Source organism: Sphingomonas sp. Ag1 (assembly GCF_000980895.1).
Lineage (GTDB): Bacteria > Pseudomonadota > Alphaproteobacteria > Sphingomonadales > Sphingomonadaceae > Sphingomonas > Sphingomonas panaciterrae.
In genome coordinates this window covers 1-55,946 of sequence record NZ_LAZX01000092.1, presented here as the reverse complement: position 1 = coordinate 55,946, position 55,946 = coordinate 1, and the positions used below count along the sequence as shown (strand labels likewise).

Sequence of the window (55,946 nt, the reverse complement as noted above, 5' to 3'; positions counted from 1 at the left end):
GGAAGGCCGCTCGCCGCCACCTGGCTCGGCGCCACGTCGAAATAGGTGCTGAGATATTTGGTCTCTACCCGCTCGGCCGACCCGAACAGCGCCACCGCCGCCCTGGTCGACAGCGGCGTGAAATAGTTGATCGTCGGCTGCCAGATGCCGCTCTTGTGCACGCCGGTGACGTCGTGGCGGTAACTGACCGACAGCGAAATCTTGTCGTACGGGCTGGTGATGACGCCCGTCTTGCCAACGCCGACGAACCCGCCGAGCTCAAGCGCCGTGGCGCGCGTGCCCAGCGCGCGGACGCGCGGGTCATCGATGCTCGACCGCTTGGTGCGCATGAAGTTCAAAACGCCGATGGGTCCGGCCTGAAAGTCCCAGCTGGGGCCGGGCTGGCTCGGGATCAGATCGGCGTTGGCGCGATTGCCCAGCACCTGGAAATTGATGCCGCTCACCGTCCCGATCACGCCGGGGACGGGGGTGAACTGATAATCGTTGGAGCCTTCGTAATCCGGCATGTAGCCGGCGCCGAGACCGACGGTGATCGCATCGCCCCCTGCACGATCGGCGAGCGCGGCAGCGGGGTCCGCGGCGGGTGCGCTGTCCTGCGCGGCAGCGATGGTCGGGAACATGGAAAGAGCGGCAGCGAGGCCGAACAGGCATTTGGCGGTCACGGAAAACGTCCCCTAATGGTCCGCACCGTAACACTCGCCTCGCGATTTGGCTCCGGCGCGCCCGTTTACAGAATGTAACGCATCTTCACCTGTTGCTTTTCCGCATCATCCTTGATGCTGAAACGCGCGGCGTCGAACTTGGGCGGGCCGAAGCGGATCGGCGGATTGCGCGAGAAGCCAAACCCTTCGCGCGGGATGCCGGCGAACGTGTCCAGCTTGGCATTGCCATTCTCGTCATGGATAACCGCAACGGCATAGTCGCCATAGGGCAGTCCTTCGAAGCGGACCTTCCGGATAGCGGCGGACACCGAACGGGTAGTGGCGTTCGTATCATCGACGCAATCGGGGAAATTGGCGGGATCGCCGCTCAGGCAGATGCGCAGCATCCCCTTGTTCGACCGGACGGCATCGAACCCGACATCAAGCCGTGCGATCGGCGCCGCCCCGATCAGCATCCCCGCCCCGAGCGCCAGCAGCAGCGCGCGCCCGGCTCCGCTCGTGGCTGCGCGTGAAATCGCCGAGCCCGTCGTCGGTGCCACACAGCCGGTCCCAGAAGCGGAAATACAAACCATAATTACACCCGTAACGCTCATGATGCCGCTGGTGATGGCTGGCGGTAATCAGCCATGCCCCCACTGGGCCTTTCCACATGAACCGCGGGAAAATCTCCCAACCCATGTGATTGGTGACACCCATAACTGTCATGATGGTCAGGACCAGTCCAAGCGCACCGACGTGGATCGGAATGAGGAAGACGAGTAGCGGAATTACCACAGCGCCGGTCAGCGCCTCGATCGGGTGAAACGCCATCGCCGCCCAGGCGGTCGGCGGGCGGCTGGCGTGGTGGACGGCATGCGCGATGCGGAACGCGCGCGGCTCGTGCATCCAGCGATGCGTCCAGTAGAACCAGGTGTCATGCGCGAAGAGGTACAGCATCACCGACAGCGGCAGGTACCACAGAGGATAGGCGTGGACGTCCTCGTAGATCTGCGTCCAGCCACGGTTCTGCCAGCCCCACGCCACGATCCCTGCCGGCACGCCATAGATCGCGGCGGAGGCGAGGCTCCACCAGATCTCGCGCCGGATCTGCGGATCGAGCCCGGCATACAGCGCCGGATGCCTCGCGCGCGTCGCCATGGCGAAGGCGCCGCTGGTGATCAGGTATCGCACGCCGACGATCAACGTCATCGCCACGGCGGAAAGGATGATGGCCAGCACGATCGACATGGCTCCGCTTGTACGGCCTCCGGTGATGTGGGGAAAGCGATCATGCCCGCTCCCGCGCCGCGACAGGTGGCGTTGGCTGCACACAAGGGCAATCGGGTGATCCCCGCTTCCGGTTTTGGCGGCGATCCGCTACGCGGGCGCTATGCCGGTTACCCATGAATGCGATCTCGCCATTGTCGGCGGCGGGCTGGCGGGCGGGCTCATCGCGCTGGCACTGGCGGCGCGGCGCCCGGATCTTTCGATCCGCATTGTCGAGGCGGGTGACGTGCTGGGGGGCAATCACCTCTGGTCCTTCTTCGACGCCGACGTTTCGCGCGAGGATCGCTGGCTGCTGACGCCGCTCGTCTGTCATGCTTGGCCGAGCTATGACGTCGCTTTCCCGGCGCATCGCCGCACCATCAACCAGCCTTATTATTCGATCGAGTCCGAACGGCTCGACCAGGTCGTGCGCAAGGCGCTTCCCACCGGGTCGATCATGACCGGCTGCAAGGTGCTGGCCTGCAGCCCGACCGCCGTTGTCCTCGCCGATGGGGAGCGGATCGAGGCAAAGGGCGTGATCGACGCGCGCGGCCCGGGTGACCTGTCGATGCTGGAGGTCGGCTGGCAGAAGTTCGTCGGGCGGTTACTCGACACCCCCGCCGGGCATGGCGTCGCGCATCCGATGGTGATGGACGCGACCATCGCCCAATATGACGGCTATCGCTTCGTCTATCTGCTGCCCTTTTCACCCACTCAATTGTTCGTCGAGGACACCTATTACAGCGACAGCGCGACGCTGAACGTCGGCGCGCTCAATCGTCGGATCGATGTCTATGCCGAGGCAAAGGGCTGGGCGGCGACTCCCGCCGGGCGCGAGGAAAAGGGCGCGCTGCCGGTCGTCATCGGCGGCGATTTCGAGGCCTATTGGCGCTGGGGCGGCGCGAAAGTGGCGAAGGCAGGCGCGCGCGCGGGACTTTTTCATCCCACCACGGGTTACTCCCTGCCGGATGCGGTGCGGCTCGCCATCCGCATCGCAGAGGCAACGGATCTAAGTGGCGAAGGGCTGCACGACTTGACCCATGATTATGCCCAGGCGCGCTGGAACGAGCGGCGCTTCTACCGCATGCTCGACGCCATGCTGTTCCGCGCGGCGGAGCCGGACGCTCGGTACAAGGTGCTGGAGCGATTCTACCGGCTGCACCCGAATCTGATCGCGCGCTTCTACGCCGCGCGCTCGACCGGCAAGGACAAGCTACGCGTATTGTCGGGCAAGCCCCCCGTACCTCTTTTCCGCGCGCTGCGCGTCATCCGAAAGGCGAATTGATGCGCGCGATCGTCATTGGTGCCGGCTTCGGCGGGCTGGCGCTTGCCATTCGTCTCCAGTCGGCGGGCGTCGAGACAACCATCGTCGAGGCGCGCGACAAGCCCGGTGGCCGCGCCTACGTCTGGCAGCGCGACGGCTTCACCTTTGACGCTGGCCCGACGGTCATCACTGACCCCGCGTGCCTGTCGGAACTGTGGGCGCTCACCGGCCAGGACATGGCGCGCGATGTGACGCTGGAGCCGGTGAAGCCCTTCTACCGGCTCAACTGGCCCGACGGCACCAATTTCGATTACACCAACGACGACACCTTGCTGCGTGGGGAGATCGCGCGGCTCGATCCCGATGACGTCGCTGGATACGCCCGCTTCCTCGAATATTCCGCCGGCGTCTATCGCGAGGGGTATGAGAAGCTCGGCCATGTCGCGTTTCTCGACTTCGCCTCGATGATCAAGGCGGCGCCGGCGCTGGCGAAATACCAGGCGTGGCGTTCGGTCTATTCGATGGTGTCCTCGTTCGTGAAGAACGAGAAGCTGCGCGAGGCATTGTCCTTCCACACGCTCCTCGTCGGCGGCAATCCGATGACGACCAGCGCGATCTATGCGCTGATCCACAAGCTGGAGCGCGATGGCGGCGTGTGGTTCGCGCAGGGCGGCACCAACCGGCTGGTCGCCGGCATGGTGACCCTGTTCGAGCGGCTCGGCGGCACCATCCGGCTGAACGATCCGGTGGCGGAGATCGAGACGCTGGGCGACCGCGTCACGGCGGTACGCACGCAGAGCGGCTGGCGGCAGGAGGCCGACATGGTCGCCTCCAACGGCGACATTGTCCACACCTATCGCGATCTCCTGGGCACCTCGCGATCCGCGGCGCGCACGGCAGCGCGGCTGGAGCGTAAGAAATACTCGCCCTCACTGTTCGTCGTCCATTTCGGGATCAAGGGCACGTGGCCGGGCATCCCGCACCACATGATCCTGTTCGGCCCGCGCTATAAGGGGCTGCTGGCGGACATCTACGATCATGGCGTGCTGAGCGAGGATTTCTCGCTCTACCTGCACCATCCGACCGTCACCGATCCCAGCTTGGCGCCGGAGGGCTGCTCGACCTTCTACGCGCTTGCCCCCGTGCCGCATCAGGGCAAGTTCCCGGAGGATTGGGACCGTGTCGCGCCGATCCTGGAGAAGCGGATCCTGGATGAGGTCGGCCGCCGCCTGATCCCAGACATCCACGATCGGATCATCACCAAGTTCAGCTACACGCCGGCCGATTTCTCGCGCGATCTCAATGCGCATCTCGGCAGCGCCTTCAGCCTGGAGCCGGTGCTGACGCAAAGCGCCTATTTCCGCGTCCATAATCGCGACGATACGATTTCGAACTTGTATTTCGTCGGTGCCGGCACGCACCCGGGCGCCGGCATCCCCGGCGTGGTCGGCAGTGCAAAGGCGACGGCGGCACTGATGCTTGAGGGAGTAAGAAGGTGACAGTCGGTGTGATCCCTTCCGTAGTAGGGAAGGGTAAGTGATGAAGCGTCTGGCGGTTTACTGTGGATCGGCGACCCCGCGCGATCCGCAATATATGGAACTGGCGTGGGATGTCGGCCGCACCCTGGCCGAACGGGGCATCGGCGTCGTCTATGGCGGCGGCCGTCTGGGGCTGATGGGCGCGGTGGCCGATGGCGCGCTGGCCGCCGGCGGCGAGGTGATCGGCATCATCCCGCAGGCATTGGTGACGGCAGAGGTCGCGCATCGCGGCCTGACCGAGCTTCACGTGGTCGAGGGGATGCACGATCGCAAGCGCGCGTTCACCGATCTGGCGGACGGGTTCGTGACGCTGCCCGGCGGTACCGGCACGATGGACGAACTGTGGGAAGCGCTCAGCTGGGCGCAGATCGGCTACCATGAGGATCCGGTCGGCCTGCTCAACGCCGCCGGCTATTACGACCACCTTATCGCCTTCTGGCACAAGATGAGCGAGGTCGGCTTCCTCCGCCCACAGCATGAGGATCTGCTGATCATCGCCGATACGCTGGACGTGTTGCTCGACCGCATGGCCGCGCATCAGCCGAGCCAGCCGATCGTGCGTATGACCGCGGACGATCTTTGAGCGGTGCGATGCCCTTCGCGCAGGTGATCTGAGCATGGCCGCTCCGGCTTCCGATCGCGCCGCGCTGGTGGCGGCGGCGCGCGAATCGATCGCGCGGGGGTCGAAGAGCTTTGCGCTGGCCAGCCACCTCTTCGATCCCGAAACGCGGGAACGCGCGTGGCTGCTCTACGCCTGGTGCCGCGCCTGCGACGATATCGTCGACGGGCAGGATCACGGCCACAACGCCACCACCGTCGACGATGCCGAGGCGCGCGTCGCGATCATCGCGGAAAAGACCACGGCGGCGCTTGCCGGTCGCAGCGTCGGCGACATGCCGTTCGATGCACTGCGCGTCGTTGCGGCGGAGACGCGGCTCCCTGCGCGCTTCGCGCATGATCTGGTCACCGGATTCCGGCTCGATGCGGAAGATTGGCGGCCGCGCAGCGAGGACGATCTGTACCGTTATTGCTACCATGTCGCCGGCACCGTCGGCTGCATGATGGCGGTGATCATGGGGGTCGATCCGGCGGATGACGATACCCTGGACCGCGCGTGCGATCTGGGACTGGCGTTCCAGCTCGCCAATATCGCGCGCGATATCGAGGAGGATGACCGGATCGGCCGCTGCTATTTGCCCGACGAATGGCTGGCGGAGATGGACATTCCGCCCGGCCAGCACATGAAGCCGCCGTTCCGTGATCGCCTGGTGGTGCTCGCGCGCCGCTTGGCGGATCGCGCTGCGCTGCATGAGGCCAGCGCCCGTGTCGGCGCGGCGAAGCTGCCGCCACGCGCGCGCTGGGCAGTGCTGGCGGCGGCCGGCATCTATGGCGATATCGCGCGCGAAGTGGCGAAGCGCGGCGCGCACGCCTGGGATCACCGTGTCACCACGTCGAAGGGCGCGAAGCTGGCGTGGGTGGCGAAGGCAGCGGTGGCGGTGCGCCGGCCGGTCGCCGATACGCCGCGCGACCGCATTCTGTGGACCCGCCCCCGCTGATTGCGCGGGCGGGCCAGCACTAGATCACACCAGATCGGGCGGCGTCGCTTCCTTCACCAGCCGCGCGACGATCTCGTCCAGCGAGACGATTTCCTGTCCTTGGCTGCCCAGCCGGCGGACGGCAACGGTGCCTTCCTCCGCCTCGCGCTTGCCGACCACCAGCAGTGCCGGCACCTTCGCCAGGCTGTGCTCGCGCACCTTGTAGTTGATCTTCTCGTTGCGAAGATCCGTCTCGACGCGCAGCCCGGCGGCGGCCAGCCTGTCGCGAACGACATGCGCATAATCGTCGGCTTCGGACACGATCGTCGCGACCACCGCCTGCACCGGGGACAGCCACAGCGGGAAACGGCCCGCATGATGCTCGATCAGGATGCCGATGAAACGCTCGAACGAGCCCAGGATCGCGCGGTGAAGCATGATCGGCCGGTGCCGCTCGCCATCCTCGCCGATATAGCTCGCGTCAAGCCGCTTGGGCAGTACGGTGTCGGTCTGGATCGTGCCGACCTGCCACGTCCGCCCGATCGCATCGGTCAGGTGGAATTCCAGCTTGGGCGCGTAGAAGGCGCCTTCGCCCTCCAGCTCCTCCCAGCCATATTCCGGCGTGTTGCGTCCCGTCGCCGCGACGGCGTCACGCAGCGACTGTTCGGACCAGTCCCACATCTCCTCGCTGCCGAACCGCTTCTCGGGGCGCAGCGCGAGCTTGATGGCATATTTCTCGAACCCGAGGTCCTTGTAGACCGCGTCGAGCAGGTCGATGAACTTCGCCACCTCCTCGACCAATTGGTCCTCGCGCACGAAGATATGCGCGTCGTCCTGCGTGAACTGGCGCACGCGCATGATGCCGTGCAGCGCGCCATGCGGCTCGTTGCGATGGCAGCAGCCGAACTCCGCCATGCGGATCGGCAGGTCGCGGTACGACTTGATCCCCTGGCGGAAGATCAGGACGTGCGCCGGGCAGTTCATCGGCTTCAGCGCCATCCAGTCGGCGTCCTCAGACACCAGGGCGCCTTCGTCCTCGATGTTCGGCACCTCATCGGGGATGACGAACATGTTCTCGCGATACTTGCCCCAGTGCCCCGAACGCTCCCACTGGCGCGCGTCCATCACCTGCGGCGTCTTCACTTCCTCATAGCCGCCCATGTCCAGCCGGCGGCGCATATACGCCTCCAGCTGCCGCCAGATCATATAACCCTTGGGGTGCCAGAAGACGCTGCCATGCGCCTCCTGCTGGAGGTGGAACAGGTCCATCTCCTGCCCGATCTTGCGATGGTCGCGCTTCGCCGCTTCCTCCAGCATGTGGAGATGCGCATCGAGCTGCTTCTTGTTCAGCCAGCCGGTGCCATAGATTCGGCTCAGCATCGCGTTCTTCTGGTCGCCGCGCCAGTAAGCGCCCGACACGCGCGTCAGCTTGAACGCCTGCGGATCGAGCTTGCCGGTGGAGGCAAGGTGCGGCCCGCGGCACATGTCCAGCCAGTCGCCGCCCGACCAATAGACCGTCAGCTCCTCGTCCTCGGGAAGCTCGGCGGCCCATTCGGCCTTGAACGTCTCGCCTTGCTGCTTCCAGCGTTCGATCAGCTGCTCGCGCGTCCACACCTCGCGGCGCAGCGGCTTGTCCGCGGCGATGATCTTGCGCATCCGCTCCTCGATCAGCGGCAGGTCCTCTTCCGTGAACGGGCCATGGTCCGCCGGCGCGGCGAAATCGTAGTAGAAACCATCGTCGGTCGACGGGCCGAACGTGATCTGCGTGCCGGGGAACAGCTCCTGCACCGCTTCGGCCAGGACGTGCGCGTAATCGTGCCGCGCCAGTTCCAGCGCGTCCGCCTCATCGCGGTTCGTCACCAGCGCGAGGTGCGAGCTGCCCTCGAACGGGCGGTTGATGTCGCGCAGTTCGCCATCAACGCGCGCGGCGATCGCCGCCTTGGCGAGGCCGGGCCCGATGGCGGCGGCAATGTCGGCGGGCGTCGATCCCGGCGGTACCTCGCGTACCGAACCGTCCGGAAGCGTGATCGAGAGCATGGTCATGAGAGGCTTTCCTGCAATGCCGATGCGCTTAGGCGAGCGCGAACGCGACGAAAAGAGCGTCCGGTATCTGGCAGGAACGAAGTGGAGGACGCCGGCCCACCCGTTCCGGGTGAGCAGGCCGTCAGCGCATCAGCGCGTGACCGGCCGCCCCCGGATGCCCCGGGTGGTGGTAGTGGTCGTGGCACGATCGTGCAGCATGAGCCGAATATAGCGTTCAGGCCGCGGGCGAACAAGCGCCGCCATCCGCACATACAACAACGGGCCCGCCCTCCCGAAGGAGAGGCGGACCCGCGCCCTCAATACGCTACGCGAGGGATACGCAGGCCGAAACGGCCATTTCGTCAGCGGCAGTACCGCGGATTGTTCGACTTCTCGATCGCGTTGCCGGCCACTGCCCCGCCAACGCCGCCGAGGACGGTGCCCAGCGCGCGGTCCCCGCGGCTGTCGATCGTGCGACCCAGCAGGCCGCCGGCGATCGCGCCGACGATGGCGCCGGTCGTGCCGTTGTTGCAGCGCTGGTTGCGATAGCGGCGATCGTAGCCGCGATAGTTGCGACGATTGTCATAGCCGCGATAATTGTCATAGCCGCGATACTGACGCTCATAACGGTCGTAACGATCACCACCCCAGCGCTGGGCCGAGGCCTCGGCGGGGATCAGGGCAACCGTGCTCATCGCGAGAGCGGCGCCAGCGAGCGAAAGCTTCTTAAACATGGGTTCGACTCCCGTTTCAAAATCCGTCCGGGAAGGCCAATGCCATCCCGATGACCATGGTTTTGCGCGATTCGCATTGAGCCGACCCTGAATGCGCTCGTTATCGACGGTTCAGGTACGTTGGTCCTATGGGCACAGCGGTGCGCCGTTCCACGTCCTTCCTCCTCTCCGTCGCTGCGGTGCTGCTGGTCGTGCCACGCTATGATGGTTCAGAGCGGCTGCCGACGATCCGCGATCGCCCGACGGTCACCGCCAGCCCGTACGTGCCCGCTGGTGGCTGGCCGGATCGGATCGGCGCGTTGGCGCCCGTGGGCGGATTGACCTTGTCGAGCAGCGATCCGGCGTTCGGCGGCTTTTCCGCGCTGGCGCTACGCGATGGGCGTGCGCATCTGCTTAGCGATGGCGGCAATCTCGTCACCCTCGCCCTTCGGGGTGGCACGGTGCGTGAACCGCGGGGTCACGTCCTGCGCCAAGGGCCAAGGGTGGGCTGGGACCGGCGGGATCGCGACAGCGAATCGCTGACGCTCGATCCCCGCACGGGGCGCGCCTGGGTCGGCTATGAGACGCACAACCAGATCTGGCGCTACGCCCCCGGCTATGGCCATGCCGAGCGTCACAGCGCGCCCGCTGCGATGCGCCGCTGGGAGCCGAACCTTGGCGCCGAATCACTGGTCCGGCTACGGGACGGCGCGTTCCTCACCTTTGCGGAGCGAAAGCCCAATCGTCGCACTCGCCACGGCCTGTTGTTCACTGGCGATCCGACCGTGCCTGGGGCGAAGCCAATACGCTTTCTGTTCCAGCCGCCCGATCGCTATGATCCCAGCGACGCGGCCGAGCTTCCTGATGGCGACCTGCTCGTCCTCACACGCCGCTTCCAATATCCGTTCCGCTTCACCGCGAAGCTTGTCCGGATCAGCCGCGCCCACATTCGGCCGAATGCCGTGGTGTCGGGGAAGACGGCCGCGACCCTCGCTCCGCCGGTGCTGGGTGAGAATGCGGAGGGGCTGGCGATCACGCAGGAACGGGGCGAGACGATGGTGTGGATCGTCACCGACAATGACGCGATGGCGCTCCGTCCGACCTATCTGCTGAAACTGCGCTGGCCGCGATCAGAACGAGAAAAGTAACGCCGCTTCCCCTGAACGACCAAAGGCCCGCCGTCCCGAAGGACGGCAGGCCATGGTCGCGTTCCTGCCCGCTGGATCAGGCGGCGGTGGAAACCGCGGCAGCGCGCTTCTTCTTCACGTCGCGCTTCAGGCGGCGTGCACGAAGCGACAGCTTCTCGTCGCTGGTCTTGACCAGCCAGTTGTCGAGACCGCCATTGTGCTCGACCGAGCGCAGGCCGTGAGTCGAAACGCGCAGACGCACGCTCTTCTCGAGCGAGTCCGACATCAGCGTCACATTCTGCAGGTTCGGCAGGAAGGTACGCTTGGTCTTGTTGTTGGCGTGGGAAACGTTGTTACCCACCTGCCGGCCCTTGCCGGTCAGCTCGCAAATGCGCGACATGGTTCAGATCCTGAGTTTCGGGTTGGCCCGGAAAGTCGGCGCCACTAGCGGTACCCCGCCGAATCGTCAAGCATCGCTACATGCAACCTAGTGGATCACCTGATCGTTGTTGCACCACCGATACGACTGGAGATCAGGATCATGCGTGCCATTCTCGTCATTCTGGGCATTGTCGCACTCGTGATTCTGGCAGGGATGGCGACGGGTTTCATCAATATCGATCAGACCCAGACCGCGCAGCTTCCCCGAATCGAGGGCGGGCAGGCACCTGAATTCAAGGCCGATGTTGGCAAGATCGACGTTGGTACCGAACGGAAGGTCATCGAAGTGCCCAAGGTCGAGGTCCAGCGCCCGGGTGCCTCGCCCACGCCGGCGCAATGATTCGCCCGGCGCGCTGACTCCGTCGCTGGCGTTGTAATCGGCGATGGCCTGAGCCCCGCCGGCGGGGCATAGCGGCGGCGATGTTCCCTCTCCCTGATCCCATGGCCAGCGCCCTGGCTGCCGCACGCGAGGCGGCCCTGGAGGGCGAAGTGCCCGTCGGCGCGGCGATCACGCTGGAAGGACAGATTGTCGCGGTCGCCGCCAATGCGCCGCGCCGCCTCCACGATCCGACCGCCCATGCCGAGATGCAGGTCATCCGCGCCGCCGCCCGGCTGCTCGCGCGCGACCGGCTGGAGGATTGCGATCTCTGGGTGACGCTGGAACCGTGCGCGATGTGCGCCGGCGCCATCGCCCATGCCCGGATCAGGCGGCTCTATTATGGCGCATCCGATCCGAAGGGCGGGGCCGTCGAATATGGCCCGCGCTTCTTCTCGCAGCCAACCTGCCACCACCGCCCGGACGTCTATGGCGGGATCGGCGCGCGCGAGGCCGGTGACCTGCTGCGCGATTTCTTCGTCGCCCGTCGCTAGCGACGACCGCGGCCGCACCGGCGACCGCGGTCCGCATCTGCTTACTGGCGGTAACCCAGCTCGTTCTCCGAGATCGGCACGATCTTGATCTCGACGCGGCGGTTGGCTGCGCGGCCTTCCTCGGTCTCGTTGGTCGCAATCGGCTGGGTCTCGCCAAAGCCGCGAATACCGATGCGCGCGCGCTGCACGCCATGGCTGGACAGATAATCGGCAACGGCCGTCGCGCGTCGCTCCGACAGGCCCTGGTTATAGGCGTCGCTGCCGGTCGAATCGGTATGGCCGTACACGTCGATATAGGTGCGGTTGTACTCGCCCAGCACGCTCGCCACCCGGTCCAGCGTCTGCTGGAACTGCGGCTGCACCGCGGCCGAATTGTACGCGAAGTTGATTCCGCTCGGGATGTTCAGCAGCAGATCGTCGCCTTGGCGGATCACCTGCACGTCTGTGCCGGCGGTGCGGGCGCGCAGATCGCGCTCTTGCTTGTCCATATAGGCGCCGATCCCCGCGCCGGCGATGCCGCCGATCCCTGCGCCGACGATCTTCTCCGTCCGGTCGCGCCGGCCACCGACAAGGTCGCCCAGCAGATAGCCGCCCAATGCGCCGCCGATGCCGCCGATCGCCGCCTTCGAGATCCGCCGCTCACCGGTTTCCGGGTCGGTGGTGCACGCTGCCGTGGTGAGCAGCGCGCCGCTGACGACCAAGCCAACCAACGCAGACTTCAAACGCATCATCGTGTCCCCTTTTCATTCGTGTCCGCCAGAAACCCGGCGCTGATATGGGTTGTTCCGTATCCGGGCTGAACTGCAAATGACGCGAATGGTTGTGGAGCGCGGCGAATCCCGCCAAGAGAGTTCCACATCATGCTACCGCCGTTCCCCTGGATCGACGTCCTCATCATTCTTGCGCTGGTCGCCCTCAACGGCGTCTTCGCGATGAGCGAGCTCGCGATCGTTTCGTCCCGCAAGGCCCGTCTCGAAGCAATGGTTCGCAGCGGCAAGCCCGGTGCGCGGGCCGCGATGGCGCTGGCCGCCGATCCGGGCAAATTTCTCTCCACAGTGCAGATCGGGATCACGCTGATCGGTATCGGCACCGGGGCCTATTCGGGTGCCAGCCTTGGCACCCCCACGGCTGCCAGGCTGGAGGCATTGGGCATGCCGACGGCATTGGCGAACAATGTCGCGGTGGCGCTGGTCATCGGGCTTACGACCTATGCCTCGCTGATCATTGGCGAATTGGTTCCCAAGCAGATCGCGCTGCGCAATCCGGAGCCGGTGGCCAGCTGGCTGGCGCTGCCGATGACGTGGCTCGCCGTCCTGACCAAGCCGATCGTCTGGGTGCTCGATGCGTCCAGCATCCTGATCTTCCGCCTGCTGGGGCTGAACCGCGAATCGGAGGAGCATGTCACGGCGGAGGAACTGCACCTGATCGTCGCCGAGGCGAGCAAGTCGGGCGTGATCGAGGAGCATGAACGCTCGATCATCTCCGGCGTGGTGCGGCTCGCCGATCGCCCGGTGCGCGAGGTGATGACGCCGCGCACTGAGGTCGACTGGCTCGATTCGGGGCTCGACGATGCCGCGATCCGCGCGAAGCTGCTGGCGACGCCGCACAGCCGCCTGCCCGTTGCGGACGGGTCGATCGATGCGGTGATCGGTGTGATCCAGGCGCGCGATGTGGCGGCGGCGCTCGCCCGCGGCGACTCGCTCGACCTGAAGCAGCTGGTGCGAAAGGCACCGTTCGTGGTCGATCAGATCGACGCGATGGACGCGCTCGACGCGCTGCGCCGCGCTGATGTGCCCATGGCGCTGATTCACGACGAATATGGCCATTTTGAAGGGATCGTGACCCCGGCCAATCTGCTCGCGGCAATTGCGGGCGAGTTTGCATCCGATGCCGAACCGGGTGAGGCGCCCAACATCGTCGAGCGCGACGACGGCTCCTTGCTGGTCGCGGGTACCACCTCGGCCGACACGCTGGCCGAGCGGCTGGGCATCGAGCTTCCCGAGGACCGCGATTATGCGACCGCCGCCGGCCTGGCGCTGGCGATCTTCCGCCACTTGCCGGTCGAGGGCGAAAGCTTCGTCGAACAGGGCTGGCGCTTCGAGGTGGTCGATCTCGATGGACGCCGGATCGACAAGCTGCTGGTGCGCACCGCCTGATCGGCGCTTGGGGCGGGGGCAGCCCGCTGCTCCCCGTCCCTCTGGCCATCCCAGCCACCATTTCCCGATCATTTCGCCAGCGCGCGCGGTGCTGCCACGCGCGCCGCGCGATCAGGCGACGCTCTGCCCACCAGCGATCGGTTCCACCCGCTGGCGCCGCCCGGGCGCGGTCAGGATCAGGTAGAGCCCGCCCGCAATCATCGGCAGGCACAGCACCTGCCCCATGTGGATGGTGGTGGCGAAGAAGGTGCCGGCAAATTGCGAATCCGGCTCGCGGAAGAATTCGACCACGAAGCGCGCCGTGCCATAGCCGAGCAGGAACAGCCCGGTCAGCTTGCCCGGCTGGTATCGCGCATTGGTCCGCCAGAAGAAGAAGAAGAGAAGCGCGAACAGCGCCACGCCCTCCAGCCCCGCCTCATACAGCTGGCTCGGGTGGCGCGCCGGCTCGGGCACACCCGCCGGCACGGTGCGGGAGAAGACGATCGCCCAGGGCACGTCGGTCGGCTTGCCCCACAATTCGCCGTTCACGAAATTCGCCAGCCGGCCGAAGAACAGCCCGAACGGCACCACGCACGCGACATAATCGTGGATGCGCAGCCAGTTCAGCCCATTGCGCCGCGCGAACAGGATGATGGCCAGGCTGGTGCCGATAACCCCGCCGTGGAAGCTCATGCCGCCGTCCCACAATCGCAGGATGCGTAGCGGGTGCAGCAGCATGTCGGGCGCGTAGAACAGGACGTAGCCGATCCGCCCGCCCAGGATGATGCCCAGCGTGGCGTAGAACACCAGGTCGTCGGCATGCCGGCGCGCCATCGGCGCCCCCGGCTGGTCCAGCAGCTTCAGCAGATACCACCAGCCGATGACGATTCCGGCGATGTAGGCGAGACTGTACCAGCGCAGCGTGAAAAACCCGATCGAGAAGACGTCCGGGTGCAATCCCAGGTCCTCGAACCGGATATGGCTCGCTGCGGCGGCGAAGATGGGCAGGATCAAGGCTTTTCCCTCTGGCTTCACGTCTGCATAAGGGCCCTCAAGACCAAGACCAAGCGGAGAGACGCATGAAGACCGAACTGGACCTCAAGATGGACGCGACCATGGCCGCGTTGACGGGAGAGGGCGGTCCGCTTGCGCTCGGCACGATCGAACGTTTCGGCCAGACACTGCCCATCATCGCTGCGGCACCGCCGACGCTGCCGGCCTATTTCGCTCATTATGCGCAGCAGCATGCCGGCACGGAGTTCCTGATCGCCGGGGATGAGCGGCTCACCTATGCCGACGTTTATGGCCGCGCGCAGAAGGTGGCCGACGCGCTGGTAAGCGGCTTTGGCGTGAAGAAGGGCGACCGGATCGGCATCGCCGCGCGCAACTCGCCGTCGTGGATCATCATCTACATGGGCGTGCTGATCGCGGGCGGCGTCGCCACCTTGCTGAACGGCTGGTGGCAGGCCGAGGAGCTACAGGCAGGCGTCGATGACGTCGGCTGCTCTTTGGTATTTGCCGATCCGCCGCGCTGCCGCCGTCTCGCGGCGCTGCCGAACCTGTCGGCCCCCGTCGTGGAGTTCGACGACCTGCAGCCGATCGATGCGGCGCTCGCGCCGATCCTCGATCGCGGCACGGGCAATGCGACGATGCCGGAGATCGGCCCGGACGATAATGCCACGATCCTGTTCACCTCCGGCTCGACCGGCCAGTCGAAGGGCGCCTTGTCGACCCATCGCCAGGTGACCCAGGGCGTGTTCAACTATCTCGGCTCCGCGTTGATGATGCTGGCGATCAGCGCGCAGGACGGAACGGCACCGAGCGATCTTCAGCCCTCGACGCTGCTCAACGTGCCCCTGTTCCACGTGACGGCGGAAGTGCCGGTGTTCCTCCAGTCGTTCGCCATCGGGCGTAAGCTGGTGCTGATGCCCAAGTGGGACGCCGAGGAGGCGATGCGCCTCATCGAAAAGGAAAAGATCACCTATTTCGTCGGCGTGCCGCTGATGAGCTTCGAGATGCTCAACCACCCGAACCGGCACAAATACGACCTGTCGAGCGTCGCGGACATCGCCGCGGGCGGCGCGCCGCGCCCGGTCGAACACGTCAAGCGGATCGATCAGGAAATGGAGGGCAAGCCGCTGATCGGCTATGGCCTGACCGAAACGAACGGCATCGGCACCGGCAATTGGCGCACCAATTACCTCGCCAAGCCGAACTCGGCCGGCCGGCCCTCGCTGCCGCTCGTCGACCTCGCGATCCTTGATGATGCCGGCAAGCCGGTGCCGCAGGGCGAACGCGGCGAAATCTCGATCCGCTCGGTCGCCAATTTCCAGGAATATTGGGGCAATCCGGAAGCGACCGCCGCGGCCTTCACCGCCGACGGCTATTTCCGCACTGGCGACATCGGCTACCTCGACGAGGACGGCTATCTCTTCATCGTCGACCGCAAGAAGGACATCATCATCCGCGGCGGCGAGAATATCAGCTGCCAGGAGGTCGAGGACGCACTGTACCAGCATCCCGACGTGGCCGAGGCGGCGGTGTTCGGGCTGCCGGACGAGAAATATGGCGAAGTGCCCGGCGCGGTCGTCCACCTGCGCAAGGTGGGCGCGGTGGCCATCGAGGATCTATGGGCATTTCTCGCGCAGCATATTGCGGCATTCAAGGTGCCGCAGCGCATCTGGCTCGCCGACGATCCGCTTCCTCGCCTCGGCACGGAGAAGATCGACAAGGTCAGCCTGCGCACCAAATATCGCGAACTGGCGAAGCTCGACGAGGTCGAGATCTGATCAACCGCCTGTCAGGTCCGCCCATGGGCGGACCTGACGGTCGTTACGGGGCGCGCGGACCGATCGGGTCAGCGCCAGCCCAGCGCCGGCGCGACATGCGTCAGGATGCTTTCCAGCACGTGCGCATTGTAATCGACGCCCAGCTGGTTGGGCACGGTCAGCAACAGCGTGTCGGCTTCGGCGATCGCCTCATCCTGCCGCAGCTGCTCGACGAGCCGGTCGGGCTCCGCGGCATAGGAGCGGCCGAACACGGCGCGCATATTGTCGATGACGCCAATCTGGTCGCTGTCCTCCCCGCGGCCGAAATATTGCCGGTCCTGATCGTTCACCAGGGCGAAGATCGATCGTGACACCGACACCCGCGGCTCGCGCGCATGGCCAGCCTCCTTCCACGCCTCACGATAGAGGCGGATCTGCTTGGCCTGCTGGATGTGGAACGGCTCGCCGCTCTCATCGGCCTTCAGCGTGCTGCTTTGCAGGTTCATGCCCTTTTGCGCCGCCCAGACGGCGGTCGCATCCGCGCCTGAACCCCACCAGATGCGCTCGCGCAGCCCGGCGGAGAACGGCTCCAGCCGGAGCAGCCCCGGCGGGTTGGGGAACATCGGCCGCGGATTGGGCTTGGCGAACCCCTGGCCCTTCAACAGCTCCAGGAACACCTCGCCATGGCGGCGGCCCATGTCCGCATCGGTTTCGCCCGGCGCTGGCGTGTAGCCGAAATGGCGCCACCCTTCGATCACCTGCTCGGGCGAACCACGGCTGATCCCCAGCTGCAGCCGCCCGCCACTGATCAGGTCGGCCGCGCCGGCATCCTCCGCCATGTAGAACGGATTCTCGTAGCGCATGTCGATGACGCCAGTGCCGATCTCGATCCGCTTTGTCCTGGCACCGACGGCGGCGAGCAGCGGAAAGGGGGAGGCGAGTTGCTGCGCGAAATGATGGACGCGGAAATAGGCGCCGTCCGCGCCCAGCTCCTCGGCGGCAACTGCCAGGTCGATCGACTGGAGCAAAACGTCGCTGGCCGAACGCGTCGCGGAATGCGGCGCGGCCGACCAATGGCCAAAGGACAGGAATCCGATCTTCTTCATTGTTATCATCCCGATCGCGCCGGCCCGGACAGGGCCGGTCGCGGTTCACGGAACGATATGGGCCTCCCGCACAGGGCGCCCAAGCTGCCGAACAGAGACGCTTCGTTTCGCGTCGCCGCCGGTCAGCTCATCAGCGCGCGGGAATCAGAACGGCAGCCAGTTCGATTTCTGGGTGAACTTCATATAGCCAACGTTGACACCGGCACGGTAGCCGACGCCCAGCCGCACCGGGATTAGCACCACATTGCCGCGCCGCAGGTATGTCGCGGCAAAGCCACCGACGAAGTACAGCCGGCCTTCGGCCGCCGGGAACCGCCGGTACAATTCCGCCGTGTCGTACAGATTGTACACCAGCACGAAGACCTTGTTGGCATCGCCGCCCACGTCAAAGCCGACCGACGGGCCGGTCCAATAAACCGGCATCTGCCCCTCGACCTTGTGGGTCATGATCCCCGAGCCGTAGCGCAGGCCGAGCACGAACGCGCCCGCCGCCTCACGGCCGGCGATATAGGCATTGGGCTCGCCCTGCTCCGACAGGATCTTCTCGATCAGCGAGGCAAAGCCTTCGGCGCCCTTGCCGAACACGCCCTCGCCCGCACCGATCAGGTCGTCACGCTTGAACGTCGCGGCGGCGTCGGTGGTCGCCTGCGCCTGCGGGTCCACGTTGCCCGTGGTCGGTGCCGAGCGGCTGGGTGCCGGGGCAGGGGCCGGCGCGGGGAGTGGCGCCTCCAATGGCGGGGAGTCCTGATCGGCCGGCGCCGTGTCGGAATAGGTCGGCTCACGATAGCTCTGGTCGCGATCGGCGGGCGCTGGCGTGCGCGCCGGCGGGGGCGGAACGCGCGGGCCGTCGAGATCGCTGTCGATCTGTTGGTTGGGGTCGATGGTACGCACCTGCGCCGGCGCGATGCCCGACACCATCGTGGCGATCAGTCCCATCGCGATCATCAACTTGCGCATCGTTACTTACCCCCTGGGCACGCCCGGTTTCACCGCACCATAACGGATAGACGGCTTGCGCGGCAATGAACGGCGCGGCGGAGCGACTCGGCGGTGCGTCAGGACGAAGGCGCTTTCCCGGCAGCAGCCAGTTGATCGGCTCCGCACTCCCCGCTATAGGCGCCGTTCCGCCAGGCCCGGAGACGTGGGTGAGTGGCTGAAACCAACGCTTTGCTAAAGCGTCGTACGGGAAACCGTACCGAGGGTTCGAATCCCTCCGTCTCCGCCACTTTGCCTCATCGCCATTGATCCCGGTCGTCGCCAGGCCCCTTGAATCACGCTGGCGCCCGCACCGGCGCGGCTTCTCCGTCCTCCTGAGCATAGCGCTGCGCCAGATGCGCGCAGACCAGCAGCTGGATCTGGTGAAAGATCATGACCGGCAGGATGATCGGCCCGACCTGCGCCGCCGGGAACAGCACGCCGGCGATCGGCACGCCGGATGCGAGGCTCTTCTTCGATCCGCAGAACAGGATGGCGATCCGGTCGGCGCGATCGAAGCCCAACCGCCGGGCGATCCACGCGGTCGCCACCATGATGACCGCCAGCAGGATGGCGCAGATGATGCTGAGCACGGCGAGCTGCCAGATCGGCATCCCCGACCACAGTCCCTCGACCACCGCCGCGCTGAACGCGGTATAGACCACCAGCAGGATCGATCCGCGGTCAACGGTCGACACCAGGCGCGAATGGCGCGCGACGAAGGCCTTGGTCAGCGGGCGGGAAAGATGCCCCGCGACGAACGGCACCAGCAACTGGAAGACGATCGTCCAGATTTCGTCCCCCGCGACCTGTGCCTCGCCCCCGATCAGCAGCGCGACCAGCAGCGGGGTGAGTGCGATGCCCAACAGGTTGGAGGCAGACGCGCTGCATACCGCCGCGGGGACGTTCCCACGCGCCATCGCGGTAAAGGCGATCGACGACTGGACCGTCGAGGGCAGCAGCGTGAGGAACAACAGCCCGGTCGCCAGCGACGGGGTCAGCATCGTGCCTGCGACCGCCGCGGTACCGATCCCGAGCAACGGGAACAGGCCGAAGGTGATCGCCAGCACGACCAGGTGCAGGCGCCAGTTCGTCAAACCCTGCACGATCGCCTCTCGCGACAACTTTGCGCCGTGTAAAAAGAACAGAAGCGCGATCGCAACGGTCGTCAGCGCGCCGAACAGGCGCGCGCCTTCGCCCCTGCACGGCAATAATGAGGCGACCAGCACGGTGAAAAGCAGCAGCAGGCTGTAGCGATCGATCTTGCGAATGGCGGAAAGCAGGGCAACTTCCTCTTTGTCATGGCCGGTTTTGAGGTCCGGCGGCCAGGTAGCACGTGCGCGCGGGCCTTGGCACAAACCTTTCCCCCGACACCGGTGTCAGGGATCAACCAAGTTCTTTGCCCGAAGCAGCAATGCTGTTGGTGCATGCATGGCGCGTGATGCATGTGGAACACAGCAAGCGGGAAAACTACGTAGCGCTTGTTGATAATCGTCGTTCTGTTGACACTTTGCCGGCAGTCTGGCGTTGCTACGCGCGGCGGCTTCGGCTGCGCCTTGAAGGGAGATGTTTGGGATGATGAAGATTCTATCCGGCCTCGCGGCCAGCGCGCTTGTTCTTGCGCCAATCTCGGCCACCGCGGCTCCGGCCGCTTCGGCGTCGAAGCTTTCGGTCGCCTCGTCGGCCCGCGTTGGCACCGCCACCGGCAAGTCCGATCGCGCTGTCGCTGGCGGCGGCATCGTTGCGGCCGTTCTGGCAGCGGCAATCGTTGTCGGCGGCATCGTGCTGATCGCCGACAACGACGACGACTCCGATAGCAACTGATGTAACGCGGCGGTGGCGTCCCATGGCGCCACCGCCGTTGTTCACCTACGCCGCCGGGCTCCCGGCGTCCCGCTCGGCCAGCAGCGCTTCGATCTCGTCGGCCGGCAGGTGGAACGCCGCGGCGAGGCTGGCGATCGATGCTCCCCTGGCGGCGAGAGCACGGACGCGCTGACGATCGACCACCATCGTATAGCCGGACGTATCGCGCTGCTCCCGGACGATATCCTTGCGACCTGAACCGCGGCGGCGCTGCTCGGCCGCGCGATGTGGGTCGCTCGCGGTCAGCTCCGCATCGGCGCGACGTCGCTCCTGCCGCAGCGCCTCTCGTGCCTGCGCCGACGCGGCGCGCTCCGCCGCCCGCGCCTCAAGACGGGACAGCGTTGCATCGCCCCTCGCGGGCCCCGCGCCGGGCGCGTGGCGTTGGTCGGCGCTAGCGCCTGCGCCCCAACTCTTGTGTACCATGACGCGATCTACTCCTCGCTTGCGCACTCCATTGCGACCCGGCGACCATGCGGCCGCCACGCGCGGAGGGGCTCCTTAGCGATCACGCCTGCTTTTTGAACCCGGTCCTAGCGGTCCTGCCCCCCGTCCACGGGCACGATCGCGCCGGTCACGAAACTGGCCATGGGGCTGAGCAGGAAGGCTGCCACCCGGCCGATCTCCTCCGGCCTGCCGAACCGCTGCAACGGCACCTCGCGCCGAATCCAGCGCCACCATGTCTCGGCGCGCGGGCCGGTCGAGCGTTCTTGCCAGTCGCCGCCAGGAAAGATGATATTGCCCGGCGCGATGGTGTTGACCCGCACCCCGCTCGGCCCCGCGATCACCGCCAACTCCTTGGCCAGATGCCCCAGCGCGGCCTTCGCCGTGCCATAGGTGAGGGGTGTGCCCAGCGCCGCCAGCCCGGCGATCGATCCGATCATCAGCACCGACCCTTCCCGACGCGGGGTCAGGCGGCGCAGCGCGGCGCGGGCCAGGAAGAAGGCCGAATCCAGGTTCTGCGTCATCCCGCCGCGCCACGCGTCGTCGGAAACGTCGAAGCCTGGCGGGCAGGGATGCAACCCAACATTGGCCACCGCGCCCCACAAGGGGCCCAGCGCCGCTTCGGCGGCGGCCATCGCCTCCTCCACCGCTGCCGGATCGGTCATATCGCCGGCGGCGCTCCACAATCGGTCGCCGCCAAAGCGCGCGCTGAGCGCCTCATGTGTCTGCGCCAACGCCTGTGCGCCGCGCGCGGTGAAGGCGACCTTCGCACCCTCGGCGAGACAGGCTTCCACGATGCCAAGACCGATACCGCGGCTTCCTCCGGCAACGAAAATGGTCTTGCCCGAAAGTCCCAGGTCCATGCGATCCTCTCCCCTTTGCCGCCGCCTGCCGGGCGGTCATTACGTCGTGGCGGGCAGGTCTTCGGCCGCCGCTGCCCGCACCGGTGTCCGCTCGCGCCGCCAGCGCAGCCCGAGGAACAGCACGGTGGGCCAAAACAATGTGTTGATCGTGTCTGCGATCGTATCAGGCCAGCGCCACGATCCGTGATTGTAGCGGTCGATACATTCGTTGAGCAGCTGGAGCGCGGCGACACAGGCGAGCGGGATCGGCGTCGACAGCGATCGGCGGGTGATCAGCCGCGCCAGCAGCAACACGGCCATCCCCCCATGCACATGGGCCAGCGCGTCGGGATTGGCGGGCGTGATCAGGCCCGCCACAACATTCTTCAACGCCACATAATCCATGCGCTGCTTGTGCGGCGGCGCCGATCGGAGCGCAACTGTTCAGCGGGGCGCGGCGCGGGGATAGCGTATCTCGTTGGGCCGGTCTGCCGATGGCCCGGTGGTTTCCGGCGGCAGGTCGCTCAGCCACTCCACCCGGTTACGGCCCTTGCGCTTGGCCCGGTACAGCGCCTCATCCAGCTTCCGGAACAGATCAACATGGTCGACCGCCGCCTGATCGAGACAGCAGGCAGCGACGCTGACGGTCGCATTGACCACTCGGGCGTTCCAGAAGATCCGCTGCGCGGCGAAGGTGTCCCGCAGCCGCAGCGCTAGCGCTTCGGCACTCGCCGGATCGGCGACCCGCGCAATGATCGCAAATTCCTCCCCGCCCAGCCGCGCGATCAGATCGCCCTCCCGACAGCAATCGCGCGCCGTCTTGGCGAACAGCTGGAGCATCGCATCGCCCGCCAGATGGCCATGCTGGTCGTTGATCCGCTTGAAATGATCGATGTCGAGCCACAGCACCGCCAGATGCCCGCTGTCGTCACGCCGCGCGGCCAGTCGCTTGCGCAGCTTTTCCTCGAACGCGCGGCGATTGAGCAGCCCGGTGAGCGGATCATGGTTCGCGGCATCGCGCAGCTTGTGGAGCAGGCCATCATGCACCGCGATCGCGCTGCTGATGGTCAGCGGGACCAGCACCAGGAATGCCACCGCCACCCGAACAGAGACGACATTGTACGGATTGGCCATGTCCTGGCCGATGTCGATGATGCCAAGACCAATCGCCGTCAGGCACCCGACGCCCATCGCCATGGAGATGACGGCCGTTGCAGGAACGCTATAGGCCAGGGCACACAGCAGCAGCCCCGGCATGGGAAACATGATGCTGCCCGGCCCATCGAAGCGCACCGCGGCGATGCACGACGCCACCAGCAGTAGCAGCGGCCAGCGCGGCCTGGTCGAACCGCGGATGCAGGCCAGCAATTGCCGCGGTGTGAGCCGGCGCACGGGCATGTTCAGGATCGCGGGCAGCACGACCAGATAATTGACCAATTCGCCCGCCGGCCAGGTAAGCAGCGCCTGCGCGGGGGAGCCGTTGAACGCGATCACCACCAGTGCCGCACCGCAAAGCCCTGCCGCGAGGCACGCGGGAAGCAACGACGTCACGATGCGCAGCACGGAATGTACCCGCTGAAGCGCCAGGTCGCGCGGGTCGAGCCGCATCAGGAACATCGTCGCCACCATCGCGCCGACCACGTTGGTGATCGCGAACATCACCGCCAGCGACAGCGGTCGCCCGAACATCAGGTCCGTGGCGATGAAGCCGGCAAGCGCCCCCACCCAGCTCGGCCAGCAGCGAAGCCGCGGATTGCGCACCATCAATCCTGCCAGCAGTGCGTTGGCCGGCCACAAGGACACCGAAAACGCCTGATGCGTCGCCAGGCCGACGGCGCTCGCGGTCAGAATTGCCAGCCCGATCAGCACCATCGCGCGCGCGCCGACGATCAACTGCTCGCGTGACGACGCCGCGCCGCCATGCGTCGCCCGACGTTCGCTGACGTCTGCTGATGAGGCGACGGGAAAGGACATGCGCAGCCCGATAGACTGGAACGGTAAATTTACGGTGAGGACGCTGCCTGCGCCAGCTGGTTAACCATTGCAAGTCGCTGTTTTCGTGTAAGCGTTTCCATGTACGCCACGCGATCGTTGCTGGTGATCATTTTGCGCGCATCGCCGACCATGCTGGCAATGTCGGACGCCGTCGCTAGAAAAGTCGCATGACCGATCATGGCGCGACCAGCTCCGCTTATCTTCGCCGCGTCGTCGGTGCCTCGATGGCTGGCACCATTGTCGAATGGTATGAATTCTTCCTCTACGGGACCGCTGCGACACTGGTGTTCGGGAAATTGTTCTTCCCGCCGACCGGCAACAGCCTTGATGGAATCATCGCGGCCTTCGCGACCTATGCCGTTGGCTTCATCGCCCGCCCGCTGGGCGGCGTGGTGTTCGGCCATGTGGGCGACCGGATCGGTCGCAAGTCGCTCCTTCAGGTCAGCCTGGTGCTGATCGGCGCCTCGACGTTCCTGATGGGATGCCTGCCCGGTTTTGACAGCATCGGTTATTGGGCGCCCGCGCTGCTGGTGACGCTGCGCTTCATCCAGGGTTTTGCCCTTGGCGGCGAATGGGGCGGGGCAGTGCTGCTGGTGACCGAACACAGCCCGGACGATCGGCGCGGCTTCTGGGGCAGCTTCCCCCAGGCGGGGGTGCCGCTGGGCAATCTGCTGGCGACGCTGGTGCTGCTCATCCTGTCGGCCACGCTGACGGACGAGGCGTTCCTCGCCTGGGGCTGGCGGGTCGCCTTCTGGCTGTCGGTCGTCATCATCGTGATCGGATATTACATCCGCACACAGGTCAGCGATTCGCCGCTGTTCCAGGCCGCGCGCGAACAGGCTGACCATGCCGCCGACTATGGCCTCGTCGATGTCTTCCGCCGCTATCCCCGCGCGCTCCTCACCGCCATGGGCCTGCGTTTCGGGGAAAACATCCTCTATTACATGGTCGTCACCTTCTCGATCACCTACCTCAGTTATCGCGGGATCGAGACGGGCCGCATCCTGACGTTGCTGTTCCTCGGCCACGTCGTGCACGTTCTGGCGATCCCCGCGGCCGGCATGGCGGCCGACCGCATCGGTCGCCGACCGGTCTATCTCGCCGGCGCGGCGCTGGCGATCGGTTGGCCTTTCGCCGCTTTCCCCATGTTCGACACCGGCGACACGGCGATCATGCTGGCCGCCGTCATCGCGGGGCTCGGCGTACACGCGCTGATGTATGCGCCTCAGCCGGCGATCATGACCGAGATGTTCCCGACGCGGATGCGCTATTCGGGCGTCTCGCTCGGGTATCAGGTAACGGCGATCGTCGCTGGCTCATGGGCGCCGCTGATCGGCACCGCGATCCTGCGCAACCACGACGGCTGGCTGCTGCTCGCGCTCTATATCGCCGGCAGCGCTGCGGTCAGCTTCGTCGCGGCGCTCATGATGCGCGAAACGCGCGGCATTTCACTGACTGCGATCGACCGCGCCGACACGCAGCGTCTCGTCGCCGCGGGGCGCTGAGCGCGCGACATCCGATCTGGCCGGATTGCGCCGGCTCATGAAGCAAAAGCGGCTGAAAGCGGCTAAAGAAGGCCATGGACACCCAAAGCGATCCCGCCGTCGCCCCGGCAACGGGCCCAAGCTACGCCAGCTACCTGCGCCTCGACGACCTTCTCGCCTGCCAGTCGCCCTTGTCGGGTACGCACGACGAAATGCTGTTCATCGTCATCCATCAGGCATCCGAGCTGTGGATGAAATTGTGCCTCCACGAACTGACCGCCGCGCGCGACGCCATCGCCACATCGCGCCTCGAACCGGCGTTCAAGATGATGGCCCGCGTTGCGCGCGTGCAGCAGCAGCTGATCGGCAGCTGGGAGATTCTCGCCACCATCACCCCGGCCGATTATTCCGCGATGCGCGGGAAGCTGGGCACCAGCTCGGGATTCCAGTCGCATCAATATCGCGCGATGGAATTCCTGATGGGAAACAAGAACGCGGCCATGATCGACGTCTTTGCCGACGCGCCGCCGACCCAGGCCACGCTCACCGACGCGCTGACGCAGCCGAGCATCTATGACGAGGCGCTGCGCGCCCTTGCGCGCGCCGGCCTGCCAGTGCCCGAGGATCGACTGACGCGCGACTTTTCAAAGCCTTATGTCGCCTCGCCCCAGGTCGAGATGTGCTGGCGCACCGTCTATGCCGAGCCGGAACGCCATTGGGATCTCTATGAACTCGCCGAAAAGCTCGTTGATCTCGAATATCGCTTTCAGCTCTGGCGGTTCGGCCATCTCAAGACCGTCGAGCGCGTGATCGGGTTCAAGCGCGGGACCGGCGGCACCGCCGGCGTGCCGTACCTGGCGCGGGTCATCGACCAGGTATTCTTTCCCGAGCTGCTAACCGTGAGGGCTGTATTGTGAGCGCGCCCATGACCACCAACTGGCCTGATCTCGACGCGGTCCAATCGTGGGATGCCGCTGATCCGCTCGCGGCCTGCCGCGCGCGCTTCGCGCTTCCCGTGGGAACGATCTACCTCGACGGCAATTCGCTCGGCGCGCTGCCCCGTGCGACGGCCGCCCGCGTCGCCGATGCCGTTACGCGGCAATGGGGCACCGATCTGATCGCCAGCTGGAACAAGCACGGCTGGATCGAAGCGCCCGCCCGCCTCGGCGCGCGCATTGCGCCGCTGATCGGTGCTTCGCCCGACGAAGTGATCGTGGCGGATTCCACCTCGGTCAATCTGTTCAAGCTGCTGGCGGCCGCCTGTGCCGCGCGCCATGACCGGTCCACCATCCTGGCTGAACCCGGCAATTTTCCGACCGACCTGTACGTTGCCAATGGCGTCGCGAAGATGATGCCGGGCCGCACCGTCCGCACCGTGCCGGCGGCGCAGATCGCGACGGCGATCGATCAGGACACGGCCGTCGTGCTGCTGACCCACGTCCATTACAAAACGGGCGCTATGCTCGACATGGCAGGGATCACCGCCGCGGCACATCGTGCGGGCGCGTTGATCCTCTGGGATCTCAGCCACAGCGCGGGCGCTGTCGAACTGGATCTCAACGGCTGCAGCGTCGATCTCGCCATCGGGTGCGGCTACAAGTATCTGAATGGCGGGCCGGGCGCGCCAGCCTTCCTGTTCGTCGCCCGCGCCTTGCAGCAGACGCTGTCGTCACCGCTGTCGGGCTGGATGGGTCACGCCGCCCCGTTCGACTTCGGAGACGAATATGCGCCCGCGCCGGGTGTTCGTCGCTTCCTCTGCGGGACTCCGCCGATCCTGGCAATGAGCGCGCTTGAGTCCGGGCTGGACACCTTCAACGGCACGACGTTGGCGCAACTGGTGGCGAAAAGCCGAAGGCTCGGGGACCTGTTGATCGCGGGTATCGAGGCGCGGTGCGTCCGGCATGGCTTCACGCTCGTGACCCCGCGCGATCCGTTGGCACGCGGCAGCCACGTCAGCATCGCGCACCCCCATGCCTGGGAGATCTGCCAGGCGCTCATCGCCCGCGGCGTGGTGGGCGATTTCAGGGCGCCGGATGTCCTACGCCTCGGGCTGACCCCGCTTTACACCAGCTTCGAGGATGTCTGGCAGGCGGTCGACCGGCTCGCCGCCGTGATGGACGAGGGCGCGTGGCGCGATCCTGCCTTTGCGGAGCGCGCAGCGGTGACCTGATCGAGCGAGCGGCCGCCGATCGCCTGACCGGCAATCAACGATCAGGGCGCGGGGCGTTCCGGCTGCGCCTCCGCAAGGATCACCGCGAACAGTCCGTCCGGATCGGTCCACTCCGCAACCGGCGTCCAGCCGCCGGCGCGCAGCAGGATACGGGCGTCGCGCGGCCCGTATTTGTGGCTGTTCTCAGTATGGATCGTCTCGCCGGCCGCGATCGCGAAGGGGCGGCCCTCCACCCTGAAGGCTGCGTCCTCAGTCGCCTCCAGATGCATTTCCACCCGCGCCCGATCATCATTCCAGATCGCCCGGTGCCGGAAGGCGTCGAGCGGGATGGTGCCGTCCAGCTCGCGATTGATCCGGGCGAGCAGGTTGCAGTTGAACGCCGCAGTCACGCCCGCTTCGTCGTCATAGGCACGCTCCAGCACCGCCTGATCCTTGATCCGGTCCATGCCGATCAACAGATGCGCGCCCTCACCCAGCGAGCCGCGCATTGCGCGCAACAGGTCCACCGCCGCCAGAGGGATCAGGTTTCCGATCGTGGATCCGGGGAAGAAACCGAGCTTGGGTGATGCCTCGATCGTGCGCGGCAGCGTCAACGCGCGGGTGAAGTCCGCCTCGAACGGCAACACGAACAGCTCGGGATAGCGCGCTGACAGGTCACGCGCCGAATCGCGCAGGAAGTCGCCCGATATATCGATCGGCACGTAAGCAGAGGGGCGGACCGCATCGATCACCAGCGGGGTCTTGGTCGATGAACCCGAACCGAATTCCACCAGCGCGGACCCCTCCGGGACACGTGCGGCCAGATCGGCGGCAATGTCGCGGAGGATACCGGTCTCGGTCCGCGTCGGGTAATATTCCGGCAGCCGCGTAATGTCCTCGAACAGCTCCGACCCGCGCCGGTCATAGAACCACCGTGCTGGGATCGCCCGGGGGCGGCGTTCCAGCCCGCTGAGCACATCCGCGCGAAACTGCGGGTCCGTCAGCGAGGCTTGTCCGTCCTCCATTTCCGGCTTCAGCATCAGCGTCCCTTTCCGATCGATGTCGATGTGGCGCCACCACGGTGGGACGGCGCCTTGTCCTCAGAGGTCCTTCGCCAACCGGACGCCGGTGAATTGCCAGCGCTGGTGGGGGTAGAAGAAGTTGCGGTAGCACGCGCGAGCATGGCCGCGCGGCGTGGCGCAGGATCCGCCGCGCAGGACAAACTGCCCGCTCATGAACTTGCCGTTATATTCTCCCACTGCCCCATCGACGGGGGCAAAGCCGGGGTAGGGGCGATAGGCGCTGCCGGTCCATTCCCAGACGTCGCCGAAGAATGCCGGCCCCTCGGCGGACGGGCGCGGCTCCACCGGCCCGGCTTCGTCCATCTGGTTGCCGCCGGCGGGATCATGGCCCGTTGCTGCCGCCTCCCATTCAAATTCGGTCGGAAGCCGCGCGCCGGCCCAGCTTGCATAGGCATCGGCCTCAAAGAAGCTGACGTGTGTGACCGGCGCGGCCGGATCCACCGCACGCCGCCCGTCGAGGCCGAAGCGTGTCCACACGCCGTCGCGCTCTTCCCAGTAGAGCGGTGCGGTGATGGCCTCTCGCTGGACCCAGGCCCAGCCATCGGACAGCCACCAGCACGGCTCGCGATATCCACCATCGGCGATGAACTGCTGCCATTCGCCATTGGTGACGGTGCGGCTGGCAATCGCATGCGGCGCAACCAGCGCGCGATGGCGCGGCCCCTCACAATCGAAGGCGAAACCGGCGCCGCCATGGCCGATCTCTACGATCGCTTCCTCCCGTTCGAGCCACTCGATCGCCGCGGGCATCGCAACGGGGACTTTTGGGGCGGCGGCCCATAGCGCCGGCTCGAGCGGGTTCTCGGCAAAGAGATGCAGGGTATCCGTAACCAGCAGCTCCTGATGCTGCTGTTCGTGGTGACAGCCCAGCTCAACAAGCGTGCGCGCCGCCGGCGAAAGGGTGGGAAGTGCGGCGACCACCGCATCATCCACGGCCGCGCGGTAGGTGCGCACCTCATCCAGCGTCGGCCGCGTCACCATGCCGCGGCGGCTGCGCGCATGGCGCCGTCCCTCGGCCTCGTAATAGCTGTTGAACAGGAACGGGAAGCGGCGGTCGTGCAGTCGATAGCCCGGCACATGGTCGCGCAGGACGAATGTCTCGAAGAACCAGCTCGTATGCGCCAGATGCCATTTGGCGGGCGAGGCATCGTCCATCGACTGTACGGTGGCGTCGGCGTCGCTCAACGGCGCCGCCAGCGCGTCAGTAAGCGCGCGAGTCGCCTTGTAGAACCCGGCGGTCGGGTCTTCGTCGGCTGCGTGTCGCACGTGCATCCTGTGCTCTCCCCAGTTCACGGCACGCATTCACGGCAGGCGATCAGCGCATGGATCAGAGGCGACAGGAATGGTTATCCCTGCCGCTAATCTGGATCAGGAGAAGGAACGAGCAACCGGCTTTTTTGTTCAACGCGCAGCGTTGAAGGCTCGCGTCAGTTGCGCCCAGCGGCGAACAACATGACCACGACGATCAGGATCGCGAGCGCCTGGAACAGGATGCGCTGTTGCATCATGCGGTTGGACTTCAGCTGGCTGGCGGTCGGCCCCGTCTGCCCGGTCCCCCGCGCCTCCGCGCTGGCGTTCTGCAGAAACGCGACAATGCCGCGGATCAGTGCGACGAGCGTCGCGATGAGCGCCGCGACCAGGAGGATGACCAGAAACGTCTGCATGCCACCCAATCTAGGTGGTGTGGAGGCCGTTGGGAACCCGCCCCGCGCGCAGATCGGCAGCAATGGCCCGTCCATTCACGCCGCTCTCGCGCATCGCGGCCAGCGTCGGGGCACCGTGCCGCTTGGCAAGCCGCTGCCCGTCCTCGCCAGCGAGCAGGCCGTGGTGATGGTAATGCGGCGTCGGCAGGTCGAGCAACGCCTGCAATAGCCGATGGACATGGGTGGCCGCGAACAGGTCGCGCCCGCGCACCACGTCGGTCACCCCCTGCCACGCATCGTCGACGGTGACCGCCAGATGATAGCTCGCCGGCGCATCCTTCCGCGCTAGGACAACATCGCCGGCCGATAGAGGATCAGCGGGGATCGTCCGTTCGCCGTCCTGCCACGCCAGCGCGCCAACCTGCGCGACCGCGCGCGCCATGTCGATACGCCAGCAGAACGGCCGATCACTGCCGTCCTGTCGTTCGCGGCAGGTGCCGGGATAGACCGGCTCGGCACCATGCGGCGCAGAAAGGCTGGCGGCGGCGATCTCGGCGCGCGTGCAGTAGCAACGGTAGAGCAGCCCCATCTCCCGCAGGCGATCGAGCGCCGCGGCATAAGCGGGCAGGCGATCGGACTGGTGCACGACCGGTCCGTCCCAACTCAGGCCCAGCCAGGTCAGATCGTCCATGATCGTCTGCACATGCTCGGGCCGGCTGCGCGTCCCGTCGATATCCTCGATTCGCAGCAGGAACCGGCCGCCGGCGTCGCGGGCAAGATCATGCGCCAGGATCGCCGACCATGCATGGCCAAGATGCAGGCGACCGGTGGGGGAGGGGGCGAAACGGCTGACGATCACGCCGCGCGATGTGCGTCGCTTCGCCCCGCTCGGCAACCCCGCCGTGTCCCTCGCGCGGTTCGGGTCTCAGCGTCCGCTGAACACCGGCTCGCGCTTCTCCATGAAGGCGGCGACCCCTTCCTTGTGATCCTCGGTCGCCATCAGCCGCCGGATCGTCTCGATCGCCCAGCCACCCAGGTCACGCGGATCGCCATAAGCGGCACGGCGCAGCCCTTCCTTCATGTAGCGCAGGGCAAGCGGCGGATTGGCGGCAATCCGGCCCGCCAGCGCGCGCGCCGCGGTCAGCAGTTCCTCATGCGGCACCACTTCGCGCACCAGGCCAATGCGATAGGCCTCGGCCGCGTCGATCACGTCGCCCGTGAACAGCAGCTCTGCGGCCTTGGCCGGGCCGACGATTGAGGGAAGGCGGTAAAATCCGCCCACGTCGCATACCAGGCCGCGCTTGATGAACAATTCGGCGAACTTCGCCTTTTCCGACGCTATGCGAATGTCGGCGTAGAGCGCCAATTCCATGCCCCAACCAACCGCGGCGCCGTTCACCGCGGCGATCACCGGCTTGTCGCATTCGAGCGCGGCGATAGCCGCGGGGGTGGGCTGGTACCGCACGATTGGCGGCGCCTTGCGCTTCGCAAACGCGTCCGGCCCGGCCATGATCTCGCCCACGTCATCGCCGGAGCAGAAGGCCGGGTCCGCCCCCGTGACGATCACGCAGCGCGCGTCCTCGTCGCTGACGGCGCGGCGGAAGGCCGCTTCGAGCTTGGCGTAAGCGTCCCAGTTCAGCGCGTTGCGCCGCGCCGGTCGGTTGAGCGTGATCGTGGCGATATGGTCGGCCACGTCATAGGTGACGCTCTCGCTCGTCTGGTCGTTCATTCGTCCTCTCCCCTTGACCCGGCTTTTCTCCGGCTGTCATCATGGCGTCATCGCGGGACGCGACACGGTCCGGCGACACGGTATCGAAGGGGAGCGCGCTTGTTCCATCCCGATCTGATCCGGCATCCGGACGCCTGCCCGGCGCTCGTGCTGAACGCCGATTACACGCCGTTGTCTTATTATCCGCTCAGCATCTGGCCGTGGCAGACTGCGGTCAAGGCCGTGTTTCTCGACCGCGTCGATATCGTCGCCCATTATGAGCGCGAGGTGCGCAGCCCCAACCAGACGATGCGCCTGCCGTCGGTGATCGCGCTGAAGCAATATGTGAGGCCGTCACAATTCCCCGCCTTCACCCGCTTCAACCTGTTCCTGCGCGATCGCTTCGCCTGCCAATATTGCGGCGGGCACATGCGCGATCTGACGTTTGATCATGTCGTGCCGCGCGCGCAGGGCGGCCGCACAACTTGGGAGAACGTCGTCACCGCCTGCGCGCCGTGCAATCTGCGCAAGGGCGGGCGGACCCCCAAACAGGCCGGCATGCCGCTCCATATCGAACCGATCCGCCCGACCAGCTGGCACCTGCAGGAACATGGGCGAAGCTTCCCTCCCAACTATCTCCATGAGACATGGCACGATTGGCTCTATTGGGACGTTGAGCTCGAAGCCTAATCTTGAGGGAGGTTGATACGGCAATGCGATCATGGATCGTCGCCGCGGCGATTGTGCCGCTTTTTCTGGCTGCGTGCGGCGCGCGTGACGAGGATGAGGAAACGCCAGCGGCTGCGAATTACAGCCCTCCCACGGTCACCTCGCGGCTCGATTTCGGCAGCGAGATCGAACGGCGCTTCCATGACAATGACGTCAATCGCGATGACAAGATCACGCCTGACGAACTGCCGGAACGGTTGCGGCCGATGATCGCGCGCGGCGACAAGAACGGCGACGGCGCCCTCAGTGCAGAGGAATGGGGCGATTTGCTGCTCGACTGGTTCGACCGCAACGATTTGAACAAGGACCGCACACTGACCAGCGAGGAGCGTGAAACCTATCGTGCGCAGCAGCGGGCGCGCCGTGCGGCTGCGGCACCTGACGGATCTGCGCGTTGACGATGGAAACCGGTGAGGCGCAGCAAGGCGAGATGAACGCATTACCCCCGGTCACGAACACTGACGATATCCGCTATCTCGGTCGCGTTCTCGGCGACGTCATTCGCGAGATGGGCGGCGAGCGGCTGTTCGAGGCGACCGAGGTAATTCGATCCGCGTCGGTCGACCGGCATCGCGGCGGTGGCCCGCCCGTGGATCACCATCTCGACGCGCTGTCGCTCGATGAAACGCTCGATTTCGTCCGCGGCTTCATGCTGTTCTCCATGCTGGCGAATCTCGCCGAGGACCGTCAGGGCGTCGCCGCGGAGGAGGGCGCCGACGTCGCCTCCGCGCTGCAGAAGCTCGCCGGGGAGGGCGTGGATCACGATCAGGTCTGCGCCCTGCTCGATCATGCGCTGATCGCCCCGGTCCTGACGGCGCACCCGACCGAGGTGCGGCGCAAGAGCATGATCGACCATCGCAACCGCATCGCCGCGCTGATGGCGCTGCGCGATGCCGGGGCGGAGGAAACCTCCGCCGGCGACCGGATCGACGAAGCGATCATGCGACAGGTCGCCTTGCTGTGGCAGACGCGCGTGCTGCGGCGCGAACGCCTGTACGTCACGGACGAGGTGGAAACCGCGCTCAGTTATTTGCGCGACGTGTTCCTGCCGGTCATCCCGGCGCTGTATCAGCGTTGGGACCGGGCGATGGGACGCCGCCTGCCGGCATTCCTCAAACCGGGAAGCTGGATCGGCGGCGATCGCGACGGCAATCCTTATGTGACCGCCGATTCGTTGCGCACGGCGCTGTCAAAGGCATCTGCCGCCGCGCTCGGCTATTATCTCGATGAACTGCACGCGCTGGGCACCGAACTGTCGATCTCGTCGGACCACGCGACGATTGATGAGGCGGTGATCGCGCTGGCGGAGGCAAGCGGCGATACCGGCGCCAGCCGCAGCGACGAACCGTATCGGCGCGCCCTGTCCGGAATCTACGCGCGGCTGGCTGCCACCTATCAGAAGCTGGTCGGAACGCCGCCGCCGCGCCCGGCTGCGCGTGTTGCCGAGCCTTATCCCGATCCGGCTGCCTTGCGCGCCGATCTCGTCACGCTCGCGCGCCCCTTGTCTGAAGGCGCTGGCGGCCTGCTCTCCAGCAGCGGCGCGATCGGGCGGCTGATCCGCGCGGTCGAGGTGTTCGGCTTCCACCTCGCGACGCTCGACCTGCGGCAGAACAGCGCAGTGCACGAGCGGGTCGTCGCCGAGCTGCTCAAGAACGCCGGTGTGTGCGACGACTATCTCGCCCTAGACGAGGCAGAGCGCGTTGCGATGCTCAATCGCGAACTCGCCAGCGCAAGGGGGCTCACCAGCCGCTTCATCACCTATTCCGAGGAAACCACCAAGGAACTGGAGATCGTTGCCGCGGTTGCTGAAGCACATACGACCTACGGGCCTGCGAGCATCCGTCAGTATATCGTGTCGATGTGCCAATCGGTCAGCGACCTGCTCGAGGTGCATCTGCTGCTGAAGGAAGCCGGGCTGTACGTGCCCGGCGATCCACCCCGCGCGGCGGTGATGGCGGTTCCGCTGTTCGAGACGATCGGCGATCTGGAAGCCGCGCCCACGATCATGCGTGCTTGGTTCGCCCTGCCGGAGGTGGCGGCGATTGCCCGGGGGCGCGGGCATCAGGAAGTGATGATCGGCTATTCCGATTCGAACAAGGATGGCGGCTACCTCACCTCCGGTTGGCAATTGTCCAAGGCATCGACCGCGCTGAAGCCGGTGTTCGAGGCGGCGGGCGTCGGTATGCAATTGTTTCATGGTCGCGGCGGTGCGGTGGGACGCGGCGGCGGATCTGCCTTTGCCGCGATCCGTGCGCAGCCGCCCGGCACGGTGCAGGGCCGCATCCGCATCACCGAACAGGGCGAGGTGATCGCGGGCAAATACGGCACGCGGGAAAGCGCGATCACCAATCTGGAGGCGATGACCTCGGCGACACTGCTCGCCAGCCTCTCGCCCGCGCCGCTGTCGAACACCGAGAATGAGACGTTCGCGGCGGCAATGGACACGCTGTCCGACACCGCGTTCCATGCGTATCGCGACCTTGTCTACGGCACGGAGGGCTTCAACGCCTTCTTCCGGCAGATGACGCCGATCGCGGAGATCTCCGGCCTCAAGATCGGCAGCCGTCCGGCCAGCCGCAAGAAATCGTCCCGGATCGAGGATCTGCGCGCCATTCCCTGGGTGTTCAGCTGGGCACAGGCGCGGGTCATGCTGCCGGGCTGGTACGGTGTCGGCCATGCGCTTGCGGCGTTTCAGGACAAGGCGCTGCTGGCCGACATGGCAGAGGGCTGGCCGCTGTTTGGCGCGATGCTCGCCAACATGGAAATGGTCCTCGCCAAGTCCGACATGGGCATTGCCGAGCGCTACGCCGGGCTGGTCGAGGACGAGAAGCTCGGTGCGCGGATTTTCGGCCGGATTCGTGACGACTGGCAGCAAACCTGTGATGGCTTGCTGGAGGTGACCGGCCAGTCCCGCCTGCTGGAAAAGCACCCGGCGCTCGACGCATCGATTCGCCTGCGACTGCCCTATATCGAACCGCTCAACCTGCTGCAGATCGAACTGATGCGGCGGCACCGTGCCGGCGAGGACGATCCGCGCATCGCGGAGGGCATCCTGCTGTCGATCAACGCCATCGCAACGGCATTGCGGAACTCCGGCTGACCGATTTGCTGTTGCGAATTATTCGCGACTGCCTTAGCGACGGCTCATCAGGCAATGGTGCCTCCCGAGCGGTGGAATGCAGGCAAGCGAGACGGACAGGGTGAGGGAGCGGCAACCGGCGCCGGCATGTGGCGGCGTCACGCCCGCGCCGCGCGGTACAGCCGGCCGTACCCGACCCCCTCGCCCGCGCAAGAAGGTCCGCGCTTTCTGGCTGAAGCAGCTGCATACCTGGCACTGGGTGAGCGCAGCGGTGTCGCTGGCCGGCATGTTCCTGTTCGCGATCACCGGGATCACGCTCAACCATGCCGCCTCGATCGGCGCAGAACCGCAGGTCACGCAGGTAGAGGCAACACTGCCACCGCAGCGCCTCGCCGAACTGCGCGGCGACCATGCCGCAGCCGCGCCGCTGCCGCGCGCCGTGGCAGAGGCCGTGGCGTCAGCCGTGGCGCTCAATCCCGCCGGCCGCGCCGCCGAATGGTCCGATGACGAAGTCTATGTCGCCATGCCGGGGCCGGGCCGCGACGCCTGGGTCAGCATCGACCGGACGAGCGGGACGATCACCGCAGAAACCACCTGGCGCGGCTGGATCTCCTACCTCAACGATCTGCACAAGGGCCGCAACACCGGCGACGCCTGGTTCTGGTTCATCGACGCCTTCGCCGTGGTGTGCATCATCTTCACGCTGACCGGGCTGCTGCTGCTCCAGCTTCACGCCCGTCATCGTCCCTCCACCTGGCCGCTGGTCGCGACGAGTGTGATCGTCCCGCTGCTGCTGGCCGTGTTCCTGATCCACTGAGAGGAAGCCGCGAACCTCATGCGTCCTGTCTATCTCCTCGTCGCCGGCGCGGTCAGTGCCCCTGCGGCCGCGCAGACCGTCAGCGTCACTATCCCGCAGCTGAAAGTGGCCGAATATCACCGGCCTTATGTCGCCGGGTGGCTGGAACCGGCCGCTGGCGGCCCGGCGCGCACGGTGTTCGTCTGGTACGACGTCAAGAAGGGCGGCGCGGAACCTGGCACCAAATGGCTGGCGGACCTACGCAGCTGGTGGCGCAAGGGTGGTCGCACGATGAAGCTGCCGGCCGACGGCGTCAGCGGCGCGACGCGGGCCCCGGGCACCTATCAGATCCCGCTGCCCAAGGGGCTGGCCGCAGGGCAATATGTGCTGAACGTCGAGGCTGCACGCGAGACGGGCGGTCGTGAGCTGGTCCGCGTGCCCATCACCATCCCGGGCAAGGGCGGCACTGCTAAGGGCAGCGCCGAGCTCGGCACCATCACCGTTCGTTGAGGAAGATCGCCATGCGTCTGAAGACCCTCCTGCTCGCCGCCGTCGGCGCCGCTACCCTGGCCGCCCCGGCGATGGCGCACCGCCAGTGGTTGCTGCCGTCGACCACTACGTTGTCGGACACCAACCAATATGTGACGGTCGACGCGGCGGTATCGAACGACCTGTTCTACCCGGATCACGTCGCGATGCGCCCGGAGCAGATAAAGGTCTGGGCGCCGGACGGCACCACCGGCACGATCGAGAATGCCGCCACTGGCCGTCACCGCACCACGTTCGACGTGAAGGTCGACAAGCCGGGCACGTGGAAGATCGGCACCGAAATGTCGTCGGTCATGGGCAGCTTCAAGCTGAATGACGAGGAATGGCGCGTCGGCGGCCGACGCGGTCCGCCGCCGGCTGCGGGTGCTGGTGCGCACGCTCGTCCGCGGGTGCAAAGCGTGGCAACGCCGGCAGAAATCCCGGCCGGTGCGACCGACGTCAAGCTGACCGAGGTGTCGAGCCAGAACGCCACTTTCGTCACCGCCGGGCCGCCGAGCGAGACGGTGTTCAAGCCGACGGGTAAGGGGCTGGAGTTCCAGCCGATCTCCCATCCCGGCGCGCTCGTCGCGGACGAGGAGGGGCAGTTCCGCTTCCTCGTCGATGGCAAGCCGGCGGCCGGGGTGAAGGTGACGGTGGTGCCGGGATCCAAGAAGTTCCGCGAGGCGGAAGGCGCGCAGGAGCTGGTCACGGGTGCGGACGGCGTGCTGCGGGTCAACTGGCCGGTACCGGGCATGTACTGGCTGAGCGCGACGGTGACCGACGCCAACACGACCGTCCCGCGCGCGACCGAGCGGCGCATGACCTTCACCACGACCCTGGAGGTGCCCGCGCCCTGAGCGCGGCATCGCAGGCATGGTCGCTGACCCGCGCGCGGATCCGATCCGCTACGTCGTACCGCCGATCGACCCCGCGGCGCTGAGCCACTGGGATCGATCGGCACGCGTCGTGGATCATGGCGGCGCTACCATGGGGACCCGCTGGCATATCCGCTATGCCGCGCCAGATGACGTCGTGGCCGAGCGGCTGTACGAGGCGATAGAACGGGTTTTCGCCGGCGTTATCAGCGACATGAGCCATTGGGCCGCGGATTCGCGGCTCAGCGCGATCAATCGGTCGGCGCCGGGTGAGTGGCATTCGATTTCGGACGAATTTGTAGAGGTGCTTGCCACATCATTGGAGGTGGCGGCGGCGTCGGGCGGTGCGTTCGATCCGGCCATTGGTGCGCTGGTCGCGCGGTGGGGATATGGGCCGGTTGCGGTGGATCGTTTGCCGACCATCGACGAAATTGCCGCAGCGCGTGCCGGCGGGGGGTGGCGCCAGCTCGAGCTTGACCGGGCCGGGTGCCGGGTCAGGCGGCACGGCGAGGCGCGGCTGGACCTGTCCGGCATTGCCAAGGGGCATGCCGTTGACCGTCTTTCCAAGATATTGATAGAACACGGTATTTCCCACCAACTGGTCGAGATCGGCGGCGAGTTCGTCGGACGCGGGTTGCGGCCCGATGGTGATCCCTGGTGGGTGGAACTGGAGACGCCGGGCGGCTGCGCGGCGCCGATCCGGGTGGCGCTGCATCAATGCGCGGTGGCGACGTCGGGGGATTATGTCCGGGGGCGGCATACGATCGACCCGCGGACGGGCTATCCGGTGGCGCATGCGCTGGCGGTGAGCGTGATCCATGACACGGCGATGGCGGCGGATGCGTGGGCGACGGCGCTGAGCGTCTTGGCGCCGGCGGAGATGATGGCGATGGCGGCGCAGCGGGGGTTGGCGGTGCGGGCGCTGACGCGGCGTGAGGGGCGGGTGGTGGAATGGCTGAGCCCGGCACTCCGCGCGATGATCGACGATTAGGCCGGCGCAAAACGGCCTCGATCACCGGAGCTTCGGCCTGCCTGCGGCGCTGAATCGGCGCACATTGGCCGCGCCCGCGGTCCTTGCGGCCAGATGTTCCGATGAACGATTCGGACCGTCCGTCCGCGCGGTGCGTTGACCCCCGTTAGCAACGGGAGGTGTTATGCAGATCGTGAAGCTGCCGGCCGGCGAGGCACCCCCGCCCGACACCGATTGCATCCGCATCCAGCAGCGCGACGATGGTCGTTTCCTGCTGGAAGGATCGGTGCTGTTCCGCTGCGGCGACGTGGATTCGGCCGAATCCGTCTCGCTGGTGGGTGGCGACACCTATGCCAGCTATGACGATGCGGAGGCCGCCGGGCTGGCCTGGGCCGACGATCATTGCGTCGAGACGCTGCATGTCGCGCGGTCGGCGGGGAGCGAGCCGTTGCCGGACGCGGCGTAAAACCGCCTGGCGGGATGCGCAAATCCCATAGGTGACGCAACGACATATTGTTGCGCGTGAAGCGCCGCGACCGTAACGGTCGGGTATGAAGCTCCTGTCCTCTGCGGCCTTTGCTGCGCTCGCCCTGTGTCTTGCCACCAATGCCGCCGCGGAAATGCAGCGTTACAGCGTGATCTTCGGCGGCAAGACCGTCGGGCACCTCAACGCCGACGTCGAGGGTGACCGGACCGCGATCGATTTCGATTACAAGAACAACGGTCGCGGCCCGACGATGAAGGAGACGCTGCGGCTCGATGCGAACGGCCTGCCGGTGGCCTGGGACATCGCGGGCACGACGACTTTCGGATCGAAGGTCGAGGAGCATTTCGCGCGCAGCGGCAAGGGTGCGACCTGGACCGATGCGACGGGCAAGGGATCGGTCGCCACTGCGCCGGCCGGCGCGGTCTATGTCGCGCAGAGCGGCAGCCCGTGGTCGACGGGCCTCTATGCGCGCGCGATTCTGAAGACCGGCGGCACCACGCTGGCCGCGCTGCCGGGCGGCACGCTGACGCTGACCAAGGGCCAGACGCTGAACATGACCGGCGCGAACGGGCCGCTGAAGGTGACCGCCTATGACGTCGGCGGGATCGAGACCACGCCGGACACCATCCTGCTCGACGACAAGGGCGACATGTTCGCCGCGATTTCGCCCCGCCAGGTGATCGTGCGTGCGGGTTATGAGGGCGAGGCCGAGCGGCTGAAGACGCTGGCGGCGCAATGGTCGACCGACCGGTTCGTAGCGATCAACAAGAAGGTCGCGCATCGCTATGCCGGGCCGGTGCGAATCCGCAACGTGCGCGTGTTCGATCCCAAGGCGGGGACGCTGGGGAACCCGGTGTCGGTGCTGGTGTCGGGCAACAAGATCACCGCCGTCGAGCCGGTGGCCAAGACCGGCGCGGCGGGCGAGACGGTGATCGATGGCGCTGGCGGCACGATCGTCCCCGGCCTGTACGAAATGCATGCGCACACCGGGCAGGAAGGCGCGCTGCTGAACCTGGCCGCGGGCGTCACCACGATGCGCGACATGGGCAATGACAATGCCGTGCTCGACACGCTGGTGGAGCGGATCGACAAGGGCGTGATCGCGGGGCCGCGGATCGTGCGCGCCGGCTTCATCGAGGGGAAGAGCCCGTTCAGCGCCAACAACGGCATCCTGGTCAACAGCGAGGCCGAGGCGGTCACCGCGGTCCGCTGGTACGCCGATCACGGCAAGTTCTGGGGCGTCAAATCGTACAACAGCATGAACCCGGCGTGGATTCCCGCGCTGGTGAAGGAGGCACATGCGCGCGGGCTGAAGGTCGCCGGGCACGTCCCCGCCTTCGCCACCGCGGACCAGATGATCGAGGCCGGGTTTGACGAGCTGACGCATATCAACCAGTTCATGCTGGGCTGGGTGATCAAGCCGGAGGAGGATACGCGCACGCTGTTCCGCCTGACCGCGCTGAAGCGGCTGCCCGCGCTCGATCTCAACAGCCCCAAGGTGCAGAAGACGATCGGCATGATGGTCGACCGCAAGCTGCCGATCGACGTGACGCTGGGCATCCACGAGAACCTGCTGCTCAACCGCGACGGGCAGATTGCGCCGGGGGCGACCGATTATGTCGATCACCTGCCGATCGGGGCGCAGCGCAGCCTGAAGCAGGCGTGGATTGATGCCAGCGCACCGGGCGACGATGCCGCCTATCGCGGCGCCTATGACAAGATCGTCGCGACGATTCGCATGCTGAACGAGCGCGGGGTGATGATCGTGCCGGGGACCGACACGGGCGGTTCGTTCACGTTTCACCGCGAGCTGGAATTGTACCAGAAGGTTGGCATGACCCCGGCGCAGATCCTGACCCGCGCCTCGTGGGACATGGCGAAATACCTTGGCCAGGACGCGACGCTGGGTTCGGTCGAGCCGGGCAAGCTGGCCGATTTCTTCCTGGTGCCGGGTGATCCGACCAAGGACCTGAAGGCGATCAAGCGGATCGCGATGGTGGTGAAGGACGGCACCTTCTTCTACCCGGCGGAGGTGTACCCCGAGTTCGGGATCAAGCCGTTCACGCCCAAGCCGGCGATCACCAGCAACTGATCGTTGTTCCTGCCGCGCGCCATGCCGAGGGGGCGGCGCGCGGCAGGGGCTGCGGTGACATTGGCCGGGCGGCCCCTATCTTAAGCGGCGATGCCAGCCGAACCACCGTATCTCCTCGCCTTTGGTGACAGCCTGATCGCCGGTTACGGGCTGGCGGCCGATGATGGTCTGGCCGCGCAGCTGCAACGCGGGCTGGCCGGGCGCTTTCCGGGGGCGCGGGTGCTGAATGCCGGCGTGTCCGGCAACACGACGGCCGACGCGCTGCGCCGATTGCCGCGCGTGCTGGCCGCGATGCGCGCGCGGCCCGACTTGGCGATCACCCAGATCGGCGCCAACGACGTGCTGCGCGGCGTGCCGCCGGGCGAGACGCGCGCGAACCTCGACGTAATGCTCACCGAACTGGGGCGGTGCGGCATCCCGGTGCTGCTGACGACGATCGATCCCCCGGCGCTGATCCGCGCGCGGGCGGCGCCGTACCTTGGCGTGCATGGCGCAGTGGCGGCGCGGCATGGCGCGGCGGTGAGCGACTTCTTTCCCGCCGGGATCATGGGACGCGCCGACATGGTGCTGCCCGATCGTGTCCATCCCAACGCGCGGGCGATCGCGGCGGTGGCGGCGCATCTGCTGCCGACGATCGAGGCATTGCTGGCGCGCAGGGCGGCGGACGCAGCCTGATCGATCATCGGCAATTTCGCGCAACGATCGCTTATTGATCGATTTCGCCTGTCGTCCTGACGAATTTATGTCGCTTCCATCACCGGGCGATGGCCCTAGTCTCCTCGCTGATAATCGCGACGAGAGGAACACGACATGGACGCACCCACCAGTGGCTGCCCGGTTACCGGAAGCCCGCTGAGCGATCATTCGAAGGAGCCGGCCGCGCTGCGCAAGCTGCTGGGGCGCACCAATCGGGATTGGTGGCCGAATCAGCTGTCGCTGGAAATCCTCCAGCAGGATGGCCTGTCGGGCAATCCGATGGGCGACGATTTCGATTACGCCGCCGAATTCAAGACGCTCGACCTGGAAGCGGTGAAGGCCGATCTTCGCGCGCTGATGACCGACAGCCAGCCGTGGTGGCCGGCCGATTACGGTCACTATGGCCCGTTCTTCATCCGCATGGCCTGGCACTCGGCCGGCACCTATCGCACCGGCGACGGGCGCGGCGGTTCGTCCTCGGGCGCGCAGCGGTTCGCGCCGCTCAACAGCTGGCCGGATAACGGCAACCTCGACAAGGCACGGCGCCTGCTGTGGCCGATCAAGCAGAAATACGGCCGCAAGCTGAGCTGGGCGGACCTGTTCATCCTGACCGGCAATGTCGCGATCGAATCGATGGGCGGCCCGGTGTTCGGCTTTGGCGGCGGGCGCGAGGACGTGTTCGAGCCCGAAAAGAGCATCTATTGGGGGACTGAGGAGGAATGGCTCGGCCAGACGCGGATCGACGAGAAGTCGGGGCTGGCGCTGGAGAACCCGCTGGCGGCGATCCAGATGGGCCTCATCTACGTCAATCCCGAAGGGCCGGGCGGCGAGCCTGATCCCAAGGGGTCGGCGCGCGACATCCGCGAGACGTTCCACCGCATGGGCATGAACGACGAGGAAGTCGTCGCGCTGACCGCCGGTGGCCATACCTTCGGCAAGGCGCATGGCGCTGGCGACGCGAAGCTGGTCGGGGCGGAGCCGGAAGGCGCGGACATTGCGCAGATGGGGCTCGGCTGGGCCTCCACCCACGAGACCGGGATGGGCGATCACACGATCACCAGCGGGATCGAGGGCGCGTGGACGCCGACGCCGATCCAGTGGGACATGACCTATTTCGAGATGCTGCTCGACCACGATTATGAGCTGGTGAAGAGCCCGGCCGGGGCGTGGCAGTGGCAGCCGGTGGGCAACCCGCCCGAGACGCTGGCGCCCAAGGCGCATACGCCGGGCGTCAAGGTGCCGACGATGATGACCACCGCCGACATGGCGATGAAGGTCGACCCCAAGTATCGCGAAATCTCCGAGCGGTTCCGCAGCAATCCGGACCTGTTCGCCGACGCCTTTGCCCGCGCCTGGTTCAAGCTGTGCCATCGCGATATGGGGCCGAAGATCCGGTATCTGGGATCGGACGTGCCGGCGGAGGACCTGATCTGGCAGGATCCGATTCCGAAGGCCGATTACGCCCCGATCGTTGCCGCGGACGTCGCGGCGCTCAAGCAGAAGATCGCCGACGCTGGCCTGTCGACGAGCGAGCTGGTGAAGACGGCCTGGGCCTCGGCCGCGACCTATCGCCAGTCGGACCATCGCGGCGGCGCCAATGGCGCGCGCATCCGGCTGGAGCCGCAGCGCAACTGGGACGTGAACGAGCCGGAGAAGCTGGCCCGTGTGCTCGACGTCTATGAGCGCATCAAGGCGGACTTCGACGGCAGCGCGAGCGGCGGCAAGAAGGTGTCGATCGCGGACCTGATCGTGCTGGGCGGCAGCGTGGGGGTCGAGCAGGCGGCGAAGGCGGCCGGGCATGACATCGAGGTGCCCTTCACCCCCGGGCGCACCGACGCAACGCAGGAGCAGACCGACGCGGCGAGCTTCGACGTGCTCGAGCCCAAGGCGGACGGTTTCCGCAACTACCTGCAGGTGCGGTTCAACGTGCCGACCGAGGAGCTGCTGGTCGACCGGGCGCAGCTGCTGGGGCTGAGCGGGCCGGAGATGACCGTGCTGGTCGGCGGGATGCGCGTGATCGGCGCCAACCATGGCGATACCGATCATGGCGTGCTGACCGACAAGCCGGGGCAGCTGACGAACGATTATTTTGTCAACCTGCTCGACATGGGCACGGCGTGGAAGGAAGTCGATGAAACGGGCGACGAGCTCTACATCGGCACCGATCGCGCGACCGAGGAGCCGCGCTGGAAGGCGACGCGGACGGACCTGGTGTTCGGCGCCAATTCGCAGCTGCGCGCGGTGGCGGAAGTCTATGCCTGCGACGACGCCAGGGAGAAGTTCGTCAAGGACTTCGTCACGGCGTGGACCAAGGTGATGGAGGCCGATCGCTTCGACCTGAAGTACAAGTGATCGCCGCCTGAGCGACGACAAGGGGCCGCGGCATCCAGGGGTGCCGCGGCCCTTTTTGCTGGGCCATGTCATGACCGTTACGGTGGCGGAACCGTGAGCCGCGTCGCGCCGTTCACCGGCGATGGCAGATGAACCCCACAGCGTCGGCGATATCCTGGACCGGCTGGACGAACTGGCGGACGAGAAGGACGAGGTGTCGCTGGGGCAGACGATCGAGGCGTTCGGGAGCCGCAGCTATGCGCCGTTCCTGGTCATCCTGCCGCTGATCGACATATCGCCGGTGGGGTCGATCCCCGGCCTGCCGACGCTGCTGGCGCTGGTGATCGTGCTGACCGCGGGGCAATTGCTGTTCGGGCGCACGCATATGTGGCTGCCGGGATTCCTCGCCAACCGATCGCTCAAGTCCGAAAAGGTCGCCAAGGCGGTGAAGAAGCTGCGCCCGGTGGCCAAGCGGATGGACAAATGGTTTCACGGGCGGCTGCCCGCGCTGACGCAGGGGCCGATGGTGCGGGTGGCGGCGGCGGCGATCATCGTGCTGACGCTGTCGGTACCGCCGCTGGAGCTGTTGCCGATGGCGACGACCGCGCCGATGGCGGCAATCGCGGCGTTCGGCATGGCGTTGCTGGTCAAGGACGGGCTGCTGATGATTGTCGCCTTTGTCGCGGCGGCGGGGGCGATTGCGGCGGCGGTCGGCCTGTGGGGTTCGCGCTGACGCCCGGAGGGCGAACCCGGGCTAGACGAGCAGCGCGGGCAGCCCCTGCCACAGCACTGCGACCAGCGAGAGGCCAGCGCCGCCCAGCGCGATCCAGCGCATCCAGTCGCTGAAGGAATCGTGCGTGCCTGCGCGCGCCTGCCGGAGCCGCGCGATCAGCCAGCCGTCCGCCGCGAGGCACGCCAGCGTCATCACCACCGTCAGGATGCGCGCGATGTCCGTCGTCAGGAACACGCTGGCGACAATGTAGACGGCGAAGAAATGCACCGCCCAGACGATCATGCCGCCCAGCATCAAGGCCCAGGCGCGCATCGTCAGATCGTGCCCGGGAAGAGCCGCGCGAGGAGCGCGATGACGCTGCCCTGCGCGGCGGTGTAGCACATGAACATGACGGTGAGGTCCATCGAGTTGTTGCGCGGGCGGACGATCAGCGCGCGGCTGTTGCGCGCCGCCATATAGCCGGCCATCAGCACGCTGATCGCGACGATCAGCCCCTGCAGCGTCTGGAAGGCATAGACGATCGCCCCCTGGCCGCTGGCGGTGGGCCACAGGCCGTGCGCCGTCCAGTTCCAGCAATCCACGCCGAAGCCGACCGCGAGCCCCGCCGCCGCGCAGCACAAGAGCACGCCGGGCGTCCAGAGTTCGGTCTTCTCGCGCGCCAGCATGTAGCGGGCGAGCAGCGCGAAACCGGCGCCGCCGCCGTGGCCGAGCAGGATCGGGAGCAGCCATACGGGATCGGGTGCGGCGATCCAGAATTGCGGGTGGATGCCGTAGAGATAGAAGAAGCCGAAGATCGCCATGACGAACATCATGCCGATGACGATCAGGAGGATGATCATTGCCCACCAGCCGTGGGTGCGCGGGCCGGTGGCATAGGTCGGCAGCATGATCCCGGCGCCGACATCGACCTCCTTCTGCGGGACCAGCCGGTCGGTGTCCCACAGCCAGCGCAGGATGCAGGCGACCGCCAGGATGCCGCTGACGAAGGAGATGAAATAGGCCTGCACCGTCAGGATCAGGAAGAAGCCGGCGGTGAAGAGCGCGCCCAGCAGCGGCCAGGGCGAGGGGGTGGGTAGGATCTGCACATATTGCGGCTCCGCGCGCAGCGGGCTGGTGATGATCGTTTCGCGCAGGCCGGTCGCGGAGCCGGGGAGGAAGTAGCGGCCCTCGTCGACATCCTCGGCCAGCTTCGGATCGTCCCACAAGGGATAGCGGCTCTTGATCACCGGGATGCTGCGGGTGGAGAACAGCCCGGTGGGGAGCCATTCCAATGTGCCGCCGCCGTAGACGTTGCCCGCGTCATGATCGGTGGTGAAGCGCATGTTGCGCGCGCAATCGACGAGGAACAGCAGCACGCCCGCGCCGAACAGGAAGGCGCCGACGGTCGAGATCATGTTGGTGAGATCCCAGTCGCGGCCGGGGAGATAGGTATAGACGCGGCGGGGCATGCCCATGAAGCCGGTGAGGTGCATCGGCAGGAACGTCACCTGCATGCCGATGAACATCAGCCAGAAGATCCATCGGCCAAGCCGTTCCGACAGCGGACGCCGGCTGGTCATCGGCGTCCAGTAATAAAGCGCGGCGAAGAAGGGGAAGACCATCCCCCCGATCAGCACGTAGTGGAGGTGTGCGACGATGAAATAGCTGTCGTGCGCCTGCCAGTCGAACGGCACCATCGCGACCATGACGCCGGTCAAGCCGCCGATGACGAAGGTGATGAGCCCGCCGAGCAGGAACAGCGTCGGCGTGTTGTAGCGCGCGCGGCCGATCGCAAAGGTCGCGATCCAGGAGAAGACCTGGATGCCGGCGGGGACGCTGACCGCCATGCTGGCGGCGGAGAAGAAGCTGACCGAGAGTGTTGGCATGCCGGTGGTGAACATGTGGTGCGCCCACACGCCGAAGCTGATGAAGCCGGTGGCGAGGAAGGCCAGCACGACGAGATTGTGCCCGACCAGCCGGGTACGCGCGACGGCGGCCACCACCATCGAGACGAGGCCCGAGGCGGGGAGGAAGATGATGTACACTTCCGGGTGGCCGAAGAACCAGAACAGGTGCTGCCACAGCAACGGATCGCCGCCGCGGGTGGAATCGAAGAACGGCCAGTTGAACGCGCGTTCCAGCTCCAGCAGCAGGGTGCACAGGATCACCGAGGGGAAGCCGATGATGATCATCACCCCGAACACCAGCATCGCCCAGGCGTAGATCGGCATTTTCGCCAGCGTCATGCCGGGCGCGCGGGTGCGCAGCACGCCGACGATGATCTCGATCGCGCCGGCGATGGCGGAGATCTCGATGAAGCCGATGCCCAGCAGCCAGAAATCGGCGTTGATACCCGGCGAATAGGTGGTGCTGGTATAGGGCGGGTACATGAACCAGCCGCCGTCGGGGGCAAGGCCGACGAAGAGCGAGGCGAAGAAACACAGGCCGCCCACGGCATAGGCCCAGAAGGCATAGGCCGAGAGGCGCGGGAACGGCAGGTCGCGCGCGGCCAGCATCTGCGGCAGCAGCAGCACCGCCATCGCCTCCATCGCCGGCACGGCGAAGAGGAACATCATCACCGTGCCGTGCATGGTGAAGAACTGATTGTAGGTTTCCTGCGGCAGCACGCCCATCAGCGGCAGCGCAAGCTGTACCCGCATGACCAGCGCCAGCACGCCGGCCAGGATGAAGAAGGCGAAGGCGGTCGCGACGTAATAGAAGCCGATGTAATTGTTGTTGACCGCGGTGAGCAGCTCCCAGCCCTTGGGCTTGCACCAGATCCGTTCGAGCTCGGCGCGCTCCCCCGCGGGGCGCTCCCCCTTGGTCGGGAAGCGATCGTAGAGCGATGTGTCGAAGCCGGTTTCCGAGGTCACTTCTGCGCCTGCATGTAATCGGCCAATGCCTGGAGATCCTCGCCCGGCAGCATCGTGTAGGGCGGCATGCGGTTGCCCGGCTTGATCGCCTGGCTATTGCCGATCCAGCCGATCAGCGTGCCGCGATTGTTGGGCAGGATGCCCGCGCCGAGCGACTGGCGGGTGCCGATATGGGTAAGGTCGGGGCCGGCGAGGCCGTTCGCCTCGGTGCCCGCCACGCGGTGGCAGGCGGCGCAGCCGGTGGACTGGAACAGCTGCGCGCCGCGGCTGACCGATGCAGGCCTCGCCGTGGCGGGGGCGGCCTGTTGCAGACGCTGCTTGCGGGCGGCGAGCCAGCGGGCGAAATCGGCCGGTTCGTGTGCGACGACGACGAAGCCCATCAGCGCGTGCGGACCGCCGCAATATTCGGCGCATTGCCCGCCATAGACGCCGGGCTTGTCGGCCTGAATCTTCATCACGTTGCGTCGGCCGGGAATCATGTCGAGCTTGCCCGACAGGCGCGGCACCCAGAAGCTGTGGATGACGTCGTTCGATTCGAGTTCGAGCAGCACGGTGCGCCCGATGGGGATGTGAAGTTCGTTGGCGTCGCGCAGCTGCGGCTGGCCGTTGTCGCCCAGGTAGTCGACGCGCCACCACCACATCTCGCCGGTGATGCGCGCCTTCATCGCCACCGGGCCCGGCGGGGCGGTGAGATTGCGGGTGAGCGCCAGGCCATAGACCAGCAGCACGCTGAGCACGACGACGGGGAAGGCGATGCCGCCGATCCAGATCGCCTTGCTGCCACCCAGCCGCTCGCGCAGCCGATCCTTGCCGAACAGCGCGATCCACAAGGCGACGAGGACGACCAGCAAGACCCCGACGCCCATCGCGAACAGGATCCACGACAGGGTGGAGATCGAACCCGCGAACGGCCCGGCGGGATCGAGCACGGGCGGCGGCCAGCCGGCGAGGCTGTTCGCCAGACCATCGACGGGGCCGGCGTTACCGGGAGCGGAGGGTGTAGAGGTAGGCGGCGACATCGCGCGCTTCCTTCTCGCTGAGCGGCATGGCCGGCATGGTGGTTCCCGGGACGAGTTCGGGTGCGCGGCGCACGAAATGCGCCAGCACGTCGGGGCGGTTGGGGAGGCGGCCGGCGATCATGCCCTGATCGCCGAAACGGTCGAGCGCAGGGCCCAGTTCGCCCTTCGGCCAGCTGAGCCCGGGGATCGAATGACAGGATCCGCAGCCGACGCGGCGGATCGCGGCGAGGCCGGCGGCGGGATCGGCCTGTGGCATATGCTGGCGCTCGTCAGGTGGCGGCTTGCAGGCGCCGACGGGCAGCGCAAGCGCAAGCAGCGGCAACAGGGCGCGAAGCGTCGGCAATGATCCCCCTTCATGGCCCGGCACGAACCGGTGCCGGTCGTTTCGGAACCGATCGGATCGGCGGAGGTTCCGAGAAAGCGATGATTACGGCTGCACCCTCCCGGCGACGGCCGCTCGCCGGCCTTGCGTTTCTGTTGCTGGCGGCGTGCGGGACGGCGGACCGGACGGCGGCCGACCGCTTCGTCGAGACCGGGCAATTGGTGGCGCTGAGCGGCGGCGATGCCGGTGCGGCGAGCGCGTGCCTGGTGTGTCACGGCGTCGATGGGCGCGGCAATGGCGCGGGCGCGCCGCGGCTGGCGGGGCTGGACCTCGGCTATCTGACCGCGCAGCTGGAGGCCTATGCCAGCGGGCGGCGCAAGAATGCCGAGATGGAGTGGATCGCCAAGCGGCTGACCCCGGCCGACCGGCAGACGGTGTCGGCTTATTATGCCGCCATGCCCTATCAGCCGGCGGCGGCTGCCGCGGCTGCCGCGGCTGCGGCGGGTGCGGCGGGGGCCAGCGCGAACACCGGGCCGGCGGCGCTGCTGTACCAGCGCGGCGATGCGGCGCGCGGCCTTCAGCCATGCGCGGTGTGTCACGGTGCGGCGGGCGAAGGCGTGGGTGCGGGCAATCCGGCGCTGGGCGGGCAGCCGGCGGGCTATCTGTCGGAGCAGCTGATCGCGTGGCAGAAGAGCGAGCGGCGCAACGATCCGGGCAATGTTATGCTGGAGATCAGCCGCAAGCTCACGCCGGGCGAGGTTGCCGGTCTCGGTGCTTATGCGTCCGGTCTCCCTGGGGGTCTTCCTCGTCCGGGATCTCCGGCAGCATCCCGCTCAGCACATCGTGACGATCCCAGAAATGATGCTTCAGCGCCGCGCCCACGTGGAGCGGAATGACGAGGAACAGCGCGAACACCACCGCGAGGTGAACGTCCTCCGCCACGTCCATGATCTGCCAGCGCAAGGTCAGCGGCATGTCGCCGAGCGGGAAGGGCGGCCAGGGGACGACACCGGCGAGATAGAGCGGACCGGGCTCCGCAATCGCCGACCACATCACCCAGCCGCTGATCGGCAAGAGGAAGAAGGTGGCGTAGAAGATATAGTGGATGATGACCGAGACGGTCGTCTGCCAGCCCTGCTTGTCAGCATCGTTGATCGGGCCGGGGACGGCGAGGCGCCAGGCGAAGCGCGCCAGCGCCAGCAGGATCACGGCGAGGCCGGCGGCGCTGTGCACCTGATAGGCGGCAAGCTTGTCCTCGCCCACCGGCAGCCGGCTCATCGACCAGCCCCAGCCGAGCTGGAACAGGATCAGGAAGGCCATGATCCAGTGGAAGGCGATGCCGACCGGGGAATAACGGCCGCGTTCGGTGTGGCCGCGGGCCCATTCGCGCAGCTGGCGGATCATCGCGGTGCCACCTCACGCTCCTCCGCGACGAACCAGCGCGCGAGCAGCCACAGCGCGCCGCCGAGGTAGAGGCCGGCGGCGGGCGCCCACATGATGAGGCCGGCGAGCTGCTGGTCCTCCAGCGGGGAGAAGCCCCACGCCTGGGTGGTGAGATAATGCGGGGCGTAGAGCGCGCCGCTGTTGAACACGAGCAGCGCGCCGAGCAGCCCCATCTGCACCATCATCGCCAGCAGGGCGGCAATGCCCATCGGCATGGGGGCGGTGCGGATATGCGCCCACATGCCCCAGGCGGTGACGAGCAGGCTCGCCTGCATCAGCCAGTAAGCGGCGTTGCTCGACAGCGCCCAGGCGTAAGCGGGCGGCGCATGCCAGACCCAGAAGGCGAGTGTGTGCGCGACGGTCCAGAGCGCGAGGCCGCCGCGCGGCGGGCGGACGGTGGAGGCAAGCGCGATGGCGAGCAGCGGCGCGACCAGCGCGGTCAGCAGAACATGGTGGACGGTGCGGGCGGCAAAGAGCGCGGAGGTGAGCGCGCAGAGCGGGGAGACGAAAAGGAACAGCGCCAGCGCCCATGCTGCGGCGAAAAACCGCCGCTGGCGCGGATCGGCGTCGGCCAGCCGGTAGAAGGCGACGGCGGCCAGCGCGAGCGCGGCGATGAGGATGGGGTCGCCGTTCCAGCGCCCCATCAGCGTGTCAGGAAGCGGCGCGATGCCGCAATAAGGTAGCCAGGCCGCCGCCTGATTCACGTCATCTTCCCCCGTCCGCTGGCGCAGTGAACGAGGAAGAGACTATCGACGCGGGCGCGAGTTCCGTGCAGGCGCCGCCGGCTTCGTTCCGGGCAGCGTCACCGGCGCCTCCTGCGTCACCGGCGCGGGGGCCGCCTCGGCGCGATAGGGCGGGGGGTTATCGGCGGCGATATAGGCTTGGAGGATGCGCGTCGGGTTGGCCGGCGGCTCCCCCTTTTCGATCGCGTCGACATATTGCATGCCCTCAAGCACGCGGCCGAACACGGTGTATTTCCCGTCGAGGCTGAGCCGCGGCATCAGCATGATGTAGAACTGGCTGTTGGCGCTGTTTTCATCCTGCGCGCGTGCCGCCGCGACCGCGCCGCGCACGTGCGGCAGGTAATTGAACTCCGCCTTCACGTCGGGGAGGTCCGAGCCGCCGGTGCCGTCGCCCTGCGGATCGCCGCCCTGCGCCATGAAGCCGTCGATGACGCGGTGGAAGGTCAGGCCGTCGTAGAATTTGCGGCGCGTCAGGTTCTTGATCCGGCGCACCATGTCGGGCGCGACGTCGGGGCGCAGCCAGATCGACACGCGCCCGCCGCTCGACAGGTCGAGCAGCCAGGTGTTTTCGAGATCGGTGGTGGGCGGCGGGGTATAGCGCTGCTTCGTCGCCTGTCCTGCCTTGGCCGCTTCCTCCATCGCCTTGCTCTGGGCCATGGCCGGGCCGGCGAGCAGCGTGGCGGCCAGCATCGCAATCAATCCAACAAAGCGCATCGTCATCCCAACCCGATCGTGTCAGCAGCGCCCTAAACTAGATCGCGGCTTGCGCCAATCTGAACCGGGGTGCGCCGTTGCCGGAAACCTATTGTCCGCCGCGCCGCCCGGTCTGTTCCACACGTGCAACGACTTCGTCGCGCACAGCGGGGCTCACGAACTTGCTGATGTCGCCGTTGAAACGGGCGATTTCCTTGACCAGCCGGCTGGCGATCGGCTGCAACGCCACATCGGCCATCAGGAAGACCGTTTCGATCCGGTCGTTCAACTGCTGGTTCATCCCGGCCATCTGATATTCATATTCGAAATCGGCCACCGCGCGCAGGCCGCGAACGATCATGCTGGCGCCTTCGCGCTCGGCGAAATCCATCAGCAGCAGGTCGAAGCTGACGACGCGGATGTCGGCGTCAAGCCCGGCGCATTCGCGCTCCACCTGCGCCATCCGCTCCTCAAGCGAGAACATCGGGCTTTTCGACGGGTTGGTCGTGACGCCGATGACCAGTCGGTCGACCAGCTTCGCGCCGCGCCGGATGATGTCCATATGGCCCAGCGTGATCGGGTCGAACGTACCCGGGTAAACACCGATTCTCGCCATGCTCAATGATCCCTTGAAAGCACGAAGCGCGCGATGTCGCGGAGCAGGTCGGCCTCCGGGCCGTAGCTGCGCAGGTGCGCAATCGCCTGATCCACCAGCATCCGGCACCGCTCCCGTGCCGCATCCACCCCGAGGAGCGAGACAAAGGTCTCCTTGCCCGCCCCGTCATCCTTGCGCAGCTTCTTTCCGGCCAGCGCTTCATCCCCCTCCACGTCGAGCAGATCGTCGACGATCTGGAAGGCAAGACCGATATCGCGGGCATAGCCGCGCAAATGCGTGCGTCCCTCGGGCGGGATGCGGCCGAGGATCGCCCCTGCCTCCACCGCGGCGAGGATCAGCGCGCCGGTCTTCATCGCCTGCAGCCGGGTGACGGTGGCAAGGTCGAAGCTGGCGCGTTCGGCCTCCAGATCCATCATCTGACCACCGGCCATGCCGGCGGGGCCGGCGGCGCGCGACAGATCGAGCACCAGTTCGGCGCGGACGAAGGGATCGGGATGGGTGGCGGGATCGGCCAGCACCTCGAACGCGAGCGCGTGGAGGCAGTCACCGGCGAGGATCGCGGTCGCCTCGTCAAACTGCTTGTGCACGGTGGGACGGCCGCGACGCATGTCGTCATTGTCCATCGCCGGCAGATCGTCGTGGATCAGCGAATAGACATGGATCGCCTCCAGCGCGAGCGCGACGCGCCCGGCACAGTCCATGTCGCAGTTGAACAGCCGCGCGGTGGCGACGACCAGCAGCGGGCGCAGCCGCTTGCCACCATCGATCGCGGCGTGGCGCATCGCGCGATAGAGGTCGGCGCGGGGATCGTCCGGCACCGCCAGCAACGCATCGAAGCGCGCGTCGATGTCGCGCGCGATATCGGCCAGTGCCGCCGAAAGCATCGGGGTGAGGGTCATCCGGCGGTGAAGGGCTTCGTCGTGGCGCGACCCTCGGCATCGAGCCGGATCGCCTCGATCCGGGCCTGGGCGGCATCGAGCCGTTCGGCACAGCGCGCCCGCAGCTGATTGCCGCGTTCGTACAAGGCGATTGCATCCGCAAGCGGCGTATCGCCGGATTCAAGGCGCGCTACGATCGCTTCGAGCTCTTTGAGCGCGGCCTCGAACGTCAGGCTGTCGACGGGCGTGTCCATGGCGGTGCTATGGGACACGGGCGCACGGAGGGTCAAGGAGGCGCGGCGCTGACCCCGGTGCCGACGCGACGGAGCGAGGATACTGGCGCGTGCGCGATCGTTTCAGGCGGCATGTTCCAGAGCATCAATCCCGCCACCGGCGCGCCCGGCGCCACCCACCCCGAACATAGCGCCGCCGAGGTCGAGGAGCGGGTCGCCCGGGCCCATGCCACCTGGGCCGAATGGCGCGTCACCGACCTTGCCACGCGCACCGACCTGCTGGCGCGGATCGCCGAGGCGTTCGAGGCGGACAAGCGCAGGCTGGGCGAACTTGCGACGCAGGAGATGGGCAAGACGCTGAAATCCGCCATCGCCGAGGTGGAGAAATGCGCGGCGGCGTTCCGCTATTATGCGCAGAACGGGCCGGGGATGCTGGCACCCCGAACGGTCGAGGTGCCGGGCGGCAAGGCGACGAGCCATTACCTGCCGATCGGCGCGGTGCTGGCGGTGATGCCGTGGAATTTCCCCTACTGGCAGGTGGTCCGCTGGCTGGCGCCGACGATCCTGGCGGGGAATGTCGGGCTGCTGAAACATGCCTCGCTGTGCCAGGGCGTGGCGGCGGCGATCGAGGAGACGGTGATCGCTGCCGGGGCGCCGGCCGGACTGTTCCAGAATCTGGCGATCAGGAGCGGCAAAGTCGGCGCGCTGATCGCCGATGACCGGATCGCGGCAGTGACGTTGACCGGCAGCGAGGGCGCCGGCGCGAAGGTCGCCGAGGCGGCGGGCGCCGCGCTGAAGAAGGTGGTGCTGGAACTGGGCGGATCGGATCCGTTCATCGTCATGCCGTCGGCCGATCTCGACGCGGCGGCGAAGGCGGCGGTGACGGCGCGCACCCAGAATACCGGCCAGTCGTGCATCTGCGCGAAGCGGATGATCGTCCACGCCGATGTGTATGACGCATTCCTCGAGCGCTTCTCGACGGGGATGGAGGCGGTGGTCGCCGGCGACCCGATGGATGCGGCGACCGACATGGGGCCGCTGTCGAGCGAGGAGCAGCGCCAGACGGTGATCGACCAGCTGGCGCAGATCGAGGCGGCGGGCGGTCGGCTGCTGCTGGGTGGTGAGCCGCTGCCGGGGAAGGGCGCCTTCATGTCGGCCGGCATCCTGGTCGATGTGCCGATCGATCATCCCGCCGCGCAGGAAGAATTGTTCGGGCCCGTTGCGATGCTGTTCCGCGCCGAGGACATCAACGCCGCGATCGCGCTGGCCAATGACGTGCCCTTCGGCCTTGGCGCGTCGGTGTGGACCAGCGACCCGGCCGAGCAGGAGCGCTTCACCCGCGACATTGCCTCGGGAATGATGGCGGTGAACAAGATGCTCGCCTCCACCCCCGAGGCGCCGTTCGGGGGGATCAAGAAATCGGGCCACGGCCGCGAACTGGGTGCCTATGGCCTGCACGAATTCATGAACCTGAAGACCGTGTTCGACTGACGCGCGGCGCGAGGTGGCGGCTCATCGCATCCTTTACTCCGCGTTTACCTTCCGGGCGCAGACCCGTGGCAACGGGAATCCGGGGGAGAACGGAGCCGCCATGTCACGCGTTACACAAGCCATCGTTGCCACGGCCGCCATTGCGGCGCTGGCCGCCTGCGCCACGCGCACCAAGGAAGTGGCCATTGCCACCCCGCCACCAGCGCCCGCCCCGGTGCCGGTCTATGTCACGCCGGCGATCACGCCGATCAACCGCGGCCTCTCTCCCGCGGCGACCGTGTGGCACATGCGGGTCGCACTGAACGTCGCGGCGCTGGCGTGCCGGGGGGCGCAGGGGAACCAGATCGTCGCGGGCTATCGCACGCTGCTGACCAACCAGAAGGCGGCGCTGGCCACAGCGGAAACCGCGCTGGAGAGCCAGTATCGCGCAATGGGTGGCGACTGGCAGGACCGCTATGACGATTCGATGACGCGGCTGTACAATTTCTTCTCCCAGGCGCCGGCGCGCGACCCGTTCTGCACCGCGGCGGCAGCGACGCTGACCGAGGCGGAGCGGCTGGGCCCAAATGAGCTGCAGGCCTTTGCCGCGGCGGTGCTGCCGACGCTGGATGCGCCGTTCGCCGAAATGCTGGCACCGCGACCGGTGATCGCGCTGGCGGCGCCGACATCTGCGCCCGCGCCGACGCCGGTTGTCGGCGCGGTTGCCGCCACCGCGGCGCCCGCGGCGGCGAT

General features: G+C 66.8%; 58 protein-coding genes, 1 tRNA gene and 1 pseudogene (1 of these 60 running past the window's edge). 29 read left to right on the top strand and 31 right to left on the bottom strand.

Translation table 11 applies throughout. The features are described from left to right. The 3 genes from XM50_RS11005 to XM50_RS10995 all read right to left on the bottom strand — a co-directional run. A protein-coding gene (locus XM50_RS11005; protein ID WP_052742548.1) for a MipA/OmpV family protein crosses the window boundary here: on the bottom strand, window positions 1-662 show its 5' portion. It extends 211 nt beyond the left edge of the window; 662 of the gene's 873 nt are visible here — the first part of the coding sequence; it begins with the start codon at window positions 660-662; the stop codon falls past the left edge of the window. 65 nt (window positions 663-727) lie between these two features. Beyond that, entirely contained in the window at window positions 728-1,117 is a 390-nt protein-coding gene (locus XM50_RS11000; protein ID WP_046409642.1) for a DUF2141 domain-containing protein, read from the bottom strand. Then, a complete protein-coding gene (locus tag XM50_RS10995; RefSeq protein ID WP_046409409.1) occupies window positions 1,083-1,889 on the bottom strand; it encodes a sterol desaturase family protein in 807 nt (268 codons plus the stop codon). The genes XM50_RS11000 and XM50_RS10995 overlap by 35 nt, the downstream gene beginning before the upstream one ends. A gap of 142 nt (window positions 1,890-2,031) precedes the next feature. Between XM50_RS10995 and crtY the strand changes: the two genes are divergently transcribed. Genes crtY through XM50_RS10975 form a run of 4 tightly spaced genes read left to right on the top strand, consistent with a single transcriptional unit; the run spans window position 2,032 to window position 6,265 of the window. Further along, window positions 2,032-3,192: a lycopene beta-cyclase CrtY gene (gene crtY, locus XM50_RS10990; protein WP_046409640.1), complete on the top strand. Its 1,161-nt coding sequence runs from the start codon at window positions 2,032-2,034 to the stop codon at window positions 3,190-3,192. Then, complete coding sequence (locus XM50_RS10985) at window positions 3,192-4,670, top strand: phytoene desaturase (protein WP_046409407.1); 1,479 nt, start codon at window positions 3,192-3,194, stop codon at window positions 4,668-4,670. Before crtY ends, XM50_RS10985 begins: the two co-directional genes overlap by 1 nt. 40 nt (window positions 4,671-4,710) lie before the next feature. After that, window positions 4,711-5,292 carry a TIGR00730 family Rossman fold protein gene (locus XM50_RS10980; protein WP_046409405.1) on the top strand — a complete coding sequence of 194 codons (582 nt, stop codon included), beginning with the start codon at window positions 4,711-4,713 and terminating at the stop codon, window positions 5,290-5,292. 34 nt (window positions 5,293-5,326) lie between these two features. Continuing rightward, window positions 5,327-6,265, top strand: coding sequence for a phytoene/squalene synthase family protein (locus XM50_RS10975; RefSeq protein ID WP_046409404.1), 939 nt, complete (start codon window positions 5,327-5,329; stop codon window positions 6,263-6,265). Window positions 6,266-6,289: 24 nt separating this feature from the next. Here the strand turns inward: XM50_RS10975 and thrS are convergent, their stop codons facing one another. Further along, the gene (gene thrS, locus XM50_RS10970; protein ID WP_046409638.1) at window positions 6,290-8,281 is read right to left on the bottom strand and encodes a threonine--tRNA ligase; all 1,992 of its coding nucleotides are present in this window, start codon (window positions 8,279-8,281) and stop codon (window positions 6,290-6,292) included. 347 nt (window positions 8,282-8,628) lie between these two features. Next, the gene (locus tag XM50_RS10965) at window positions 8,629-9,000 is read right to left on the bottom strand and encodes a glycine zipper 2TM domain-containing protein (protein ID WP_046409402.1); all 372 of its coding nucleotides are present in this window, start codon (window positions 8,998-9,000) and stop codon (window positions 8,629-8,631) included. Between the two features lie 140 nt (window positions 9,001-9,140). On the opposite strand from XM50_RS10965, the gene XM50_RS10960 reads away from it, so the two are divergent. Next, window positions 9,141-10,127, top strand: a complete 987-nt coding sequence (locus XM50_RS10960; RefSeq protein ID WP_197075513.1) for an esterase-like activity of phytase family protein — start codon at window positions 9,141-9,143, stop codon at window positions 10,125-10,127. Between the two features lie 76 nt (window positions 10,128-10,203). Here XM50_RS10960 and rpmB read toward each other — a convergent pair whose 3' ends face one another. Next, window positions 10,204-10,506 carry a 50S ribosomal protein L28 gene (rpmB, locus tag XM50_RS10955; RefSeq protein WP_046409398.1) on the bottom strand — a complete coding sequence of 101 codons (303 nt, stop codon included), beginning with the start codon at window positions 10,504-10,506 and terminating at the stop codon, window positions 10,204-10,206. A 90-nt stretch (window positions 10,507-10,596) separates the two neighbouring features. On the opposite strand from rpmB, the gene XM50_RS10950 reads away from it, so the two are divergent. Then, window positions 10,597-10,887: a hypothetical protein gene (locus tag XM50_RS10950; RefSeq protein ID WP_231621945.1), complete on the top strand. Its 291-nt coding sequence runs from the start codon at window positions 10,597-10,599 to the stop codon at window positions 10,885-10,887. Window positions 10,888-10,988: 101 nt separating this feature from the next. Beyond that, window positions 10,989-11,417 carry a nucleoside deaminase gene (locus tag XM50_RS10945; RefSeq protein ID WP_046409394.1) on the top strand — a complete coding sequence of 143 codons (429 nt, stop codon included), beginning with the start codon at window positions 10,989-10,991 and terminating at the stop codon, window positions 11,415-11,417. A gap of 41 nt (window positions 11,418-11,458) precedes the next feature. On the opposite strand, the gene XM50_RS10940 is transcribed toward XM50_RS10945, so the two are convergent. Continuing rightward, complete coding sequence (locus XM50_RS10940) at window positions 11,459-12,145, bottom strand: OmpA family protein (RefSeq protein WP_046409392.1); 687 nt, start codon at window positions 12,143-12,145, stop codon at window positions 11,459-11,461. A gap of 132 nt (window positions 12,146-12,277) precedes the next feature. Between XM50_RS10940 and XM50_RS10935 the strand changes: the two genes are divergently transcribed. Continuing rightward, the gene (locus tag XM50_RS10935) at window positions 12,278-13,573 is read left to right on the top strand and encodes a hemolysin family protein (protein ID WP_046409390.1); all 1,296 of its coding nucleotides are present in this window, start codon (window positions 12,278-12,280) and stop codon (window positions 13,571-13,573) included. Between the two features lie 111 nt (window positions 13,574-13,684). Here the strand turns inward: XM50_RS10935 and lgt are convergent, their stop codons facing one another. Then, window positions 13,685-14,566: a prolipoprotein diacylglyceryl transferase gene (gene lgt / locus XM50_RS10930; protein WP_046409388.1), complete on the bottom strand. Its 882-nt coding sequence runs from the start codon at window positions 14,564-14,566 to the stop codon at window positions 13,685-13,687. 65 nt (window positions 14,567-14,631) lie between these two features. On the opposite strand from lgt, the gene XM50_RS10925 reads away from it, so the two are divergent. Further along, window positions 14,632-16,341 carry a class I adenylate-forming enzyme family protein gene (locus XM50_RS10925; protein ID WP_046409386.1) on the top strand — a complete coding sequence of 570 codons (1,710 nt, stop codon included), beginning with the start codon at window positions 14,632-14,634 and terminating at the stop codon, window positions 16,339-16,341. Between the two features lie 68 nt (window positions 16,342-16,409). Here the strand turns inward: XM50_RS10925 and XM50_RS10920 are convergent, their stop codons facing one another. After that, window positions 16,410-17,426, bottom strand: coding sequence for an LLM class flavin-dependent oxidoreductase (locus XM50_RS10920; protein WP_046409384.1), 1,017 nt, complete (start codon window positions 17,424-17,426; stop codon window positions 16,410-16,412). Window positions 17,427-17,570: 144 nt separating this feature from the next. Next, entirely contained in the window at window positions 17,571-18,383 is an 813-nt protein-coding gene (locus XM50_RS10915) for a DUF1134 domain-containing protein (RefSeq protein WP_046409383.1), read from the bottom strand. Window positions 18,384-18,561: 178 nt separating this feature from the next. On the opposite strand from XM50_RS10915, the gene XM50_RS10910 reads away from it, so the two are divergent. Beyond that, window positions 18,562-18,651, top strand: a tRNA-Ser gene (locus XM50_RS10910). 46 nt (window positions 18,652-18,697) lie between these two features. Here the strand turns inward: XM50_RS10910 and XM50_RS10905 are convergent. Continuing rightward, on the bottom strand, window positions 18,698-19,684 hold the full coding sequence (locus tag XM50_RS10905; RefSeq protein WP_046409637.1) for a bile acid:sodium symporter family protein: 987 nt from the start codon (window positions 19,682-19,684) through the stop codon (window positions 18,698-18,700). Between the two features lie 283 nt (window positions 19,685-19,967). Here XM50_RS10905 and XM50_RS10900 point away from each other — a divergent pair, with 283 nt between their 5' ends. Next, window positions 19,968-20,225: a hypothetical protein gene (locus XM50_RS10900; RefSeq protein WP_052742547.1), complete on the top strand. Its 258-nt coding sequence runs from the start codon at window positions 19,968-19,970 to the stop codon at window positions 20,223-20,225. Window positions 20,226-20,270: 45 nt separating this feature from the next. Here the strand turns inward: XM50_RS10900 and XM50_RS10895 are convergent, their stop codons facing one another. The 5 genes from XM50_RS10895 to XM50_RS20860 form a co-directional block, all read right to left on the bottom strand. Next, complete coding sequence (locus XM50_RS10895; protein WP_052742546.1) at window positions 20,271-20,687, bottom strand: hypothetical protein; 417 nt, start codon at window positions 20,685-20,687, stop codon at window positions 20,271-20,273. A gap of 107 nt (window positions 20,688-20,794) precedes the next feature. Next, window positions 20,795-21,568: an SDR family NAD(P)-dependent oxidoreductase gene (locus XM50_RS10890; RefSeq protein ID WP_046409379.1), complete on the bottom strand. Its 774-nt coding sequence runs from the start codon at window positions 21,566-21,568 to the stop codon at window positions 20,795-20,797. Window positions 21,569-21,607: 39 nt separating this feature from the next. Continuing rightward, window positions 21,608-21,952, bottom strand: a complete 345-nt coding sequence (locus XM50_RS10885; RefSeq protein WP_046409378.1) for a hypothetical protein — start codon at window positions 21,950-21,952, stop codon at window positions 21,608-21,610. A 39-nt stretch (window positions 21,953-21,991) separates the two neighbouring features. Then, window positions 21,992-23,521: a GGDEF domain-containing protein gene (locus XM50_RS10880; protein WP_046409376.1), complete on the bottom strand. Its 1,530-nt coding sequence runs from the start codon at window positions 23,519-23,521 to the stop codon at window positions 21,992-21,994. Between the two features lie 29 nt (window positions 23,522-23,550). Continuing rightward, a complete protein-coding gene (locus XM50_RS20860; RefSeq protein ID WP_156167238.1) occupies window positions 23,551-23,721 on the bottom strand; it encodes a hypothetical protein in 171 nt (56 codons plus the stop codon). On the opposite strand from XM50_RS20860, the gene XM50_RS10875 reads away from it, so the two are divergent. From XM50_RS10875 to kynU, 3 genes are all read left to right on the top strand, one after another. Further along, window positions 23,710-25,047: an MFS transporter gene (locus tag XM50_RS10875; protein WP_046409374.1), complete on the top strand. Its 1,338-nt coding sequence runs from the start codon at window positions 23,710-23,712 to the stop codon at window positions 25,045-25,047. The two genes, XM50_RS20860 and XM50_RS10875, sit on opposite strands and share 12 nt — an antisense overlap. A gap of 74 nt (window positions 25,048-25,121) precedes the next feature. Next, window positions 25,122-25,943, top strand: a complete 822-nt coding sequence (locus tag XM50_RS10870) for a tryptophan 2,3-dioxygenase (protein ID WP_046409373.1) — start codon at window positions 25,122-25,124, stop codon at window positions 25,941-25,943. Window positions 25,944-25,951: 8 nt separating this feature from the next. Next, the gene (gene kynU, locus XM50_RS10865; protein ID WP_046409633.1) at window positions 25,952-27,196 is read left to right on the top strand and encodes a kynureninase; all 1,245 of its coding nucleotides are present in this window, start codon (window positions 25,952-25,954) and stop codon (window positions 27,194-27,196) included. 41 nt (window positions 27,197-27,237) lie between these two features. Here kynU and egtD read toward each other — a convergent pair whose 3' ends face one another. The 5 genes from egtD to XM50_RS10840 all read right to left on the bottom strand — a co-directional run bounded on the left by egtD (window position 27,238) and on the right by XM50_RS10840 (window position 31,629). Further along, a complete protein-coding gene (gene egtD / locus XM50_RS10860) occupies window positions 27,238-28,215 on the bottom strand; it encodes an L-histidine N(alpha)-methyltransferase (RefSeq protein ID WP_046409371.1) in 978 nt (325 codons plus the stop codon). A 60-nt stretch (window positions 28,216-28,275) separates the two neighbouring features. Next, a complete protein-coding gene (gene egtB / locus XM50_RS10855) occupies window positions 28,276-29,529 on the bottom strand; it encodes an ergothioneine biosynthesis protein EgtB (protein WP_046409370.1) in 1,254 nt (417 codons plus the stop codon). Window positions 29,530-29,684: 155 nt separating this feature from the next. After that, complete coding sequence (locus tag XM50_RS10850; protein ID WP_046409368.1) at window positions 29,685-29,921, bottom strand: twin transmembrane helix small protein; 237 nt, start codon at window positions 29,919-29,921, stop codon at window positions 29,685-29,687. A gap of 10 nt (window positions 29,922-29,931) precedes the next feature. After that, on the bottom strand, window positions 29,932-30,759 hold the full coding sequence (gene gluQRS, locus XM50_RS10845) for a tRNA glutamyl-Q(34) synthetase GluQRS (RefSeq protein WP_046409367.1): 828 nt from the start codon (window positions 30,757-30,759) through the stop codon (window positions 29,932-29,934). Between the two features lie 66 nt (window positions 30,760-30,825). Beyond that, window positions 30,826-31,629 carry an enoyl-CoA hydratase/isomerase family protein gene (locus tag XM50_RS10840; protein ID WP_046409365.1) on the bottom strand — a complete coding sequence of 268 codons (804 nt, stop codon included), beginning with the start codon at window positions 31,627-31,629 and terminating at the stop codon, window positions 30,826-30,828. 99 nt (window positions 31,630-31,728) lie between these two features. On the opposite strand from XM50_RS10840, the gene XM50_RS10835 reads away from it, so the two are divergent. From XM50_RS10835 to XM50_RS10780, 12 genes are all read left to right on the top strand, one after another. Beyond that, entirely contained in the window at window positions 31,729-32,298 is a 570-nt protein-coding gene (locus tag XM50_RS10835) for an HNH endonuclease (protein WP_046409364.1), read from the top strand. Between the two features lie 23 nt (window positions 32,299-32,321). Then, window positions 32,322-32,735 carry a hypothetical protein gene (locus XM50_RS10830; RefSeq protein WP_046409363.1) on the top strand — a complete coding sequence of 138 codons (414 nt, stop codon included), beginning with the start codon at window positions 32,322-32,324 and terminating at the stop codon, window positions 32,733-32,735. Window positions 32,736-32,767: 32 nt separating this feature from the next. Further along, window positions 32,768-35,437 carry a phosphoenolpyruvate carboxylase gene (gene ppc, locus XM50_RS10825; protein ID WP_046409632.1) on the top strand — a complete coding sequence of 890 codons (2,670 nt, stop codon included), beginning with the start codon at window positions 32,768-32,770 and terminating at the stop codon, window positions 35,435-35,437. 100 nt (window positions 35,438-35,537) lie between these two features. Further along, a complete protein-coding gene (locus tag XM50_RS10820; protein WP_231621942.1) occupies window positions 35,538-36,233 on the top strand; it encodes a PepSY-associated TM helix domain-containing protein in 696 nt (231 codons plus the stop codon). A gap of 18 nt (window positions 36,234-36,251) precedes the next feature. Beyond that, on the top strand, window positions 36,252-36,722 hold the full coding sequence (locus XM50_RS10815) for a DUF2271 domain-containing protein (protein WP_046409362.1): 471 nt from the start codon (window positions 36,252-36,254) through the stop codon (window positions 36,720-36,722). Window positions 36,723-36,733: 11 nt separating this feature from the next. Beyond that, entirely contained in the window at window positions 36,734-37,597 is an 864-nt protein-coding gene (locus tag XM50_RS10810; protein WP_046409361.1) for a DUF4198 domain-containing protein, read from the top strand. Window positions 37,598-37,613: 16 nt separating this feature from the next. Further along, the gene (locus tag XM50_RS10805; RefSeq protein ID WP_231621941.1) at window positions 37,614-38,606 is read left to right on the top strand and encodes an FAD:protein FMN transferase; all 993 of its coding nucleotides are present in this window, start codon (window positions 37,614-37,616) and stop codon (window positions 38,604-38,606) included. 163 nt (window positions 38,607-38,769) lie between these two features. After that, complete coding sequence (locus XM50_RS10800; RefSeq protein WP_046409360.1) at window positions 38,770-39,051, top strand: hypothetical protein; 282 nt, start codon at window positions 38,770-38,772, stop codon at window positions 39,049-39,051. 85 nt (window positions 39,052-39,136) lie between these two features. After that, window positions 39,137-41,164, top strand: a complete 2,028-nt coding sequence (locus tag XM50_RS10795; RefSeq protein WP_046409359.1) for an amidohydrolase family protein — start codon at window positions 39,137-39,139, stop codon at window positions 41,162-41,164. A 90-nt stretch (window positions 41,165-41,254) separates the two neighbouring features. Continuing rightward, entirely contained in the window at window positions 41,255-41,839 is a 585-nt protein-coding gene (locus XM50_RS10790) for a GDSL-type esterase/lipase family protein (RefSeq protein WP_046409358.1), read from the top strand. 135 nt (window positions 41,840-41,974) lie between these two features. Continuing rightward, the gene (katG, locus tag XM50_RS10785; RefSeq protein WP_046409357.1) at window positions 41,975-44,212 is read left to right on the top strand and encodes a catalase/peroxidase HPI; all 2,238 of its coding nucleotides are present in this window, start codon (window positions 41,975-41,977) and stop codon (window positions 44,210-44,212) included. 121 nt (window positions 44,213-44,333) lie between these two features. Then, a complete protein-coding gene (locus XM50_RS10780) occupies window positions 44,334-44,924 on the top strand; it encodes an exopolysaccharide biosynthesis protein (RefSeq protein WP_046409356.1) in 591 nt (196 codons plus the stop codon). Between the two features lie 21 nt (window positions 44,925-44,945). Here XM50_RS10780 and XM50_RS10775 read toward each other — a convergent pair whose 3' ends face one another. From XM50_RS10775 to XM50_RS10760, 4 genes are read right to left on the bottom strand one after another with little or no spacing between them, the layout of a single operon-like run. After that, window positions 44,946-45,236: a hypothetical protein gene (locus XM50_RS10775; protein ID WP_046409355.1), complete on the bottom strand. Its 291-nt coding sequence runs from the start codon at window positions 45,234-45,236 to the stop codon at window positions 44,946-44,948. Between the two features lie 2 nt (window positions 45,237-45,238). After that, entirely contained in the window at window positions 45,239-47,776 is a 2,538-nt protein-coding gene (locus tag XM50_RS10770; RefSeq protein WP_046409354.1) for a cbb3-type cytochrome c oxidase subunit I, read from the bottom strand. Continuing rightward, complete coding sequence (gene coxB / locus XM50_RS10765) at window positions 47,773-48,795, bottom strand: cytochrome c oxidase subunit II (RefSeq protein WP_082102988.1); 1,023 nt, start codon at window positions 48,793-48,795, stop codon at window positions 47,773-47,775. The genes XM50_RS10770 and coxB overlap by 4 nt, the downstream gene beginning before the upstream one ends. Next, window positions 48,758-49,138: a c-type cytochrome gene (locus XM50_RS10760; protein ID WP_052742545.1), complete on the bottom strand. Its 381-nt coding sequence runs from the start codon at window positions 49,136-49,138 to the stop codon at window positions 48,758-48,760. Before XM50_RS10760 ends, coxB begins: the two co-directional genes overlap by 38 nt. On the opposite strand from XM50_RS10760, the pseudogene XM50_RS21040 reads away from it, so the two are divergent. After that, window positions 49,138-49,782 (top strand): annotated as a pseudogene (locus tag XM50_RS21040) (c-type cytochrome); the annotation flags it as partial. The gene XM50_RS10760 and the pseudogene XM50_RS21040 sit on opposite strands and share 1 nt — an antisense overlap. A gap of 79 nt (window positions 49,783-49,861) precedes the next feature. On the opposite strand, the gene XM50_RS10750 reads toward XM50_RS21040, so the two are convergent. From XM50_RS10750 to XM50_RS10725, 6 genes are all read right to left on the bottom strand, one after another. Beyond that, complete coding sequence (locus tag XM50_RS10750) at window positions 49,862-50,521, bottom strand: cytochrome b (RefSeq protein WP_046409352.1); 660 nt, start codon at window positions 50,519-50,521, stop codon at window positions 49,862-49,864. Beyond that, window positions 50,518-51,264: a cytochrome c oxidase assembly protein gene (locus XM50_RS10745; RefSeq protein WP_231621940.1), complete on the bottom strand. Its 747-nt coding sequence runs from the start codon at window positions 51,262-51,264 to the stop codon at window positions 50,518-50,520. Before XM50_RS10745 ends, XM50_RS10750 begins: the two co-directional genes overlap by 4 nt. Before the next feature lie 42 nt (window positions 51,265-51,306). Next, window positions 51,307-52,017, bottom strand: coding sequence for a peptidylprolyl isomerase (locus XM50_RS10740; protein WP_046409621.1), 711 nt, complete (start codon window positions 52,015-52,017; stop codon window positions 51,307-51,309). An 88-nt stretch (window positions 52,018-52,105) separates the two neighbouring features. Continuing rightward, complete coding sequence (gene coaD / locus XM50_RS10735) at window positions 52,106-52,612, bottom strand: pantetheine-phosphate adenylyltransferase (RefSeq protein WP_046409351.1); 507 nt, start codon at window positions 52,610-52,612, stop codon at window positions 52,106-52,108. A 2-nt stretch (window positions 52,613-52,614) separates the two neighbouring features. Then, window positions 52,615-53,511, bottom strand: coding sequence for a polyprenyl synthetase family protein (locus XM50_RS10730; RefSeq protein ID WP_046409350.1), 897 nt, complete (start codon window positions 53,509-53,511; stop codon window positions 52,615-52,617). Then, a complete protein-coding gene (locus XM50_RS10725) occupies window positions 53,508-53,744 on the bottom strand; it encodes an exodeoxyribonuclease VII small subunit (protein ID WP_046409349.1) in 237 nt (78 codons plus the stop codon). Before XM50_RS10725 ends, XM50_RS10730 begins: the two co-directional genes overlap by 4 nt. A gap of 111 nt (window positions 53,745-53,855) precedes the next feature. Here XM50_RS10725 and XM50_RS10720 point away from each other — a divergent pair, with 111 nt between their 5' ends. Next, window positions 53,856-55,214 carry an NAD-dependent succinate-semialdehyde dehydrogenase gene (locus tag XM50_RS10720; protein ID WP_046409348.1) on the top strand — a complete coding sequence of 453 codons (1,359 nt, stop codon included), beginning with the start codon at window positions 53,856-53,858 and terminating at the stop codon, window positions 55,212-55,214. Between the two features lie 100 nt (window positions 55,215-55,314). After that, a partial coding sequence (locus tag XM50_RS10715) for a hypothetical protein (RefSeq protein ID WP_046409347.1) occupies window positions 55,315-55,946 on the top strand: 632 nt, incomplete at its 3' end.

Coding starts and splice junctions, on each gene's coding strand:
- XM50_RS10780 (WP_046409356.1), top strand. CDS start 44,334: ATGGCAGATGAACCCCACAGCGTCGGCGATATCCTGGACCGGCTGGAC.
- XM50_RS10890 (WP_046409379.1), bottom strand. CDS start 21,568: ATGGACCTGGGACTTTCGGGCAAGACCATTTTCGTTGCCGGAGGAAGC.
- coaD (WP_046409351.1), bottom strand. CDS start 52,612: ATGGCGAGAATCGGTGTTTACCCGGGTACGTTCGACCCGATCACGCTG.
- XM50_RS10830 (WP_046409363.1), top strand. CDS start 32,322: ATGCGATCATGGATCGTCGCCGCGGCGATTGTGCCGCTTTTTCTGGCT.
- XM50_RS10815 (WP_046409362.1), top strand. CDS start 36,252: ATGCGTCCTGTCTATCTCCTCGTCGCCGGCGCGGTCAGTGCCCCTGCG.
- XM50_RS10725 (WP_046409349.1), bottom strand. CDS start 53,744: ATGGACACGCCCGTCGACAGCCTGACGTTCGAGGCCGCGCTCAAAGAG.
- XM50_RS10840 (WP_046409365.1), bottom strand. CDS start 31,629: ATGAACGACCAGACGAGCGAGAGCGTCACCTATGACGTGGCCGACCAT.
- XM50_RS10980 (WP_046409405.1), top strand. CDS start 4,711: ATGAAGCGTCTGGCGGTTTACTGTGGATCGGCGACCCCGCGCGATCCG.
- XM50_RS10800 (WP_046409360.1), top strand. CDS start 38,770: ATGCAGATCGTGAAGCTGCCGGCCGGCGAGGCACCCCCGCCCGACACC.
- egtD (WP_046409371.1), bottom strand. CDS start 28,215: ATGCTGAAGCCGGAAATGGAGGACGGACAAGCCTCGCTGACGGACCCG.
- XM50_RS10740 (WP_046409621.1), bottom strand. CDS start 52,017: ATGCGCTTTGTTGGATTGATTGCGATGCTGGCCGCCACGCTGCTCGCC.
- rpmB (WP_046409398.1), bottom strand. CDS start 10,506: ATGTCGCGCATTTGCGAGCTGACCGGCAAGGGCCGGCAGGTGGGTAAC.
- XM50_RS10870 (WP_046409373.1), top strand. CDS start 25,122: ATGGACACCCAAAGCGATCCCGCCGTCGCCCCGGCAACGGGCCCAAGC.
- XM50_RS20860 (WP_156167238.1), bottom strand. CDS start 23,721: ATGATCGGTCATGCGACTTTTCTAGCGACGGCGTCCGACATTGCCAGC.
- XM50_RS10975 (WP_046409404.1), top strand. CDS start 5,327: ATGGCCGCTCCGGCTTCCGATCGCGCCGCGCTGGTGGCGGCGGCGCGC.
- XM50_RS10895 (WP_052742546.1), bottom strand. CDS start 20,687: ATGGTACACAAGAGTTGGGGCGCAGGCGCTAGCGCCGACCAACGCCAC.
- ppc (WP_046409632.1), top strand. CDS start 32,768: ATGAACGCATTACCCCCGGTCACGAACACTGACGATATCCGCTATCTC.
- XM50_RS10965 (WP_046409402.1), bottom strand. CDS start 9,000: ATGTTTAAGAAGCTTTCGCTCGCTGGCGCCGCTCTCGCGATGAGCACG.
- XM50_RS10915 (WP_046409383.1), bottom strand. CDS start 18,383: ATGCGCAAGTTGATGATCGCGATGGGACTGATCGCCACGATGGTGTCG.
- XM50_RS10795 (WP_046409359.1), top strand. CDS start 39,137: ATGAAGCTCCTGTCCTCTGCGGCCTTTGCTGCGCTCGCCCTGTGTCTT.
- XM50_RS10850 (WP_046409368.1), bottom strand. CDS start 29,921: ATGCAGACGTTTCTGGTCATCCTCCTGGTCGCGGCGCTCATCGCGACG.
- XM50_RS10900 (WP_052742547.1), top strand. CDS start 19,968: ATGTTTGGGATGATGAAGATTCTATCCGGCCTCGCGGCCAGCGCGCTT.
- XM50_RS10775 (WP_046409355.1), bottom strand. CDS start 45,236: ATGCGCGCCTGGGCCTTGATGCTGGGCGGCATGATCGTCTGGGCGGTG.
- XM50_RS10985 (WP_046409407.1), top strand. CDS start 3,192: ATGCGCGCGATCGTCATTGGTGCCGGCTTCGGCGGGCTGGCGCTTGCC.
- XM50_RS10945 (WP_046409394.1), top strand. CDS start 10,989: ATGGCCAGCGCCCTGGCTGCCGCACGCGAGGCGGCCCTGGAGGGCGAA.
- XM50_RS10805 (WP_231621941.1), top strand. CDS start 37,614: ATGGTCGCTGACCCGCGCGCGGATCCGATCCGCTACGTCGTACCGCCG.
- XM50_RS10875 (WP_046409374.1), top strand. CDS start 23,710: ATGACCGATCATGGCGCGACCAGCTCCGCTTATCTTCGCCGCGTCGTC.
- XM50_RS10720 (WP_046409348.1), top strand. CDS start 53,856: ATGTTCCAGAGCATCAATCCCGCCACCGGCGCGCCCGGCGCCACCCAC.
- XM50_RS10790 (WP_046409358.1), top strand. CDS start 41,255: ATGCCAGCCGAACCACCGTATCTCCTCGCCTTTGGTGACAGCCTGATC.
- kynU (WP_046409633.1), top strand. CDS start 25,952: ATGACCACCAACTGGCCTGATCTCGACGCGGTCCAATCGTGGGATGCC.
- XM50_RS10995 (WP_046409409.1), bottom strand. CDS start 1,889: ATGTCGATCGTGCTGGCCATCATCCTTTCCGCCGTGGCGATGACGTTG.
- katG (WP_046409357.1), top strand. CDS start 41,975: ATGGACGCACCCACCAGTGGCTGCCCGGTTACCGGAAGCCCGCTGAGC.
- XM50_RS10940 (WP_046409392.1), bottom strand. CDS start 12,145: ATGCGTTTGAAGTCTGCGTTGGTTGGCTTGGTCGTCAGCGGCGCGCTG.
- XM50_RS10920 (WP_046409384.1), bottom strand. CDS start 17,426: ATGAAGAAGATCGGATTCCTGTCCTTTGGCCATTGGTCGGCCGCGCCG.
- XM50_RS10880 (WP_046409376.1), bottom strand. CDS start 23,521: ATGTCCTTTCCCGTCGCCTCATCAGCAGACGTCAGCGAACGTCGGGCG.
- egtB (WP_046409370.1), bottom strand. CDS start 29,529: ATGCACGTGCGACACGCAGCCGACGAAGACCCGACCGCCGGGTTCTAC.
- thrS (WP_046409638.1), bottom strand. CDS start 8,281: ATGCTCTCGATCACGCTTCCGGACGGTTCGGTACGCGAGGTACCGCCG.
- XM50_RS10810 (WP_046409361.1), top strand. CDS start 36,734: ATGCGTCTGAAGACCCTCCTGCTCGCCGCCGTCGGCGCCGCTACCCTG.
- XM50_RS10885 (WP_046409378.1), bottom strand. CDS start 21,952: ATGGATTATGTGGCGTTGAAGAATGTTGTGGCGGGCCTGATCACGCCC.
- XM50_RS10750 (WP_046409352.1), bottom strand. CDS start 50,521: ATGATCCGCCAGCTGCGCGAATGGGCCCGCGGCCACACCGAACGCGGC.
- XM50_RS10935 (WP_046409390.1), top strand. CDS start 12,278: ATGCTACCGCCGTTCCCCTGGATCGACGTCCTCATCATTCTTGCGCTG.
- XM50_RS10925 (WP_046409386.1), top strand. CDS start 14,632: ATGAAGACCGAACTGGACCTCAAGATGGACGCGACCATGGCCGCGTTG.
- crtY (WP_046409640.1), top strand. CDS start 2,032: ATGCCGGTTACCCATGAATGCGATCTCGCCATTGTCGGCGGCGGGCTG.
- coxB (WP_082102988.1), bottom strand. CDS start 48,795: ATGTCGCCGCCTACCTCTACACCCTCCGCTCCCGGTAACGCCGGCCCC.
- XM50_RS10730 (WP_046409350.1), bottom strand. CDS start 53,511: ATGACCCTCACCCCGATGCTTTCGGCGGCACTGGCCGATATCGCGCGC.
- XM50_RS11000 (WP_046409642.1), bottom strand. CDS start 1,117: ATGCTGATCGGGGCGGCGCCGATCGCACGGCTTGATGTCGGGTTCGAT.